Annotated in this window: 48 protein-coding genes and 2 pseudogenes (2 of these 50 only partly in view); 18 read left to right on the top strand and 32 right to left on the bottom strand. The window is 64.5% G+C overall.

All coding sequences use genetic code 11. The features are described 5' to 3' along the window. Positions 1-623 carry the 3' portion of a Pr6Pr family membrane protein gene (locus CXY73_RS14215; protein WP_104135259.1) on the top strand. The gene continues 37 nt to the left of window position 1, outside the view, so the window shows 623 of its 660 coding nt (coding positions 38-660); its start codon lies beyond the left edge, outside the window; it ends in the stop codon at positions 621-623. Between the two features lie 6 nt (positions 624-629). Here the strand turns inward: CXY73_RS14215 and CXY73_RS14210 are convergent, their stop codons facing one another. Next, a complete protein-coding gene (locus CXY73_RS14210; RefSeq protein WP_104178075.1) occupies positions 630-2,042 on the bottom strand; it encodes a flavin monoamine oxidase family protein in 1,413 nt (470 codons plus the stop codon). Between the two features lie 171 nt (positions 2,043-2,213). Between CXY73_RS14210 and CXY73_RS14205 the strand changes: the two genes are divergently transcribed. From CXY73_RS14205 to CXY73_RS14195, 3 genes and pseudogenes are all read left to right on the top strand, one after another. After that, positions 2,214-2,594 (top strand): GntR family transcriptional regulator, encoded by a 381-nt coding sequence (locus CXY73_RS14205; protein WP_104178074.1) that lies wholly within the window; start codon positions 2,214-2,216, stop codon positions 2,592-2,594. After that, a pseudogene (locus tag CXY73_RS14200) lies at positions 2,591-3,466 on the top strand (ABC transporter ATP-binding protein); the annotation flags it as partial. The gene CXY73_RS14205 and the pseudogene CXY73_RS14200, both read left to right, overlap by 4 nt. 248 nt (positions 3,467-3,714) lie before the next feature. Continuing rightward, on the top strand, positions 3,715-4,497 hold the full coding sequence (locus CXY73_RS14195) for a hypothetical protein (RefSeq protein WP_104178073.1): 783 nt from the start codon (positions 3,715-3,717) through the stop codon (positions 4,495-4,497). 395 nt (positions 4,498-4,892) lie between these two features. On the opposite strand, the gene CXY73_RS14190 is transcribed toward CXY73_RS14195, so the two are convergent. The 6 genes from CXY73_RS14190 to CXY73_RS14165 form a co-directional block, all read right to left on the bottom strand. After that, on the bottom strand, positions 4,893-6,584 hold the full coding sequence (locus tag CXY73_RS14190) for a methyltransferase (protein WP_233198349.1): 1,692 nt from the start codon (positions 6,582-6,584) through the stop codon (positions 4,893-4,895). Between the two features lie 125 nt (positions 6,585-6,709). Further along, on the bottom strand, positions 6,710-7,834 hold the full coding sequence (locus tag CXY73_RS14185; RefSeq protein WP_104178071.1) for an NAD(P)/FAD-dependent oxidoreductase: 1,125 nt from the start codon (positions 7,832-7,834) through the stop codon (positions 6,710-6,712). A 50-nt stretch (positions 7,835-7,884) separates the two neighbouring features. Then, on the bottom strand, positions 7,885-8,760 hold the full coding sequence (locus CXY73_RS14180) for a class I SAM-dependent methyltransferase (protein WP_104178070.1): 876 nt from the start codon (positions 8,758-8,760) through the stop codon (positions 7,885-7,887). Then, the gene (locus CXY73_RS14175; protein WP_104178069.1) at positions 8,761-9,978 is read right to left on the bottom strand and encodes a type III polyketide synthase; all 1,218 of its coding nucleotides are present in this window, start codon (positions 9,976-9,978) and stop codon (positions 8,761-8,763) included. A 118-nt stretch (positions 9,979-10,096) separates the two neighbouring features. Next, positions 10,097-11,017, bottom strand: a complete 921-nt coding sequence (locus CXY73_RS14170; RefSeq protein WP_104135268.1) for a phosphatase PAP2 family protein — start codon at positions 11,015-11,017, stop codon at positions 10,097-10,099. Positions 11,018-11,150: 133 nt separating this feature from the next. Then, positions 11,151-12,068 carry an NADP-dependent oxidoreductase gene (locus CXY73_RS14165; protein ID WP_104135269.1) on the bottom strand — a complete coding sequence of 306 codons (918 nt, stop codon included), beginning with the start codon at positions 12,066-12,068 and terminating at the stop codon, positions 11,151-11,153. Between the two features lie 182 nt (positions 12,069-12,250). Between CXY73_RS14165 and CXY73_RS14160 the strand changes: the two genes are divergently transcribed. Then, on the top strand, positions 12,251-13,189 hold the full coding sequence (locus CXY73_RS14160; protein ID WP_104135270.1) for a phosphodiesterase: 939 nt from the start codon (positions 12,251-12,253) through the stop codon (positions 13,187-13,189). Here the strand turns inward: CXY73_RS14160 and CXY73_RS14155 are convergent. The 5 genes and pseudogenes from CXY73_RS14155 to CXY73_RS14135 form a co-directional block, all read right to left on the bottom strand. Further along, positions 13,119-14,927: a stealth family protein gene (locus CXY73_RS14155; RefSeq protein WP_104178068.1), complete on the bottom strand. Its 1,809-nt coding sequence runs from the start codon at positions 14,925-14,927 to the stop codon at positions 13,119-13,121. The two genes, CXY73_RS14160 and CXY73_RS14155, sit on opposite strands and share 71 nt — an antisense overlap. Before the next feature lie 290 nt (positions 14,928-15,217). Next, positions 15,218-15,651, bottom strand: a pseudogene (locus CXY73_RS14150) (DUF1761 domain-containing protein). A gap of 48 nt (positions 15,652-15,699) precedes the next feature. Then, positions 15,700-17,736 carry a thioredoxin domain-containing protein gene (locus CXY73_RS14145; protein ID WP_104178067.1) on the bottom strand — a complete coding sequence of 679 codons (2,037 nt, stop codon included), beginning with the start codon at positions 17,734-17,736 and terminating at the stop codon, positions 15,700-15,702. A 66-nt stretch (positions 17,737-17,802) separates the two neighbouring features. Further along, on the bottom strand, positions 17,803-18,468 hold the full coding sequence (pnuC, locus tag CXY73_RS14140; RefSeq protein ID WP_104135273.1) for a nicotinamide riboside transporter PnuC: 666 nt from the start codon (positions 18,466-18,468) through the stop codon (positions 17,803-17,805). A gap of 173 nt (positions 18,469-18,641) precedes the next feature. Continuing rightward, positions 18,642-19,475 carry an aldo/keto reductase gene (locus tag CXY73_RS14135; RefSeq protein ID WP_104135274.1) on the bottom strand — a complete coding sequence of 278 codons (834 nt, stop codon included), beginning with the start codon at positions 19,473-19,475 and terminating at the stop codon, positions 18,642-18,644. 133 nt (positions 19,476-19,608) lie between these two features. Here CXY73_RS14135 and hrpA point away from each other — a divergent pair, with 133 nt between their 5' ends. Further along, positions 19,609-23,703 (top strand): ATP-dependent RNA helicase HrpA, encoded by a 4,095-nt coding sequence (gene hrpA / locus CXY73_RS14130; protein ID WP_104178066.1) that lies wholly within the window; start codon positions 19,609-19,611, stop codon positions 23,701-23,703. 238 nt (positions 23,704-23,941) lie between these two features. Here hrpA and CXY73_RS14125 read toward each other — a convergent pair whose 3' ends face one another. The 3 genes from CXY73_RS14125 to CXY73_RS14115 are packed head-to-tail and all read right to left on the bottom strand — an operon-like array spanning position 23,942 to position 26,612. Beyond that, entirely contained in the window at positions 23,942-24,694 is a 753-nt protein-coding gene (locus tag CXY73_RS14125; protein ID WP_158253034.1) for an amino acid ABC transporter ATP-binding protein, read from the bottom strand. 23 nt (positions 24,695-24,717) lie between these two features. Further along, positions 24,718-25,701 carry an amino acid ABC transporter permease gene (locus tag CXY73_RS14120; RefSeq protein ID WP_104178065.1) on the bottom strand — a complete coding sequence of 328 codons (984 nt, stop codon included), beginning with the start codon at positions 25,699-25,701 and terminating at the stop codon, positions 24,718-24,720. Positions 25,702-25,718: 17 nt separating this feature from the next. Then, a complete protein-coding gene (locus CXY73_RS14115) occupies positions 25,719-26,612 on the bottom strand; it encodes an ABC transporter substrate-binding protein (RefSeq protein ID WP_104135278.1) in 894 nt (297 codons plus the stop codon). Positions 26,613-26,772: 160 nt separating this feature from the next. Between CXY73_RS14115 and CXY73_RS14110 the strand changes: the two genes are divergently transcribed. Continuing rightward, positions 26,773-27,285 (top strand): GNAT family N-acetyltransferase, encoded by a 513-nt coding sequence (locus CXY73_RS14110; RefSeq protein WP_199185386.1) that lies wholly within the window; start codon positions 26,773-26,775, stop codon positions 27,283-27,285. 229 nt (positions 27,286-27,514) lie between these two features. On the opposite strand, the gene CXY73_RS14105 is transcribed toward CXY73_RS14110, so the two are convergent. The 5 genes from CXY73_RS14105 to CXY73_RS14085 all read right to left on the bottom strand — a co-directional run bounded on the left by CXY73_RS14105 (position 27,515) and on the right by CXY73_RS14085 (position 32,671). After that, positions 27,515-28,522 (bottom strand): iron-siderophore ABC transporter substrate-binding protein, encoded by a 1,008-nt coding sequence (locus CXY73_RS14105; protein WP_199185384.1) that lies wholly within the window; start codon positions 28,520-28,522, stop codon positions 27,515-27,517. 63 nt (positions 28,523-28,585) lie between these two features. Then, a complete protein-coding gene (locus CXY73_RS14100; RefSeq protein ID WP_104135280.1) occupies positions 28,586-29,452 on the bottom strand; it encodes an ABC transporter ATP-binding protein in 867 nt (288 codons plus the stop codon). Beyond that, positions 29,452-30,555 (bottom strand): iron chelate uptake ABC transporter family permease subunit, encoded by a 1,104-nt coding sequence (locus tag CXY73_RS14095; protein WP_104178090.1) that lies wholly within the window; start codon positions 30,553-30,555, stop codon positions 29,452-29,454. The genes CXY73_RS14100 and CXY73_RS14095 overlap by 1 nt, the downstream gene beginning before the upstream one ends. A gap of 38 nt (positions 30,556-30,593) precedes the next feature. Continuing rightward, entirely contained in the window at positions 30,594-31,706 is a 1,113-nt protein-coding gene (locus CXY73_RS14090) for an iron ABC transporter permease (RefSeq protein ID WP_104135281.1), read from the bottom strand. Continuing rightward, the gene (locus tag CXY73_RS14085) at positions 31,703-32,671 is read right to left on the bottom strand and encodes a siderophore-interacting protein (RefSeq protein WP_104135282.1); all 969 of its coding nucleotides are present in this window, start codon (positions 32,669-32,671) and stop codon (positions 31,703-31,705) included. The genes CXY73_RS14090 and CXY73_RS14085 overlap by 4 nt, the downstream gene beginning before the upstream one ends. Positions 32,672-32,797: 126 nt before the next feature. Between CXY73_RS14085 and CXY73_RS14080 the strand changes: the two genes are divergently transcribed. Both CXY73_RS14080 and CXY73_RS14075 read left to right on the top strand, forming a co-directional pair. Further along, complete coding sequence (locus tag CXY73_RS14080) at positions 32,798-34,006, top strand: MFS transporter (protein WP_104135283.1); 1,209 nt, start codon at positions 32,798-32,800, stop codon at positions 34,004-34,006. Between the two features lie 21 nt (positions 34,007-34,027). After that, positions 34,028-34,843: an aldo/keto reductase gene (locus CXY73_RS14075; RefSeq protein ID WP_104135284.1), complete on the top strand. Its 816-nt coding sequence runs from the start codon at positions 34,028-34,030 to the stop codon at positions 34,841-34,843. 70 nt (positions 34,844-34,913) lie between these two features. On the opposite strand, the gene CXY73_RS14070 is transcribed toward CXY73_RS14075, so the two are convergent. The 9 genes from CXY73_RS14070 to CXY73_RS14030 form a co-directional block, all read right to left on the bottom strand. Next, positions 34,914-35,900 (bottom strand): aldo/keto reductase, encoded by a 987-nt coding sequence (locus tag CXY73_RS14070; protein WP_104178063.1) that lies wholly within the window; start codon positions 35,898-35,900, stop codon positions 34,914-34,916. Between the two features lie 46 nt (positions 35,901-35,946). After that, positions 35,947-37,251 carry a thymidine phosphorylase gene (locus tag CXY73_RS14065; protein ID WP_104135286.1) on the bottom strand — a complete coding sequence of 435 codons (1,305 nt, stop codon included), beginning with the start codon at positions 37,249-37,251 and terminating at the stop codon, positions 35,947-35,949. 75 nt (positions 37,252-37,326) lie between these two features. Then, a complete protein-coding gene (locus CXY73_RS14060) occupies positions 37,327-37,749 on the bottom strand; it encodes a cytidine deaminase (RefSeq protein ID WP_104135287.1) in 423 nt (140 codons plus the stop codon). Further along, a complete protein-coding gene (locus CXY73_RS14055) occupies positions 37,746-39,044 on the bottom strand; it encodes an ABC transporter permease (protein ID WP_104178062.1) in 1,299 nt (432 codons plus the stop codon). Before CXY73_RS14055 ends, CXY73_RS14060 begins: the two co-directional genes overlap by 4 nt. Next, positions 39,041-40,303: an ABC transporter permease gene (locus CXY73_RS14050; RefSeq protein ID WP_233198348.1), complete on the bottom strand. Its 1,263-nt coding sequence runs from the start codon at positions 40,301-40,303 to the stop codon at positions 39,041-39,043. The genes CXY73_RS14055 and CXY73_RS14050 overlap by 4 nt, the downstream gene beginning before the upstream one ends. Next, complete coding sequence (locus CXY73_RS14045; RefSeq protein WP_104135289.1) at positions 40,300-41,820, bottom strand: ABC transporter ATP-binding protein; 1,521 nt, start codon at positions 41,818-41,820, stop codon at positions 40,300-40,302. Before CXY73_RS14045 ends, CXY73_RS14050 begins: the two co-directional genes overlap by 4 nt. Positions 41,821-41,927: 107 nt before the next feature. Continuing rightward, a complete protein-coding gene (locus CXY73_RS14040; protein WP_104178061.1) occupies positions 41,928-43,034 on the bottom strand; it encodes a BMP family protein in 1,107 nt (368 codons plus the stop codon). A gap of 142 nt (positions 43,035-43,176) precedes the next feature. After that, positions 43,177-44,238 (bottom strand): BMP family protein, encoded by a 1,062-nt coding sequence (locus CXY73_RS14035; protein WP_104178060.1) that lies wholly within the window; start codon positions 44,236-44,238, stop codon positions 43,177-43,179. Between the two features lie 41 nt (positions 44,239-44,279). Then, positions 44,280-45,401 (bottom strand): mannose-1-phosphate guanylyltransferase, encoded by a 1,122-nt coding sequence (locus CXY73_RS14030; RefSeq protein ID WP_104135292.1) that lies wholly within the window; start codon positions 45,399-45,401, stop codon positions 44,280-44,282. Between the two features lie 83 nt (positions 45,402-45,484). Here CXY73_RS14030 and CXY73_RS14025 point away from each other — a divergent pair, with 83 nt between their 5' ends. From CXY73_RS14025 to CXY73_RS13985, 9 genes are all read left to right on the top strand, one after another. Beyond that, positions 45,485-46,657 (top strand): glycosyltransferase family 1 protein, encoded by a 1,173-nt coding sequence (locus tag CXY73_RS14025; protein WP_104135293.1) that lies wholly within the window; start codon positions 45,485-45,487, stop codon positions 46,655-46,657. Between the two features lie 110 nt (positions 46,658-46,767). Next, complete coding sequence (gene sdhC, locus CXY73_RS14020; RefSeq protein ID WP_104178059.1) at positions 46,768-47,181, top strand: succinate dehydrogenase, cytochrome b556 subunit; 414 nt, start codon at positions 46,768-46,770, stop codon at positions 47,179-47,181. 12 nt (positions 47,182-47,193) lie between these two features. Further along, positions 47,194-47,646 (top strand): succinate dehydrogenase hydrophobic membrane anchor subunit, encoded by a 453-nt coding sequence (locus tag CXY73_RS14015; protein ID WP_104178058.1) that lies wholly within the window; start codon positions 47,194-47,196, stop codon positions 47,644-47,646. A 17-nt stretch (positions 47,647-47,663) separates the two neighbouring features. Next, positions 47,664-49,484, top strand: a complete 1,821-nt coding sequence (sdhA, locus tag CXY73_RS14010) for a succinate dehydrogenase flavoprotein subunit (RefSeq protein ID WP_104135296.1) — start codon at positions 47,664-47,666, stop codon at positions 49,482-49,484. Then, entirely contained in the window at positions 49,484-50,245 is a 762-nt protein-coding gene (locus tag CXY73_RS14005; protein WP_104135297.1) for a succinate dehydrogenase iron-sulfur subunit, read from the top strand. Before sdhA ends, CXY73_RS14005 begins: the two co-directional genes overlap by 1 nt. A gap of 68 nt (positions 50,246-50,313) precedes the next feature. Then, entirely contained in the window at positions 50,314-51,378 is a 1,065-nt protein-coding gene (locus CXY73_RS14000) for a YihY/virulence factor BrkB family protein (RefSeq protein ID WP_104135298.1), read from the top strand. 9 nt (positions 51,379-51,387) lie between these two features. Beyond that, complete coding sequence (locus tag CXY73_RS13995; protein WP_104135299.1) at positions 51,388-52,242, top strand: exodeoxyribonuclease III; 855 nt, start codon at positions 51,388-51,390, stop codon at positions 52,240-52,242. Next, positions 52,239-53,243: a tryptophan--tRNA ligase gene (gene trpS / locus CXY73_RS13990; protein WP_104135300.1), complete on the top strand. Its 1,005-nt coding sequence runs from the start codon at positions 52,239-52,241 to the stop codon at positions 53,241-53,243. Before CXY73_RS13995 ends, trpS begins: the two co-directional genes overlap by 4 nt. Continuing rightward, on the top strand, positions 53,243-54,046 hold the full coding sequence (locus CXY73_RS13985; protein ID WP_233198347.1) for an HAD family hydrolase: 804 nt from the start codon (positions 53,243-53,245) through the stop codon (positions 54,044-54,046). The genes trpS and CXY73_RS13985 overlap by 1 nt, the downstream gene beginning before the upstream one ends. Positions 54,047-54,452: 406 nt before the next feature. On the opposite strand, the gene CXY73_RS13980 is transcribed toward CXY73_RS13985, so the two are convergent. From CXY73_RS13980 to CXY73_RS13970, 3 genes are all read right to left on the bottom strand, one after another. Next, a complete protein-coding gene (locus tag CXY73_RS13980) occupies positions 54,453-55,343 on the bottom strand; it encodes an endonuclease domain-containing protein (RefSeq protein ID WP_104178057.1) in 891 nt (296 codons plus the stop codon). A 723-nt stretch (positions 55,344-56,066) separates the two neighbouring features. Beyond that, on the bottom strand, positions 56,067-57,581 hold the full coding sequence (gene glpK / locus CXY73_RS13975; RefSeq protein ID WP_104137945.1) for a glycerol kinase GlpK: 1,515 nt from the start codon (positions 57,579-57,581) through the stop codon (positions 56,067-56,069). A gap of 71 nt (positions 57,582-57,652) precedes the next feature. After that, positions 57,653-57,671: the end of an MIP/aquaporin family protein gene (locus CXY73_RS13970; RefSeq protein ID WP_104138335.1), read on the bottom strand. It continues 716 nt past the right edge of the window; the window shows 19 of its 735 coding nt (coding positions 717-735); its start codon lies beyond the right edge, outside the window; the stop codon is at positions 57,653-57,655.

The raw sequence follows: 57,671 nt of genomic DNA, 5'->3' as shown, positions 1-57,671 counted from the left end.
GTCTGGCCGGAGCCGGACTTTTCGCCCTGAGCGGCTATTTCTACTACACGCTCGGGGTCGCGACCTTTGCCATCGCGAATTTCTTCAGCTACTTCACTGTGCAAAGCTCCATCGCAGCGGTCGCCGTGATCGTCACGGCGGCCATCGTGGCACTGCGACGGCCGATCGACCCGGCCTGGCTCGACATGTTGCGCGCCATGGTGACGACCTACATTCTGGTCTCCGGGGTGGTCTACGGCATCATCGTGTGGCAGTCCTCTGGCGCTAACTATTCCATCGAAGTGCCGTGGTCGAGCCGGCTGCTGCACTTCATCATTCCGGCCCTCGCCCTGATCGACTGGATGGTCGACCCGTTCAAAGCCCGCCTACCGTGGAAATATCTGGGCTGGGCCATCGTGTTTCCTATTGTTTGGCTCGTGTTCACGCTCATCCGCGGGCCGATCGTCGGCTGGTATCCGTACTTCTTTCTCGATGCCCGGCAGGTCAGCGGCCCCGGTGAGACCGTGTTCTATTGCCTGATCATCGTGGCAATCATCACGGGAATTGCTGCGCTGCTCACCTGGATCACCCGATTGAAGCGGATGCCGCGGCACCTGCTGCCGCCGTGGCGTTCGTCGCTCTGAGCCGCGCTACCCTGCGTCGGGAACGGCCAGGAAGGGCTCGAGTGCGGTGAGTGCGGCCGACAAGAACTGCTCGTCATCGAGCTCGGACAGCCGAGTGGCGTTCTCGGCGGCGACGACCCCCATGAGAATGGGCTCCCCGGTGAGCGGCATCATGTTCACCCAGACCGGAAAATCGGCGTCTTCGCCGACGATGGTCCAGACCCAGGCCTCGGTGTCCCAGAACGCCTCGTCGAAGCGCAGCCAGACCTTGTCGAGAACCCCCATGCCCAGGGCAGCAATGGCACCGCGATGCGCGAAGGGCAGCGCCGGCGAAAATTCGATCGCGGCAGTCTGCAACACGCCAAGCGGCACAGTGAGAATGACCCGGTCGGCCGAGAGCGACTCACCGGTGCCGAGACGCAGACTCACGCCACCGTCGTCGTGGGCAACCCGGTTGACCACGCTCGAGAGCAGCAGCTCCAGACCGTCGGCGTCACTTTTCAGCAGCGTGGAGTAGCCGCCCACCACCATCTGGTCGTCCTCGGGGGTACCGATGTCGGTCGTGTACCAGGCGGACTGCTGACTCGGCGTTGCCCCGGTTTCGACCTTGAGCTTCGTGGCAATCTCGTACTCAAGCCAGTCGGCATCCGACAGGCCGTTGGAGTCGGGCGTACTCGAAAGTTTCGCTTCACCCGAATCGATGAGGGCACGTTCAACCGAAACGTCCTGCTGCTGATTCGCCGCCCAGTCGAGGGCGTCCGTGACAGTCTGAGCGCCCAGCGTTGATACCTCGACGATCGCCCCCGCGCGGGTACGCACCTCCGGAGTGCGCACGAACGGCAGCAGGCTAACCCCGAGCGCGGTCAGCTCGTCGCCCGGAAAGTTGTCAGAAGTACGGTGCACGAACGACGGCCCCCGTTCGATCGGAAAGGGCCAATCATCGCTGACGGTGTCGATGCGCCCGCCAATGCGGTCTCGCGCCTCGATCACGACGACGTTGTAGCCGGCATCGACGAGTTGGCGGGCCGCGGTAATGCCGGCAATCCCGGCGCCGACGATGGTGATGCGTTCGCCGGGAGCCGCGACATCCTGCACCCGCCCGGCCGCGAGCAGGCCGGACGCGCGGGCGCCCTGCACCGTGCCGGGCGCGTCCACTGCTGTGGCTTCACCGGCGAAAAACACCCGAGCATCGACGGCCTGACCGAGCGCAACGCGGTGTTCCGGGGTAGCTCCAACGGCGGCGTAGCTGAAGGATCCGCGGGAGAAGGGATCGCTGGACCAATTGGTGCGGGAAACGGAGAGCGGCTGCGGAACCAGTGAGGGCATGAGCGTGCTGGGCGCAACGGATGGCGTCGGCACTGGCTCCGGCGCAACGCACGCAGCAAGCGCCAGGACTGAAAAACCCGACGCCGTGCCGAGCAGAAAAGTGCGCCGCTTCACGATCGGTCCAGCCCAGAATGGTCAGTCAGTCCGGCGCCAGTCATGAGTCCAAACTACCGCAGACCGTCTGCTCTTGACATTCTCTCCCTTGGGTAGTTAGTTAGTTACATAACCAACTAACCAATGAACCGGTAGCAGGCGGCAGCATCCACTTTTGAAAGCAGGCAGTCCTTGATCGAAGCGGGTAAACCGATCTTCGTGCAGATCGCGGAGCAGATCGAGAACGACATCATCGATGGCGTCATCGAGGAGGAGACTCCCGTGCCCTCGACCAATGAATTCGCGGCTTATCACCGCATCAACCCGGCCACCGCGGGAAAGGGCGTCAATCGCCTGGTGGAAGAAGGCATTCTCTACAAGAGGCGGGGAATTGGAATGTTTGTAGCATCCGGAGCGCGGGAACGACTTATCGGCGCTCGCAGGGAACAGTTTCGGGCCAACTTCGTGGGCCCACTGTTGAGCGAGGCCGCCAAGCTCGGCATCACCGCGGAGCAGGTCGCCGGCATGATCAACGAAGAATCCGTGACCGAAAGAAAGGCGAGCAACTCATGAACCTCACCGACCCAGCCGTGCGCGTCACCGGCGTCACGAAGAAATTCGGGGCCTTCACCGCGATCGACGACGTGAGTTTCACGGTCGAAGGCAACAAGATCTACGGCTTGCTGGGCCGCAACGGCGCCGGCAAGACCACCCTGATGCAGCTGCTCACCGGGCAGCAGTTCGCGACGAGCGGCACCCTCGAGGTGTTCGGAGCCTCGCCGGTGGAGAACGCGCGAGTGTTGCAGTCGCTCTGTTTCATCAAGGAGAGCCAGAAGTATCCCGACAGTTTTCGGGCCGATCACGTGCTGGCGAGCGCGCCGTGGTTTTTCGCCAACTGGGACGCGGACTTCGCAGCCCAACTGGTCGATGACTTTCGGCTGCCGCTGAAGCGACCGATTAAGAAGCTGTCCCGCGGGCAGCTCTCGGCGGTCGGCGTGATCGTGGGACTCGCCTCGCGCGCGCCGCTCACCTTCTTCGATGAGCCCTATCTCGGGCTCGATGCGGTCGCGCGGCAGATCTTCTACGATCGTCTGCTCGAGGACTACGCCGAGCATCCGCGCACCGTCATCTTGTCGACGCACCTCATCGACGAGGTCAGCAACCTGCTCGAGCACGTTATCGTCACCGACGAAGGCCGCATTCTCATGAACCAAGACGCCGACCAACTGCGAGGTACCGCGAGTACCGTCGTCGGCAAGAAAACGGATGTCGATGCCTTCGTCGCCGGCCGCGACATCATTTCCCGAGATGGCATCGGCGGGCTCGCCTCGGTCACCGTCGGCGGCCTCGGCGAAGCCGAACGGGATGCGGCGCGGGCGGCCGGGCTGGAACTTTCGCCCGTGTCGCTCCAACAGCTGATCGTGCAGCGCACGACGAGCACGACGAGCACGACCGGGACCACCGGCCATGCGGGCGGCAGCGCGCCGTCCGGCCGGGCCGACCGATCTGGCCGTGCTGGGGGTTCTGACCGTGCTGGGGGTTCTGGCCGTGCTGGGGGTTCTGACCGTGCTGGGGGTTCTGGCCGTGCTGGGGGTTCTGACCGTGCTGGCCGTGGCATGGGCCACCGGAGCGGTCGCACCGACACACCCGCCGATCAGACCGAGAGCAAGACCGATGCTTGGAGTGAACGCTCATGACTTCCACCGATTTGCTGACCGGCGCGCCGGCATCCGTTCACCCACGCAGCGCTTTGGCGCGCATCTGGAACGTGGTGCGGCTGCACCTCGTCGACCGTCGCACCTATATCGGAATCCCGTGGCTGATCGTGGGAATGGCCTTCGTGATCACCGTGTTCATTGCTCAGATCATCGGTTTCACGACCGGCGGCCTCGGCACCCCCGGCGCTATCGAGGGCCAACGATACAGCTGGGCGGTGCTGTCGCCGCAGTGGTATCTGATCGTGGTCGGCGTACAGGCGATCTCGTTCGGGTTTCCGCTCGCGCTCGGATTCGGCGTCACCCGGCGGGACTTCTACCTTGGCACTGCGCTGCTGTTCGTGCTGATCTCGGCCGGTAACGCCGTAGCCTTCGCGGTGCTGACCCAGCTCGAGAAGCTGACCGAGGGCTGGTGGATCGACACCTACATGTTCAACGCGCTCTGGCTCGGCATCGACGGCTTCTGGGTTGACCTGTTCTCGTTCTTCGTGATGCAGCTGCTGGTGTTCTTTATCGGCGCTTCGGTGGCGACCATCTATATGCGCTGGCGCATGCCCGGCATGCTCGTATTCTGGAGCTCATTCGCCTTGGGTCTCGTCGGCACCGTCACGATCATCACGTTCACAAGCAGCTGGCCGACGGTCGCCGTATGGTTTGCGGCGCAGGGAGTGGGCGGCATCTTTGCCTGGCTGCTGATTCCGGCGGCACTAGCCGGCTTCGGCGGGTTCCTGGCCCTGCGGCGGGCCACCCCGAAGAATTAGAAGAACTAGGGCAGCTGGCCCCGCCTCACGTTCCGCTGCGGGGGCTAATTCAGGAAATCCGGCCGGGCAGGGTCCTGGCAACCCGTGTTTTCGGGGTTGTGCGTGTTCGTCCGGCCGGGATTTCCTGATCTAGCCACCACGAACGGCCACGCTGGAGCCCGTGCACACAACTCCTGCAAATTCTGGCCGGCGCAAAGTGGATGCCCGCAATTTCGGCCAATTTTTCTGCCGCGGCCCCAAATCGCAGGAGTTATGCGCAGTCCCGGGGGCTAATTCAGGAAATCCGGCCGGGCAGGCTCCTGGTAGCCCGTGTTTTCGGGGTCGTGCGTGTTCGTCCGGCTGGGATTTCCTGATCTAGCCACCACGAACCGGTGTGACGGGGGCGGGGCGAGCAGCTAGACGGGTTCCGGTCCGGTCAGGAAGCTGTCGACCACGAGGGCGCGCACCTTCGGCAGCAGTTCGGTGGTGAGCGCCTGCTCATCGGCGTCGAGCAGCTGGGCGAGCGCTCCGATGATGGCACCAACCGCGAGGTCGCCGTCGCAGGCACCGACCAGTCCGGCCAGGGCCGTGTCGAGCGGCACGGAGCGCCCGAATCCGCTGCCCTGGTGCAGGGTCATCAGCGTCGGGTCTTGCTGCCCGGGCCAGTAGTGCCGTTCCTCGGTGACGTCGGAAGCCACGGTGAGGTTCGTGCGCAAGAGGTGCGCGTCATCCGTTCGAGCCTGCCAGTCGTGCGCGGCGAGGCACTCGGCGAGGTGCGTGCCGAGGCCAGCCGGGTTGTGGCCAAGAGCTTCGGGCAGCCGTTCGAGGCGGCGCAGGGTTGGGCCACCGCCGGTCAGCGGCCGAGTCACCTGGCTCGACGCGACGGCGTTAGATGCGGTGGCTTCATCGCCGGCCGGCCGGCGCAGCAGCAGGTATCCGAACCCGACCCGGCGCACACCGCGTGCCTCGAAGTCGTTCAGCCAGGCCTTGTACAACCGGTCGAAGTCGGGGCCGGGTCGGGTGCCGCCGTCGCGGATCCAGGTCTCGGCGTACTCGCCCGGCGATTGTACTTCGCGCTCAATGATCCACGCGTCGAGTGCCGACGAAGCGGATGCCGCCGGTGACGCTAGCGGGGATATGGCCACCGACGTTGACTCAGCCGACGTTGCCCCGGCCGACGCGGACTCGCCGGCGACCGGTGTGAGCCAGCGCTCAAGCCGTTCGAAGGCATCCGTCTCATCGTGATATTCCCAGTTGCCGAGCAGCTGCACGACGCCGCCGGGGGTGAGATGGTCGGCGGCACCGCGCACGACGGCCTCGACCAGGGCGTCGCCGACCATGCCGCCGTCGCGATACTCGTAGCTCGGCACGCCCTCGGCGCGCGGCGTGATTACGAACGGCGGGTTCGAGATGATGTGATCGAAGAACTCCCCCACCACAGGCTCGAACAGGCTGCCGAACCGAAACTCAATATTGTCGATCTCGTTGAGCTCGGCGTTCAGCGCCGCTAGCTCGAGCGCGCGCATCGAAATATCGGTCGCGACGACGTGCTCGGCGTGCCGCGAGGCGTGCATGGCCTGGATCCCGCAGCCGGTTCCGATGTCGAGCGCCCGCTCAATTGGGGTCGATATCAGGAGTCCGCTGAGGGTGCGGGAGGCGCCGCCGATGCCGAGAACGTGGGTTTCGCCAAGCGGATGCCCGAGCGCCAACTCCCCCAGATCGCTCACTATCCACCAGCTGCCGGCGCCGTGCGCGTCGATGAAGCTGTACGGGCGCAGATCGACGAGCGGGCGCACGCCAGCCGAACCGTGCGCCGCCACGAGCCCAAGCTCCTCGGCGCCCGCTGCCCCAAGCGTCGGAAGCGCGGCCTCGAGGTCAGCGCGCGGCACTGCGCCGCCGAGTAGGAACAGCCGGGCGAGGGTCGCGGCGGGCTCGTTCCGGCCGAGTTTGGCGGCGAGCGCGGCGAGCGCCCGCTGCGCCGGAACCCGCTGGTTGCGGCGCAGCGCAGCATCCGCTTCGATACCCCACAATCCGGTCAGACCTGGTACCGAAAAGTGGGCGGCGGCGAGGTCGGTGCGCAGGCGGGGTATGAAAGTTACAGAAGTCACCCGTCTATTCAACTCGATCTGCGCCCCGTGCCCGAACGTCTTGCCGGTAGATCGACGACCGCCGAGCCGAGCGACCATTGCACCCGGTGTGTCGTGAATTCGACCGGCATTACGTACCCCGCCGGTCACAGCCAGCGCATCGTGAACGCGCGGGCCACGAGCTCGTTAGCCGGCGGCAGCGTGAGCGAACGCACGAGGGCATTGCGAACGCCGAGCCGCAGGCCGTGGGCTGGCCGGCCCATATTCATGTTGAATCCGGCCTGCACAACCGCGCGGTGAGCGGCACTCCGGCGGGAACGGTCATAGCTTCCCAAAACGGATGCCGCCGCGCCCGGCTCGAGCAGCGCTCGCTGCAGCGCCGGGGCGAGTGCAACGGCGTCGAGCCAGCCGAGGTTCATGCCCTGCCCGCCGATCGGACTGATCTGATGCGCGGCATCGCCAACCAGTATGTTGCGGCCCGCGTGCATGCGCCTCGCGAGCCGCTGCTGCACGGCGAAGGCGCTCGCTGCCCCGAGCGGTTCGGCCACCCTGACGCCGGTTCGATGACGGATGAGCGCGGCCAGGTCGGCGCTGTCGGCTTCCGTGGCAAGAAAATCGGTCATCGCCACCCAGCGGCGCCGACCGCCGGGCAGGGGAAAGGATTCCACCACGCCGCCGCGCTCGAAATAGAGCACCGCACCGGTGTCGCCCGGATCGGGGTCGGCGAAGTCGCCCATGAGATAGGTTTCGCTGCAGCCGAGCTGCCGCCAGGCGATGCCGGCCGCCGCCCGCACCGTACTCCGGGCGCCGTCCGCGCCAATCACATAACGGGCCTCGATTGGGCCGGCGTCGGTCGAAAGCGCGACGACATCGCCGCGATCGTGCACTCCGGTCACCGTCACACCGCTGCGATACCGACCCGGCCGGAGTTGGTCGAACCGGGCGCGCAACAAGGCCTCCGTCTCGTATTGCGGCAGCGCTACCACAAACGGATACCCAGGCGCTGCTCGCTCGAACGACAGCTGCCCGAGCTGGCGGCCGTCGCAGCGCACCTCCCCTTCGCGAATGCGCACCGCCCGGTCGAGCAGGGCCTCGGCGACGCCGATTCCAGCGAGAGCACGGAGGGACGGCGGGTGGATGCCGATCGCCCGCGAGCGCAGCGACGGCCGCTCGCGCTGCTCGACTACCTCAACATCGAGCCCGCCGACGGCGAGCACACAGGCGAGCATCGTACCGACCGGCCCGCCCCCGACGATGACAACGTCACGCATCCGCCACTTCCCGACTTGGCACGGGCCACGACGGCCAGACGATCACAACGTCACGCATCGGGCCGGTCAGGCGTGAATTCAGGCACGTGGTCAGGCTCAGACCCCGGCCGCTTGACCGTCTCTTCGGGCGCATCGGCGGCAGGTGCAGGTGCGCGCCCGGGATCGCCGCCTGCCAAAGTCGCAGCATTAGTCGCGAACTCGGGCGAAGCATCCGCTGGCACAGCCTGCGTCGGCGCGTTCCAGCTCAGCTCCAATCGCGATGGCCTGCCGCGCGACACGGTCCATCCGACCGGAACCGCGGCCCGCAGCTCGTTCGCGGTGTAGCTGCGTTGAATCGAGGTAAGCCCGTCCGGCCGAATGTAGGAGTGCCGAAAGAACGGCCAGGTGCCCGCAGCGAACCCGAGATAGGCGCAGTTCGAGCGCTCGAGATCGGCGTGCAGCACCCGGCGACGCGCGAGCGCCTCGGAGTCCACGAGCAGCCCCTTGAGCTCGTCGACGCTCAGGTGGTGCAGCACATGGTTGGAGACCACGAAGTCAAAGTGCTCGCCCTCCGCGACGAGATCGGAGCTCAGCGCCCGCCGAAACGACAGACCGGCAATCTTCGGCTGCGACGTCACGAACACGTGCGCGCGGGCATCCGGATCGACGCCGGTCACCCTCAGCCGCAGGCCGTCACGCACCGCCCAGCCGGCCAGTGCCCGCGACACATCGCCGCCGCCCGATCCGACATCGAGGAGTGTCAGTTCGGTCGTGGTTGACAGGGCAGGGCGGATGCTGCGGCGATAGATCCCCCACCAGCCAGAGACGACCGCATTGACCACGCGAAAATCCTGATAGGTGCGGGTGAGCATGGTCGGGTCGCAGAGCGGGGAATCCATGATCTCAACCGCGTCGTGGGCGCGCACGCGCAGGGAGGGAAGGGCCATTCAGCCCTCGATCACGGTCATCAGGCCGGACTCCACGGTGAGTCCGGGGCCGAACGCCATGGTGCAGACCCGCTCGCCGTCGGCCGTAGCTGGGCCGTCGAGAATGGCCTTCATCACGAACAGGATGGTCGCGCTGCTCATATTGCCGTTGGTGCGCAGCGTCTCGCGCGAGGGCAGTAGCTGGTCGGGTCGCAGCTCAAGCTTCGCCTCTGTCTTGTCGAGAATGCTGCGGCCACCGGGGTGGATCGCCCAATGCTCGATCACCGAACTGAGCGAGGCGGGGGGCGCGAGGGTGAGTACGGGGGACGCGACGGGGGTACCGATAGCTGAGGCAGCATCCGCGTGGACAGGAGCATTGAGCTGCGCGGTGATCGACACATCGCGGGCGAACAGCGGGGCGAGCGCGCTCTCGATGTGTTCGTCGATGATGTGCGGAACGTAGGTGCTCAAAGTCATTTCGAAGCCTTCGTCGCCGATTTTCCAGGCCATGTCGCCCTCGCCGACCGGGGTGATCACCGTTTCGAATAGGTCGAGGCCGAGAGCCTTCTCGCCCGGCAGCGGAGCGCGGGAGCTGACAATACCGGCGGCCGCGCCGTCGGAGAACAGTGAGGAAGCGATGATGGTGTCCGGGTCGCTCGAGGTACGCAGGTGCAGCGAGCAGAGTTCAGCGCTGACCACGAGCACCACTGCGTTCGGGTCGGCTTGGACAAACTGCTTCGCGGTGCGCAGGGCCGGCATCGAGGCGTAACAGCCCATGAATCCGAGGTGGTAGCGCTGGGTGCTGGCCTTCAGGCCGAGCTCACGCACGAGCATGTAGTCAGGGCCTGGCGCGTAGAAACCGGTGCAGGAGACGGTGACAACGTGCGTTATGTCTTCGGGACGAATGTCGGGGCAGGAGGCGAGCGCCCGGCGGCCGGCCTCGACGAACAGCTTGGTGCCCTCCGTGATGTAGAGCTCGTTGCGCACCCTGGTGCTCGGCATGAGCAGCAGCTGTTGCCGTGCGTCAAAGAACTGCGGCTCGGCTGAATCATTGTCGAGGGTGAGCTCGTCGATCACGGTATGTCGGGTTTCGATTCCGGATACGTTGAAGCTGGTGTTGACCAGGCGCCCCGCGAGCCGACTGAGACCGGGCTGGGCGGCGAAGATGTCGCGCACCTGCTCTTGGATCAGAATCGTCGGGGGAACTACGGTCTGGAGCGCTCTCAGAATGACGGCCATGAGCCATGGTTGCACGCGACTTCTCTTCCGTACAGCCCTCCAGCACCGAAAAATCGGGCCCGACACAGCTTTTTGGAGGCCTCAGGCCACCGAAACCCGAACGGGTAACGAGCAAAATCTACGGAAGGCGGGCGAACAGCCGAGTTCCGCTGAGCGCGAGCAGCAGGCCTGCGGTAACGATGGCCGCGACGCCACCGAGATAGGCGACGACGGTACCCACTGTTCCGACGCTGTCGAACAGGCTGCTGTTCACCACGAGGGTCGCGACAAAGGCCAGCACGGAGACAGCACCGAAGCCGACCGACAGCCAGCGAATAACGCGAATGGTGGATCTGCGAAGGCCGATGAAGGCGGGCCACCGCGAGCTGGAGCCGTCGCCGGCAGCGCGCGGAAACACTCCGACCCGCGGCCAGGCCAGCATGGCACCGGCCAGGCAGCCCCAGAGGGCAACCCAGAGCAGCCCGGCAATCACGTCACTGGGCCGATGCCACTGATTGGCGAGCGTTGCGACCCCGGCCAACACGGCGAAGGCGGTGCCCCAGCCAGCCACCATCGGCCGGGTACGCGGGCTTGCCACCAGAAACACAACGAGAGCGGATGCCGCCGCCACCGTCGTATGCCCCGACGGGAATGAGTTTCCCGCATAACCCTCGACGGTCAGGTCGGGCCGGGCCAAAATGCCGTACTTGAGCAGTTGCGCCGTCGCAGTCGCGGCCCCGGCCGCGATCAGGGCGATTAGAAGGGTCCGCCAGTTGCGGCGCACGAGCGCGATGATCGCGGTCAGCACGACGCCGAACACCACGGCCACATCGGGCACAGAGTCGAGCACCCGGCCGGTGAACGGAGTGATGCTGCGACGGCCGAATTCGGCGCCGTTATACGCAAGCTGGTCGGCTTCCTGGCCAGCGTGGCTCCGCACAAAGAACAGGTAGAGACCGACGAACACGAGTGCTATCAGCGCGGCTCCGGCGAGGTAGCCAAACGACCCCTGTAGCGGAGGGTTCGGTTTGAATCTGATGCGCACGATCAAGGATGCCACAGCAAGGCTGAGAGCCTGAGCGGGTCAGCCCGGAACCCAGGGCTCAGGATCGAAGCGCGGTCCAGCCCACAGGCCGCCTTTCCAGGCTTGGAACGGCTGGCTCGCAGCCCCGAGCAGTGCCACCGGGGCTTGCCTACCGCGTCGCGAGCACGACCTTGCCGCGCAGGTGCCCGGCCATCAGGTGGCGGTAGGCACCCTGAACCTGCTCGAGTGGGAATACCCGATCGATGGGCAGCACGATCTCGCCGCTCGCGATCAGCGCGGAGAGGGCGCGCAGGTCATCAATGTCCGCGGCTTGTCCGCCCACCTCGGTGATGCCGGCGTCGGCACGATAACCGCGCGCGGCGATCGTGTTGATCCGACTTCCGGGAACACCCAGCTCGAGGGCTGCATCAATCGTCGCCGCGCCGTTGTAATCGAGGACCGCGGTCACGGTCGATGCGGTCGCGCGCACCCGATCAATGAGGCCATCGCCGTAGGCGACCGGGATGACCCCGAGGCCGCGGAGAAAATCATGGTTGCCCGGGCTCGCCGTGCCGATGACGGTCGCGCCGGTGCGCAGGGCGAGCTGGCCCGCGAGAACACCGACTCCGCCGGCCGCGGCGCCGATCAGTACGGTATCGGCGGCGGACAGATCAAGGGAGGCGACACTCGCCCAGGCAGCGCGCCCGGCAATATCGAGGGCACCGGCCTGCTCGAAGGAAAGCCCGGCCGGTTTTGGGAGCACCCGGGTCGCGTCAACAACGACGAAGTCGGCCTGGGCGTGCATCCGCTTGCCGCCGAAAACGGCGTCACCGATCTGAAAACCGACGACGCCATCACCCAGCTCGTCGATGACGCCCGCGAAATCGTTGCCGTTGCCGCATGGGGGAACCGCTTCGTAGCGCAGGGCTGCGGGGCCGCCACGGAAGATCTTGTAGTCGACCGGGTTGAGGCCGGCGGCGTGCACGCGAACGCGCACCTCCCCCCGACCGGCCTGCGGCTGCTCGTCGTTCACAATGCTCAGAACGTCTGGGCCACCAAATTCCTCAATGCGTACGTATCGAGCCATGCGGCCAGCCTAGGGCACGGGTCATGAGCACGATTCAATAGCGACACTTGCCCATTTACCCCGCCCGGTGCAGCATTAAGGTGTGGCGTACACCGGTTGTTCAAGTACATCTGATCGAATAGTGTCAAGCATCGTGAAAGCGCGCCGGCAAAGCGCGTCCGCGACAAACGAATGGATGCTCCGTGAGCTTTCGAACGGCTGAATACCCCCGGCCGGACCATTTCCTGTTACACCTGAGCGACACCCACTTGCTGGCGGGAGGCTCGAAACTCTATGGCAGCGTTGACGTCGAAGCCCGCCTGGCCGAGCTGTTCGCCGAGGTTGAGGCCTCAGGGGCACAGCCAGAGGCCATCGTCGTCACCGGTGATCTCGCCGACAAGGGTGAGCCCGGCGCCTACCAGCTGCTGCGTCAGATCGTCGAACCGGTCGCCGCTCGCCTCGGCGCGCGGATCGTCTGGGTCATGGGCAACCACGACAATCGCACGGCTTTTCGCACCGAGCTGTTCGGTGAGCTGGCCAGCGACGCCCCGATCGACCGGTCCTACGACCTCAACGGCCTACGACTGATCACTCTCGATACCTCGGTACCCGGCCACCATTACGGCGCCGTGAGCGAGCAGCAACTGCTCTGGCTCGCCGAGGAGCTACGTGTACCGGCCCCGGACGGCACGATTTTGGCAATGCACCACCCGCCGATTCCGAGCGTGCTCGACCTGGCCACAGCCGTGGAGCTGCGCGATCAGCAAGCCCTGGCTGACGTGCTGCGCGGCACCGATGTGCGCAGCATCATTGCCGGCCACCTGCACTATTCATCAATGGCCATGTTCGCCGACATCCCCGTGTCGGTGGCGTCGGCAACCTGCTACACGCAAGACCTCAACGTGCCCGTCGGCGGAACCCTCGGGCGCGATGGTGCCAGAGCGTTCAACCTGGTGCACGTCTACCCCGGCACAATTTTGCACTCAGTTGTTCCGCTCGGCCACTATCCGACGCTCGATTATGTGGATGCCGCCGAAAGCGCGCGTCGTCTGCGCGCTTCCGGCGTCGAAATTACGCCGTCGGAAACTCTGCCTGCACTGCGTCAGCCGCCAATGACACGGCCAATTCCGGTTCTGCGCTAGCGGCTAGACTGGTCCGCTCCCACGGTGCCACGATCGGAAAGTACAGGTTTAGAAACTCAGTTACAGCGGCCCGGCGCACATCGGGCGTGATTTCCGGGTGGCTCCCATCATTGAGACAGAACATGTCCTGATCGCGGTGCTTGCGCAAATGGTTCATCTGCCGCAGGGCGATGCGCAGGGTCGTCTCGATGTAGAGCGAGCGCACCTGGGTCTGCGCAACCGCACGGCCGGTCATCAATGCATAGTAGTGATACAACGAATTGGTGACCGAGATGTCGGTCGCCGAGCGGAACCGGCTGGCTGCCGTGCGGCTGAAGTCCTCGGGAAACTCCCGCTCCAACTCAAGCAGCACGCTTTTGCGCATGGGCGCCGGCGTGTGCTCAAGGTGGCGGGTAGTGACCTTGCCGAAGCGGCCACGAAGCAGAGCACGGTTTACCCGTGCGGCGTTCTCAAACCCGCTGCGCGTCGGGTCGTTCTCGCCCAGACCGATTCGAGTGGCTGCTTCCACAAACTTGGTCACGCCGCCCGGCGAGAAGAACAGCTCGGGCCCGACCGGACGGCCAAAGAACATGTCATCGTTCGAATACAGAAAGTGCTCAGCAAGCCCCGGAATGTGCTGCAGCTGGCTTTCCACGGCGTGCGAATTGTGGATGGGCAGCACGCTCGTGTCGACGAAGAAATCTTCGCTGCGCATGATCGTCACGCGCGGATGCTCAGCGAGCCACTCCGGTGCCGGAGAATCGGTCGCGATGAAAATGCGACGAATCCACGGGGCGAACATGTAAACACTGCGCAGGGCGTACTTGAGCTCGTCGATCTGGCGAAAACGGGCATCCGAATCGTCGCCCTCGCCAACGACATAGGCCTGCATGCGCTTGGCACGTTCCCGCTGAAACTCGTCGCTCGAGCCGTCGACCCAGCTGAATACGAGATCGATGTCAAATGTGACGTCACTCGCCAGGTCGTCGAACATGTTCTGCAGGGTCAGCCAGGTGCGCCCGTACAGGTCGATCGTCGTTTCGCGGGCCTCGGAGCGCGGCAGCCGGGTGCGCATGAGTGCGTTCTCGACCGGCGCGATGATTTCGTCTTCACCGAAACGCCACAATTCGAGCTGAAACGCGGTCTGAGCCCCGTAGCGCAGGCGTCCAATCGGTTCGATCCGCGGGCGGTAGACCCGAAAAACCGACGACTTGCGCAACACCGTAAGAGCGCCGTCGGCGAGGAGAAATTGCTGGTTCACGTTGCCGCCCTGCGGCTTGGCGTAGAAGGGTTCATTGGCGAACGCCTCGCTAAGCACCTGGGTGATTTCCTTGCGACGCTTGCGGTCAACAGCGATGACCGGACGGTTGTGGTCGCCGCGCACGAGCAGAAAGTCGATTCCACCGCGGGTGAGGGCGTCGTAGACGGCGACGAGGTCTTTAACCATGGACTCGTGTGGCGTGTAGTGGCCATTGATCAACGCGATCTCGCCCTTGCGCACGACTACGTCATCCCTGTTGAAGCGGCGGGTGCGGGCATCCGGTGTGATCAACACCAATTCGGGCTCGTTGCTCAGGGAGAGAGTCGGGATCAAGCCGGTGTTCGTGGGCGGTTCGGGTTCGTTCGAGTCGTAACCGACGGAGTCGGGGCGAAAAGCGTCGGTGTCAAAAATGTCACCGCCGGAGGAATCGGGGTAACCGACTTTTGGGGATTCCGTGCGCGCATCCGGTTGTGCGTCTGGAATATCGAGTGTCGCCATGGTCCTCCTTGAAAAAGTGGAGCACTCAAACACGGGGCAATTCGAGCCTGTCCCGGGGAGTGCGGCCGAAAAAGCCGGCGTGAACGCTGCTCTGCCTGTGTCTCGAACAGCTGATTCGCAGGAAACATGGTGCCGCCGAGATTCTCGATGAGCGACCAGCGGCCGGTGACACGCAGGGGCGTTCCCCCAGTGTACGTCCCCGATGCCGGTAGTTTGCTGCGCCCACGCGTCAACGGGAGCGTACCTGCGAAACGGATGCTGAGGCATCCGTTTCGCACAGTCGGTGCGCGTTAGAGAGCGGAGATGCCGAACAGGCCGATGAGCAAAGCCATGAGCAGAATGGTCACGAGTTCGTGGGCCAGGTTGAGCCCGGTGAGGCTGGTCGGGCGGCGGTCGAAGGCGTCGTGGGTGACCATGCGAGCTGCGGTGAATCCGGCCCCGAGGATGAACCCGGTGAGCAGGGTATTGAACAGAAAGTCGCCGCCGTAGAAGTTCTGGGCGATCGCTTCGGCGCCGGCCAGCACGAGGCGGTGACGGAGCTGACGATGACCGTGATGGTGATCGTGATGGCGCCGGTGCCGCTGCCCCTAATGTTTTCTTCGGTGTGTCCGATGGCTTTCATCCAGTACCGGCCAAAGACTGCGCGGGTGTACCAGATTGAGCCGACGAGCATGCTCGACACAGTGGCCAGGAGCACGGCCCAGATGTTGATTTCGGGAACCATGAGGGATCCTTTCGGCTGGTCCTCAGGAACGGGACGGATATCGCGACGTTAGTGCGTGGTTGCCGTGCCGAGGTGCTGCCGTTCGGCCACGATTCGGACCATGCGGTCTGCCGTCGCGGCCCGGGGCGGGAGCTCGGCCGGTTCGGTGACCGGAAGCTGGCAGACGAAATCGCGACACAGGTAGGCGGTGGGCTGGCCACTCGGCGCGGTTCGGGCTTCGAAAAGGTCGAAGCCGGCGTCGGCGAAGGCGCGGGCCTGCACCTCGAAAATGGATGCGACGACGCCCGCCGAGTGGCGGCGCGCGAGGTCCAGCAGAGTGACGGGGTGCGGGGTGGCGGTAGCCGCGTTTTCATCGCTCGGGTCGCGCGAAACGATGACGAGCTGCTCAATCGGGGTGCTGAGGTCGTCGAACAAGCGCAGCGCTGCGCCAAAGGCGAGTGGACGCTGCGGGGCGAGAGCGGCGACCACAGCGAGACCGGCCTGCGCTGCCCGCCGATAGCGATCGTCGCCGGTGAGGCGGTGCAACAGCAGGGCGGCCTCGGCCGTCGCGGACAATCCGGAGGGGTAGGCACCCTCCGAAGAATCGACGGCGCTGACTAGGCCCTGCGCGCTAAGCACCGGATCCGGGCCGTGCGGCAGACGGAAAACGACCGTGTCGGTGGTGTCCAATAGGGTGCTGTCGAGCAGGTGACGAGCCTGGGTGGCGTACGTTACGTCACCGGTGACGAGTGCGAGTTCGAGGAGTCCACGTGAGTACATGCCGTAGTCCTCCAGCGTGGCCCTGGCGCTAGAGCTGCGGGCAGTGGATGTCTGGTCGGCGGCGGCCTGGTCAGCGGCGGCCTGGTTGGCAACGGAAGCGCGTACCAGGGAGCCATCGGCGCGCTCGTGATGCTGGTGCAGGTACTCGGCTGCGCGGCGGGCGGCGGCGATGAGGTCGGGCCGGTCGAAGGCGAAGCCGGCGCGGGCCAGGGACTGGATGGCGAGGCCATTCCAACCGGTCAGCACCTTCTCGTCGAGCGCCGGTGGGGTTTGCCGGAGGCGTTCACTCGCGTCGAGTGCATAGTAGCCACCCTCGACCCGTTCGCCTTCGACTGTGCTCTCCGAGTCCTGCGCGCTCGCGAACCCGCCGCTCGGCAGCTGCAGCACGGTGCAGAGAAAGCCAGCGATTCCTTCGGCCACCTGACGGGCCCACGCTTGGCCGGTCATCATCCAGGCACGGGTGTACAGGCCGAGCAGTTGGGCGTTGTCGTAAAGCATGCGTTCGTAGTGCGGATCGCTCCAGTCCCGGTTGACCGCGTAGCGAAAAAAGCCACCCTCAATCGAGTCCCGCAGCGGTGACTCACCCATGAACTTGAGCGTGCGCAGCGCGAGGTTGGGGCCATCGGCGACGAGCGCCCCGTGCCCGAGCAGAAAGGAGAGTGCCGGCGCCACCGGAAATTTCGGTGCGCCGCCGAAGCCGCCGAACAATGCGTCTTCGTAACCCACGAGCTCGGTGACGGCTCGGTCGAGTGCTTCGGCGCTGGGCTGTGCGAACGCCACGGCCGCTCCGCCCGACGTTGAACCGGTCGCCGCCGTGAGCTGCCGGCCCGACTCGACGAGCATCTCGGCCACCCGCGCTGCGCCCGCCGTCACGTCGTCGCGGCGGGTGAGCCAGGCATCCGTTACCGCGGTGAGAACATCGCGGAACGACGGGCGCCCCGGCTGCCCGACCGGTGGAAAATAGGTTCCCGCGTGAAAGGCCTGGCCGTGGGGGGTGACGAACACATTCAACGGCCAGCCGAGTCCGTCCGTGAACGCGCTCGCGGCGGCGAGGTAGCTCGCATCGACGTCAGGATGTTCCTCACGGTCAACTTTGATGCTGACGAAATGGGCGTTCAAGTATTCGGCGATCACAGGGTCGCTGAAGGATTCCCTGGCCATGACATGGCACCAATGGCAGGTGGAATAACCAATCGACACCAACACCGGAACGTCGCGCTCACGGGCTTCGGCGAACGCCTCAGCGCACCAGCCGAACCAATTAACCGGGTTGCCGGCGTGGCTACGCAGATACGGGCTGATGGCGTCGGCGAGGTGATTGGGCATGCTCCATTCTGCTCCCGGGGTACGACTTTCGGCGAGCCCCGGCCAATCCAAGAGACGACGCGCGAGCTACCCGACGCCCCGCAGCACCGGAAGACGACGTTGCACGCGCACCCAGACCACGAAGCCGATGATGGTGAATGCTCCGTAGAACAGATACAACACGGCGGAGGCGTAGTAGCCGGCGCTGATCAGCAGCGGCACCCCGACCACGTCCACGGCCACCCAGATCAGCCAGAACTCGGTCCACCCCTTGGCCATGCCGTAGGTCGCGAGCAGGGAACCGGTGAAGATCCAGGCATCCGCCCAGACCGGTTCGAACGAGCCGAGCGCGCGAAAGATCGGGGTGAGCACGAGGGTGCCGGCGACAAGTCCAAGGCCGAGCAGAATGCGAGTGCGATTGCCGGCCCAGTGCGGCGCAACGGCAACGTGCACGGAGGAATTGCGGCTGCGTTGCCATTGCACCCAGCCGAAGATCGACACGACGATGAACATGATCTGGCGACCGGCCTGCCCGAGCAGGTTGACCGGGTTCGGCGTACCGAAGACGGCGCCGAGGAACACGGTGAATAACAGCGCGTTGCCGACGATCCCGACCGGCCAGGCCCAGATCTTGCGACGCATGCCCCCGACCGCGCTCGCAATTCCAAAGACGTTACCGACGACCTCACGCCAGAGAATGGTCTGAGTGCCGATCTGCAACTGGGCGTCGAACAGCCATTCAATTGGATTCATGGAGAACTTTCTGCCAACCGGCACGCACTCGCACACCCGCGTTCAAAAAAACGCAGCGCCTTCAAATCTACGCCGGTGCAAAACCGGATCTGGCCGCGTGCCCGCGGACGACACAGCACTGGCCGCGCCGACCAAGGGTCTGCGCGGACACTCAGTCAAACGGATACTGCGCGCTAGTTGACCTCGTTGGGGTGCGCTGAAACGCGACCGGCGCGCTCGAGCGCCGAGATCATGGTCACCTCGGTGCGTGTCAGTTCAAAGTCAAACACGTCGAAGTTCTCGGTCATGCGCGCGAGGCGGTTCGACTTGGGGAAGAGGATGTTGCCCGTCTGCAGGTGCCAACGAATGACGATTTGCGCGGGAGACTTGCCGTGCGATTCGGCGGCATCCACTATCACCTGCTCGTCGAACAGGGGGTACTTGCCTTGGCCGAGGGGGCCCCAGGCCTCAATATTGATACCGTTTTCGCGGGCGAATGCTGTCACCTCGAGCTGCTGGTGCGCCGGGTGAAGCTCAATCTGGTTCACGGCCGGCACGATACTCGTCTCGTGTAGCAGACGGTCGAGGTGCGGCACCAGAAAGTTCGAGACGCCGATGGAACGGGCACGGCCGGACTCCTGAATCTTCTCAAGGGCTTTCCAGCTCTCGACGAACTTGTCGTTGGCCGGTGCTGGCCAGTGGATCAGGTAGAGGTCGACGTAGTCGAGACCGAGCTTCTCGAGGCTCTCCTCGAAGGCGTCAAAGGCTGATTGGGTGCCCTGACGGTCGTTCCAAAGTTTTGTGGTGATGAACAGTTCGGAGCGGTCGATACCGGAGGAAGCGAGGGCCTTGCCCACGCCCTCCTCATTGCCGTAGACGGCGGCGGTATCGATGTGGCGGTAACCGACCGAGAGCGCGTCGGCCACGATGCGGGTGGTTTCGGCGGGTTCGACCTTGAACACGCCAAAACCGAGCTGCGGAATCGTGTGGCCGTCGTTGAGGGTGATGGTGGGAACAGATTTCGTCATCGCCCCAGCCTATAAGCCGGTGTCCTCGACACTCCCTCCCAACCCCCAATGTTCACTGACCGCGAAAGCACCCGGCGGGCGCGCACGGGCGGCTTTCACGTCGCGAGTGAGGGCGAAGTAATATTGAGACTTCATGGAAATACTAAATATCACCTTCCCGCCCGAACTGCCGGTCAGCCAGCGTCGGGAAGACATCGCCCGCGCAATTCGCGACAACCAAGTCGTGATCGTCGCCGGATCGACCGGGTCGGGCAAGACCACCCAGCTGCCCAAGATCTGTCTCGAGCTCGGCCGCAAGAACATCGGCCACACCCAGCCGCGCCGGCTCGCCGCGCGCACCATTGCCGAACGCATCGCCGAGGAACTCGGGCAGGAAGTCGGGCAACTCGTCGGTTATCAGGTGCGGTTCACCGACAAGGTCGGTGCTGACACCCGCATCAAGTTGATGACCGACGGCATCCTCTTGAATGAGATTCACCGCGACCGCATGTTACGCAAGTACGACACGATCATCATTGACGAGGCGCACGAGCGCAGCCTCAATATTGACTTTCTGCTCGGCTACCTGCGGCAGCTGCTGCCCAAGCGCCCCGACCTCAAGCTCATCATCACGTCGGCCACCATCGACCCGGCCAGTTTCGCGAAGCACTTCGCCGCCGCGGACGGCACCCCAGCACCGGTCGTCGAAGTGTCTGGCCGCACCTTTCCGGTAGAGATTCGCTACCGTCCGCTCGTCGCTGAGCCGGGAATCGCCAATTCCGATGAAGACAGTGATGACGATACGGCGGATGCCGCTCCCCCGGTCGACCGCGACTACATCGAGGGCATCACCGCAGCTCTCGATGAGCTTGAGCGAGAGTCGAACGGCGATGTGCTGGTCTTTCTCTCCGGCGAGACCGAGATTCGCGACGCCGCTGACGCTCTGCAGGGCAAGTACGCCTCCTCAGCCAGTCGCAACCCCACCGAGGTGCTGCCGCTCTACGGCCGGCTATCGTCAGCCGACCAGCACCGCGTGTTCCAGCCGTCGACCGTGGCCGGGGTGAAACGTCGCATCGTACTCGCGACCAACGTAGCCGAAACCAGCCTGACCGTGCCGGGCATCCGCTATGTCATCGACGCGGGAACCGCGCGCATCAGCCGCTACAGCGTGCGCTCGAAGGTACAACGACTGCCGATCGAAGCGATCTCACAGGCCTCCGGCAACCAGCGCAGCGGCCGCAGCGGGCGCACCAGCGACGGCATCGCGATTCGGCTGTACTCCGAAGAAGACTATCTGCGCCGTGCGGAATATACCGAGCCGGAGATTCTGCGCACCAACCTCGCCGCCGTCATTCTGCAGATGATCTCGCTCGGCCTCGGCGACATGGCCTCGTTCCCCTTTTTGACCCCGCCGGACAGTCGCAACATCAAGGACGGCCTCGACCTGCTCGCCGAACTCGGCGCCATCGAGGCAGAGGGAGCCGGGCGCACCAAGAGCGGTCGCGGCACCGCCCGTGCCACCAGCAGCGGAGCGGACGCCGCCGCCCCGGCTACCCCGCGCCTCACGCGCATCGGCCAACAACTCGCCCAACTGCCGATCGACCCGCGCTTTGGGCGCATGGTGATCGAGTCGAAGACGCAGGGCACCAGCCGGGAGGTCATGGCGATCGTGGCCGGACTCACCATCCAGGACCCGCGGGAGCGCCCGCTCGAGCGTCGCGCCCAGGCTGACCAATTCCATGCCCGGTTCGCCGACCCCACGAGCGACTTCCTCAGCCTGCTCAACCTCTGGAACTATCTTGAGAAGCAGCAGTCCGAACTGGGTTCGAGCGCCTTTCGACGCCTGTGCAAGAACGAGTACCTCAACTACTTACGGGTGCGCGAGTGGCAGGACGTGCTGCGGCAGTTGCGGCAGCTGGCCAAGCCGCTCGGCCTGCATCTCGGTGAGCCGAGCGCGAACCCCGACGGCGTACACCGATCGTTGCTCGCCGGGCTGCTCTCCCACATCGGCCTGAAAGACGTTGCGAAGAAGGACTATGCCGGCGCTCGAGCGCAGCGTTTCGTACTGTTTCCCGGATCAACCCTGGCTAAAAAGCAGCCGAACGCGGTCATGAGCGCCGAACTGGTCGAAACCAGCCGGCTGTTTGCCCGCATGAACGCGGTCGTCGACCCGGCCTGGGCGGAACCCCTCGCCGGCAACCTGTGCAAGCGCAGCTATTCTGAACCGCACTGGGAAATGAAGCAGGGCGCCGCCGTCGTCTACGAACGGGTGACGCTCTACGGCGTTCCGATCGTGGCCCGCCGCCGGGTGCAGTTCTCCCGGATCGACCCGGCCTATGCCCGCGAGCTGTTCATTCGGCACGCCCTCGTGGAGGGCGAGTGGGACCGCGCATCTGGGCCGCAATCGTCGGCGGCAGAGAAGGAAGCCGATCGCGGCGGCCTGGGACCGTCCCGCATCGAACGCGTCAGTATCGCGGTCGACGGCGGCGACGCCAGCGGTGGGCGCGGGTCTGGCCGCGCACCCGCCATTGGCTCGAGCGCCAGCCGTGGCGGACGTCCCGGTCAGACGGGCGACCTCGGCATGTGGGCGTTCGAGCGGGCCAATACCAGGCTGCGGGAGGAACTGGCCGAGCTGGAGGAACGCACCCGACGCCGGGACATCCTCTTCGACGATGAAGCCGTCTTCGATTTCTACCAACGCCGTATTCCAGCCGAGGTGTCGTCAACCAAGAGCTTCGAGGGCTGGTGGCGTACGGCCAGGTTCGACACCCCCGACCTGCTCACCATGACCGCCGACGCGCTCGTCGCCGAGGACTCCCCCGAAATCGACGAGGGACTCTTTCCGCCGAGCTGGCAGCAGGGCGACCAGCGCCTGAACCTTGGCTACCGGTTCGAACCCGGCGAAGAAGACGACGGCGTGACCGTGCGCATCCCGCTCGCCCTGCTGGCCCGTCTCTCGCCGAACGGTTTCGACTGGCAGGTGCCCGGCCTCCGTGCCGACCTGGTGACCGCCATGATCAAGTCGCTGCCAAAGAGCATCCGACGCAATGTCGTTCCCGCCGCCGACTGGGCCGCTCGGCTACTGGGCGAACTACCCGGCGAGCCCGGCATCGTCATGGCGTTGCCGACGCCCATTCCCGATACATCGTTCGCCGAAACGCTCGCGGCGTTGATCCAGAAGCTCACCTACGTGCCGGTGAGCGCCCGCGACTTCGAGCTTGGCCGCATTTCCGCGCACCTGCGCATGACCTTCGTCGTCACCGACGAGCGCGGTCGCACCATCGCAGCCGACAAGGACCTCTTCGATCTGCAGCGGCGGCTCGGCACCCGGGTGCGGGAGAGCGTCGCGAAGGCGACGAGCGCCGCTGCTCCCAGCAACGCGATCGAGCGGGGCGGTATCACCACCTGGGATCTCGGCGAGCTCCCGCGCTTCCTGGACACGAAGCAGGGTGACAACACGATTCGCGGGTATCCGACGCTCGTCGATGATGGGGCATCCGTTTCTATTCGCATGATGAGCACCGAGCTGGAGCAGGCCCGGGCGCTGCCCCGCGGAGTACGCCGGCTGCTGCTGCTCGCAACGCCGTCGCCGGCCGCGTATGTGCAGCAGCATCTGACCGCGGCCGAGAAGCTTTCGCTCGCGACCAGCCCGTACAAGTCGACTCAGGCGATGTTCGAGGATTGCCTCGCCGCCGCGGTCGACGACGTGCTGTTTCGGGTGCGGCCCGACGGGCAGGTGTTTATGAAAGCCGAGTTCGACACCATTCGCGACCGGGTGTCAGGGGTGGTGATGGACTCTATGTTCGAAACGGTCGGCCTGGTCGCCCGCATTCTGACCGCCCATCGCCTGGCCGATAAGGCGCTCAAGGCCGCGACCAGCATGGCTCTGCTGCCCGGAATCAGCGACGCGCGCCAGCAGCTGACGGCGCTGGTCTACCCCGGATTCGTCAGCGAAACCGGCCTGGCCCAGCTGCGTCACCTACCGCGCTACCTCGGCGGCATCAGCGCGCGCGTGCCGAAACTCGTCGACAACCCCAGCCGCGACCGGGTCTGGATGAACGAGACCCAGGCCGCGACCACCCGGTTCGAGAATGCCGGCGGCACAATGCCCCTGAAAGCGGATGCTGCGTCGCCGCTTCTGCGCGCCCGTTGGATGATCGAAGAGCTGCGCATCAGCCTGTTCGCGCAGGAGCTCAAGGCCGCCGAGTCTGTGTCGCTGCAGCGCATCCAAAAGGTGCTCACCGGGTAGAGGACCTCTGTCGGTCGTCTTGCCGCCCGGGCCCACCTTACGGACCTCGCTCAAATTCGCCTTGAGTCCCTCTATTGCCCGCCACCTCGTGGCTAATTCAGGAAATCCAGCCGGCCTGCCCCGCTGTGCCGCACGATTACGCGCCCACAGGTACCCGGCCACCGCGGATTTCCTGATTTAGCCACAGGACACGGGCGGAACTGCTGAGGGGTCTGAAAACCCACAGCTCAGATCGCTCCTAGAGGACCTTGGAGAGGAAGGCCTGGGTGCGGTGGTGCTGGGGGTTGGCGAGCACCTCGGTAGGCACACCACTCTCGACGACGACGCCGCCGTCCATGAAGACGAGCGAGTCGGCGACCTCGCGGGCGAATCCCATCTCGTGGGTGACCACGATCATGGTCATCCCGTCGCGGGCCAGGCCCTGCATGACGTCGAGCACCTCACCGACGAGCTCCGGGTCGAGCGCGCTGGTGGGTTCGTCGAACAGCATGAGCTTGGGCTCCATCGCCAGCGCACGGGCGATCGCGACCCGCTGCTGCTGGCCGCCGGAGAGGTGCGCGGGGTAATAGTCGGCGCGCTCGGCCAGGCCGACCCGGGCTAGAAGGGTACGTGCGTTGGCCTCGACGCCGGCCTTGGACAGGCCTTTGACTCGAATCGGTGCCTCCATCACGTTCTGCAACGCAGTCATGTGCGGAAACAGGTTGAATCGTTGGAACACCATGCCGATGTCCCGGCGTTGCCGGGCGGCTTCCTTCGGGTGCATCTCGTAGAGCTTGTTGTTAGCCTCGCGGTAGCCGATGAGCTCACCGTCGACGCTGAGGCGCCCGGCCGAGACAACCTCGAGGTGGTTGATGCAGCGCAGGAAGGTGGATTTGCCGGATCCGCTGGGCCCGACCAGGCACATGACCTCGCCGCGCTTGACCTCGAGCGAAATGCTCTTGAGCACCTCGTTGGAGCCAAAGCTCTTGGAGACGCGGTCGGCGACGACCATGGGGGGCTCAATAGCAGCGACCATCATCGTTCTCCCTGGTTCGGGTCGGTGGGCGGTAGCACGACAGTGGGTTGACCACTGCGAATGACCGGGGTGACGCCCGTCATTGCGGCAGTGGCGTCATTCGCTTTCTTATCGGGGCGTCGATCGCCGATGCCGCGGGCGAATCGCTTCTCGAGAAAGTACTGGCCGACCATGAGAATGGAGGTGAAGAACAGGTACCAGATCGACGCGACGATGAGCATCGGCACGGTGTCGAAAGTCACGGCGGCGATGTCGCGGGAGCGCGTGTACAGCTCAAGGGTGAACGGGATCGCCGTCACGAGCGACGTCGTCTTGAGCATCGAGATGACCTCGTTGCCGGCCGGGGGGATGATCACCCGCATCGACTGCGGAACGATCACGCGCACCATGGTCTGGAACCAGCTCATGCCGAGCGCGGTCGCCGCTTCTTCCTGCCCGCTGTCTACGGAGAGCAGCCCGGCGCGCACAATTTCGGCCATGTAGGCGGCCTCGTTGAGCGCCAGTCCGACGATGGCGAGAATGAACGCACTCAGCGCGACCCTGGTCGGGAAGGACACCCACGGTTCGGTGAACGGCAGCCCGATGTCAATGGACTGGTAGATCGTGCCGATCAGTCCCCAGAACACCAGCTGAACATAGACAGGGGTGCCGCGGAACACCCACAGGTACACCCAGGCGATACTGTTGACCACCGGGTTCGGCGAGAGCCGCATGATCGCCAAGGTCACGCCGAGGATGATCGCGATGATCATCGAGTAGACCGTGAGCTGCAGAGTAATGAATGCCGCCTGCGAAATGCGCTGGTCGAACAGGAACTTGCCGACGGCCGGCCAGTCGTAGGCCGGCCGCATGGCCGCATCGGCGACGAACAACGCAACGATGAGCAGTAACACGACCGCGAAGGTGTTGCGCCATGGGTGGTGCAGGCGGATTGCCTTGATTCCGGGTTCAGTCTTGCCGCCGGTCGCGGCCGTGTCAGTCATGATGTGAGTCGTGCTCTCTAGCCGTTGGACGCGGCGTTGATGGTGATGGTGTCGATGCCGCCGTCGGTGACGCCCCAGGCGTCGAGGATCTTGCCGTAGGAGCCGTCATCAACCATCGACTGCAGGGCAGCTTGCACGGCCTTGGTCAGTTCCGAACCCTTGTCGACGGTGATGCCGTACGGCGCCACGTCGAAGCTCTCGCCAGCCGCCTCGAGCTTGCCCTCGGCCTTGCTGATGGCGTAGAGGGTGACGGGCGAGTCGGCGCTGAGGGCGTCGGCCTTGCCGAGCACGACCGCGTTGGTCGCTTCGTCTTGTGAACCGTAGGGTAGAACCTCGATCTTCTCCAGTCCGGCGGCGGCGCAGGCCGCATTCTTGGCGGGGAGTTCGTCGGTGTCTTCGACCGTGTTGGACTGCACAGCGACGGTCAGGCCGCAGGCGTTGTCGGGGTCGACGGTGCTGCCGACCGGTGCGGCCCAGAGAATCCCGGCGTTGAAGTAGTTGACGAAGTCGACCTGCTTCTCACGCTCAAGGTTGTCGGTGAAGGAGGATTCACCGATGTCGACGGTGCCGCCGGTGATGCTTGGAATGATGTTGTCGAACGACGCGATCTGGTACTTGGTGTCGAGGCCGAGCTTGGCGGCGATACCGTTGGCGAGTTCGATGCCCCACCCGATCGGGGCTCCCGACTCGTCCTTATACTCGTTCGGCGGATAGGCCGCGTCGGTTCCGATCACGAGCACGCCGGCGTTCTTGATGTCCTCGGGGAGCAGCGCGACGGCGGCGGCGTCCGTTTCGATGGTGCTCGCGTCGCCCGAGGGCGTCGTGACGGTCGTGGTCGAGTTGTCGACACAGCCGGTGAGTAGCAGAGCGGCTGCGGCGGCGAAAGCCGGAACGATATAGCGTGCGCGCATGGCACTTCCTTCTTGATTTGCTCGAAAATGCGCGGATTCGACGGTGAACCCACAAGCGAGTAGACCTAACGAGCCTAGTGCAACCACAGCCGACTGTTTTCGAGCCCCTGTCGATTCCAGCGGTTTTGACCAGCGGATGCTGCGGATCTATCGTCGAGACGTGCCCCACTTCAGACCGAACATTTTGTATACATCCCCGACAGACCCGCTCGCGGCGCCCCTGGTGGCCGAGCTGTCGCAGGAGTATGACGAGCGGTATGGCCTGAACGACGGGATTCCCTCGTCGGTCGAACTCAGCCGGTATCCGACCCAGCGCTTTCAGCCGATCGATGGCGGCACTTTTCTGCTGCTGGTCGAGAACGGACAAGCGGTCGCCGGTGGGGCGTTCATGCGAGGCGAGGATGATTCCGTCGAGGTAAAAAGAGTCTGGACTCATTCAGCGCATCGCCGCCGTGGGCTCGCCCGCCAGGTGATGGCCGAGCTGGAGGCCGAAGCGGGGCGGCGGGGCATTCGGTCTATAGTGCTGACCACTGGAGCGCGACAGCCCGAGGCGGTGGCGTTGTACCTCTCGCTCGGCTATGAGCCGCAGTTCGACCTCGACGACGATTGGGAATCGATTGGGTATTTGGAGTTTCGCAAGCAGCTCGCCGTGGTCGACGACCAGTTCAGCTAGTACATGCTGAATGCGGAATATATATATATACTAGGCAGCCGATTCGGCGGCTTCGAGCAGCGGTGTGCCCGCCGACGGCATCGTTGCTGCGAGGTGTCCGGTACTGCTCAGCTCTCCATGGTTAATCTCACGGCGCACACTGACCCCATGCGGTCCACTATTACCGGCACGCCGAAAGCGGATGCAGCGAGGCCGGCTGGCGCTGCGGCATCCGCTGCAGAGGATGAGACTATTTGACGGCGGCCGCGAGCAGGGCGACGTAGTCGTCGAGGCCCCAGGACAGCGAGAGTCCGGTGGGCGGGGAGACCGAGCTGATGAAGGCCACACCGACCGGGGACGCAACCGTGCCAGCCTGCACCTGCGGCATGGCCTGGGCGTAACTCGCGTTCAGGAACGCGTCGGACTCTTCCTGGGTGGAGCCGAAGTTGATTAACAGGTCGCTGTCGAGCTTGTCGAGCTGCTCGTAGCTGAGCGTGTAGTAGAAGCTCGCCTCGTCGGTCGCGAGGTCGTCGACGGCCGGAGCGCTAACGAAGCCGAGGTCGAGGGTGAAGTCAACGCGCGGGTCCTCCTTCTTATAGATGTAGAAGGTTCCGGCGCTGTCGCTCGTGAGGGCGATGGTCTTGCCCGCGAATTCGGGGTGCGCGGCGGCCTGATCGGAGATTTCGGTGTCGATCGACGCGAGCAAGGCGCTCGCCTCGTCATTCTTACCGAGCGCGGTTCCGGTGATCTCGATCAGGTCGCGCCACGGGGTAGCCCAGGCGTCACCGAGGTAGGCGACGACCGGGGCGATCTCGCTGAGCAGGTCATATTCCTGCTCGGTGATACCGGAGTACGCGGCGAGGATCACGTCGGGGGCTGCCACGGCGATGTCTTCGTAGGGCGGCTCCTGGGTGTCGGGCAGTATGACCGGCATCTCTTCGCCTTCGAGCGCCTCGTTGATCCACGGCAGCACGCCGTTCTCATCGCCGGCGTAGTTTTGGAACGGCATCGCTACCGGAGTCACGCCCAACGCGATCGCGTTGTCGGTGCTGCCCCAGCCCCAGGTCACGACGCGGGTCGGCTGCTCGTCGATCGTGGTTTCGCCGAACGCGTGCTCGATGGTGACGGGAAAGCTGCCGGATACCGCGCCGTCCGCGGCATGGTCGGTCGCGTCATCCGCGGTAGCCGTGCAACCGCTCAGGGTCAGAGCGAGGATGCTGACGGCGGCAGCCAGTATGACGATGAGGCGTCGGGACACGAAAATCTCCAGTTCGTCGGGCGTGGGCGACGCAGTCGCCTAGCTTGATAAGGGTAGCCTACCCTAAATTATGACCGGGTTGTGTCGGATAACGGGTGACTGTGGGGTCGGTGCCCGACCGTGGAACCGACCGATCGGTACGACCAGGGGCGAGCCGCAGACCGGGTCGGGTGTGATGAGCGCCTCGAGGTCGAAGGCCTCACGCACGATCTCGGCGGTGAGCGTCTCGGCGGGCGCGCCATTGGCCACGATGCGTCCGGCCCGCATTACGACCAGGTGATCGGCATAACGGGCGGCCAGGTTGAGGTCATGCAGTACCATGACGACCGTCGTTCCGCACTCGCGATTGCGCTCGAGCAACAGGTCGAGCACCTCGATTTGGTGAGTGACGTCGAGAAAGGTGGTCGGTTCATCGAGCAACAGAATCTCCGGATCCTGCGCGAGCGCCATGGCAATCCAGACGCGCTGGCGCTGGCCGCCGGAGAGGTCTTCGAGGCGGCGGGTCACGAGCTGGTCGGTGTTGGTGGCGGCCATCGCAGTGGCGACGATCTCATCGTCAGTGCTCGACCACTGCCGAAACCAGCCCTGGTGCGGGTAGCGTCCACGTCCGACAAGGTCAGCCACGGTGATCCCGTCGGGGGCGACCGGCTGCTGAGGTAGCAGCCCCACGACCGTCGCGACCTTTTTACCGGAGAGCGCGGCAATGTTGCGCCCGCCCAGCGTGACCTGGCCGGCATCTGGTTTCAGCAGTCGCGCGAGGCCCTTAAGCAGCGTGGATTTTCCGGAGGCGTTGGCCCCGACGATGACTGTGATCGCGCCGGGAATCACCTCGAGGTCGAGGTTCTCGATGATGCGCGACTGGTCGTAACCGAGGCTGACGCCCTCGGCGCGCAGTTCGGGTGCGTTTTCGGGTGTGGCGGACGGGGTCATCAGGCGCCCTTTCCGGTTTTATTGCTGGTGGCGAGCAGCCAGAGCAGGTAGGGGGCGCCGATCGCGCCCGTGATGATTCCGGCCGGCAGTTCGAGCTGCCCTGGCAGCACGTGTTGGGCCGCGAAATCGGCGACCGTCGTGATCAACGCTCCGATCAGTGCGGTCGGGATCAGGTCGAGCCCGCCGGAGCCGACCGCTCGACGGGCGATCGGCGCCGCGACGAAGGCCACGAAGGCCAGCGGGCCGACCGCCGCTGTCGCCGTGGCGGCGAGGGCGACCGCGATCACGAGCAGCACCAGTCGGGTGCGTTCGGCGTCGACGCCGAGGCTGCGAGCAAGATCGTCACCGAGCTGCAGGGCGCGAAGACGGCCGCTCAGCAGCCGAATGATGGGTAGCAGCACGAGAAGCACCACGGCGACGACCGAGATATCCTGCCAGCGCGCGCCGCTCACACTGCCGACCAGCCAGAGTAGGGCGCCCTGCGCGTCGTTTCGCGCGGCGCGGGAGAGCAGATAGCCAAGCAACCCCTGCACCATGAACGCAACCCCGACGCCGATCAGGACGAAGCGGTACCCGACCACACCGCCGCGCCAGGCCAGCAGATAGATGACACAGGCGACGATGACGGCCCCCGCGAATGCGGCCAGGGAAGTCGCGACGGCACCGAAGCCGAGGACGAGCATGCCGAACACAGCGGCGGCGCTCGCTCCCCCGGTCACTCCGATGATGTCGGGGCTCGCGAGCGGATTGCGCAGCACAGTCTGGAACACCGCGCCCGAGATTGCGAACGCCACACCGACGAGCACGGCGAGGGTCAGCCGCGGCAGACGCAGTGACAGCACGATGAAGTTCTCGCTCTGCGTTCCCTGCCCGGCGAGCGTGCGCAGCAGGTCGGGCACGCTGAGCGAATACGCTCCGACCGCGAGGCTGAACGCGCCGACGATGACGAGGGCGCCGAGCAGTCCGAGCACGATTCGGCGCTCGCGCCTGCTGCGCTGGGCGCGCGCATGGGCCAGGAGTGCGGCATCCGCTTTCAGAACGGATGCCGCCACTCGGGCAGGCCCGTCGGCTACTGTGGCCGGGCCCCGCGTCGAACCACTCATCGTGCCCGGGTGCGCTCCTGGCTGCACCGTGCCGCGCATCACAGGCCGGCCAGTTTCACGCGGCGAACGAGCGCGATGAGCACCGGAGCCCCGAGGAAGGCGACGACGAGGCCGGCCTCGATCTCGCCCGGCCGGGCGATGACGCGGCCGAGCACATCCGCTGCAACGAGCAGGGTCGGACCGAACAGTGCGGAGAAGGCAATGATGAGGCGGTAGTCGGGACCGGTGATCCAGCGGGCCACGTGCGGCACGGCGAGTCCAACGAACACGATCGGGCCGGCCATCGCGGTGGCCGATCCGCAGAGCAGCACGATCGCCACGGCGCAGACGATGCGGGCGGTGATTAGGTTTTGGCCGAGACCACGGGCGAGATCGTTCCCGAGGGCGAGAGCGTTGAGCATGCGGGCGGCCACGATGGCCAGAATCGCCCCGACCAGAATGAACGGGGCCAGCGGCAGAGCGGCGTCGAGACCACGCGCGACGAGGGAGCCAGCCGCCCAGAACCGGTAGCGATCGAAGGTCTCAGAGTCGGCCAGCAGCACGATGGTGATGAGCGAGGTGAACGCTGCCGTCAGCGCGGTTCCGGCGAGGGCCAGCTTGACCGGGGTAGCGCCCTCGCGTCCGAGCGATCCGATCAGATAGACGATCGTCGCGGCCACCGCTGCGCCAATAAAGGCGAACCAGACGTAGCCGAGCGAGGAGGTGACGCCGAACCAGGCGATACCGGCGACGACGAACAGGGAGGCGCCGGCGTTGACTCCGAGCAGGCCGGGATCGGCGAGCGGGTTGCGGGTGACGCCCTGCATGAGGCCGCCGGCCAGGCCGAGGGCGAGGCCGGCGAGCAGGCCGACGACGGTGCGCGGCACGCGAAGGTCCAGGATGACGGTGTGGTCGGTCTTAGCGCGATCGGGATTGGCCAGGGCATCGAGCACGGTGCCGAGGGCGATCTCCCGAGTGCCGACGACGAGCGACGCGACGATGGCCAGAACGAGCAGTGCGAGGGCGAGCGCGAAGCCGATAATGACGCGGCGCGGACGGGTTCGGGGCGACGGTGCTGAGTTGTGGACGGGGTTTGCGGCGGGATTCCCGACCGGGTTCAGACCGGGCGCGGCCACGTCGCGCGCGACCGACTCGGTTGAGGTGCGCGTCATTGGGCTTCGGAACGGCCGAGCCGCCAGTAACCCATGAAGGCTACGCGCTTTCGGTCGATGCCGGTCTCGCTCACCAGAAAACGTCGCAGCAGCTTGATCATGCAGGATTCGCCCGCGAGCCAGGCGTAGAACCCGGTGCCGGCTTCGTCGCCCGGCGATTCCCAGAGCAGTTCGCGGTCCACGTCGACTTCGGCGAGCAACTGCGGGGTGGCGACGACCGCCTCGTCCACGAGCAGACGATTGCTCGCCACCCAGCCGCGCACCGCGGCGTCGAGGCACTCACCGTGCGGGGCGGCATCGCGGGCCAGCCAGGTAATGGCACAACCGGCGGGAAGGTCGAGGGGTAGGGCATCCGCTTTGCTGGGCACTTCGATGAAGGCACGCGCGCGGCGGCCAACCGGGAGGCTCTCGAGGATGCTGCAGATGGCGGGGGCGGCGGTTTCGTCGCCGGCCAGCAGTAATTCGGTCGCCTGTGCCGGGTGCCAGTCGAGGCCGATAGCACGGCCGGGGCTGCGCTCGTCCGGGCCGACGATGAGAACGTCCCGGCCGATCGTCGCGGTGTGCAGCCAGTGCGCGGCCGGGCCGAGCGGGCTGTGGCCGGCGTGGGTGACGAAATCCACGTCGATTTCGCGCAGCTCGGGCCGCACTGTGCGAATCGTGTAGGTACGAAACGGGTTGCGATCAGCGTCGGGCAGCGCGCGCCAGCGGGCGTACCAGCTTCCATCGGCGATGGTGGTCTCGTCGGTTGCACCGATGTCGGACAGGCCACGGCCGGGCAGTGGCAACACGATCTTGACCCTCTGGTCGAGCCCGGCGGTACTGAAGGTATCAAACTGCTCACCGAAAAACGTCACGCGGGTGAAATGCTCACTCAGAGAACGGATGCCCACTACCGTGGCCCGGTAGGGTCGATAGGCGGGACGATCCAGACCGGCAGTCACACGCTCGTTCGGTAAGGTAAGCATTGCCTTAGTATGGCATGCCTTAGCTGGGGCCTGTCCGGCTGTTTCAATTTTCCTGGTCGGCTCGCTCCCGCCTGCCACAGCCACCACCCACCCGGATTTCGATCGGCCCCACCATAGACTGAAATCGTGAAAAGCTACTGGACCCTTCTGCGCACGCCCGGCGTATCCCGCCTCATAGCTGCGCAGTTGACGGCCCGGTTTCCGTTCGGCATGCTCTCGCTCGCTTTTCTCATTCACATCGAGCAGATCTTTGATTCCTATGGCGCGGCGGGGTTGGTTCTCGGTGCAATGAGCTTCGGCCAGGCCATCGCGGGACCGCTCACCAGCCGGCTGATGGGCCGACTCGGCATGCGCCCGGTGATTATCGCGACGATGTTCATCTGCGCGGTCTCGATCATCGTGATGGCGCTGATTCCGCTGCCGGTACTCAGCCTCATGCTCATCGGATTCGTCGCCGGACTGTCCACGCCGCCGATTCAACCGGCCGTGCGCACGATCTACCCCAAAATAGTCAATTCCCGACAGCTCACCCCGCTCTTCTCACTCGACGCCTCGGCGCAGGAGATCATCTGGGTGCTCGGCCCGGTGATCGCGACCTTCGTGGCGCTGCAGGTATCGACGACCGCGGGCATTCTGCTCGCCGCATTCTTTCTGATCGCCGGCGGAATCTGGTTCGTCGCCCTGCCGGAGGTGGGCCGGGTGCGCATTCCGCGCAGTCGCCGCAAGCTCGGCGTGGTGCTGAAGAAGCCTGAGGTGCTGCTCAGCACCATCGTCGGATTCACCCTCGTTGCCGCCTGCGCGGCCGTCGAAGCCGGTGTGGTCGCGGTGTTCGGCCATGGCAGCGCCGACGCCGGCTGGGTGCTCGGCATCTTCGCGATCGGCTCGCTCGTCGGCGGCCTCGCACTCGGACATGCCCCGATCGGTCCGTGGGCCCTCGCCACCCGCATGCTCATCGTCACCATTGGGCTGATTCTGGCCAGCCTGTGGCTCACCTTTTGGTGGCTTTCCCTAGCGCTGCTCCTGGCCGGGGTCGGCATCGCGCCCGCCTTCGCTGTTCTGTTCGGCATTGTCTCGGCGAGCGTGAAGTTCAGCGACACCGCCGAGGCTTACGGCTGGGTCGGTACCGGCCAGCTGATCGGCGCCGCCATGGGGTCTGCCATTGCCGGGTTCTCAATCGACCACTCCGGGCCTGTCTCGGCGATCTACGTCGCCGCCGGATTCGCGGCGCTCGGCTGCATCATCCCAGCGCTCGGCCGGCGCTGGCACCCGGACCTGCGCGGCCGCGACGTCAGCCCCATCCCCGACACCGAGCCCATCCAGGTTCAGGTCTCCTAGCAAAACGGCTTAGATGGAAGCATGAAATCACTCACCCTCAACGACGGCTACGTGATCCCCCAGCTCGGTCTCGGGGTATATAAAATAGCGGATGCCCTGGCCGCCGACACCGTGCAGCTCGCGCTCGAGGCCGGGTATCGTCACGTCGACACCGCAGCCCTCTATGAGAACGAGGTCGGCGTCGGGCAGGGGTTCGCGCGCTCCAGTGTGCCCCGGGGGGATGTGTTCGTCACGACCAAGGTGTGGAATGACCGCCACGGCTACGACGCGACAATGACGGCCTTCGACGAGAGCCTGGCCAAACTGGGCCTGGACTACGTCGACCTGTACCTGATTCACTGGCCGGCGCCGCAGCAGAACCGTTACGTCGAGACCTATCGCGCCCTTGAAGCCCTGCGCGCTGACGGCCGGGCCCGCTCGATCGGGGTCTCCAACTTTCACCCGCGCCACCTCGACCGACTCCTGGCCGAGACCGAGGTCGTGCCAGTGCTCAACCAGGTGGAGTTGCACCCGTGGTTGCCACAAATGGAAGTGCGCGCGTATGACACGGCCCACGGCATCCGTACTGAGGCCTGGTCTCCGCTGGCCCGCGGGCGTGCAATTGGCCACCCGATCCTCAAAGCGATCGGCGCCAGGCACGGCAAATCTGCCGCGCAGATCGTGATCGCCTGGCACCTCGCGCTCGGTAACATCGTCATTCCCAAGTCGGTGACGCCGGCCCGCATTCGTGCCAACATCGACGTGTTCGATATAGCCCTCAATGCAGCAGATCTCGCCGCGATCGCAGCGCTCGAGAGCGGCGAGCGCACCGGCAAAGACCCCGACGACCTCGACTGAACTAGAGGCAGCCACCCGAAAAGCGCGCCGATCGGTCTGGCGCCGAGGCAGCCCGACGTGCGCTCTGGCGTTACCAGCGCGGGTGAATCTGCCCCCGCAGGAGCCGGTCGTAGATGTCCTGAACGCCCTCGTTGAAGGCGAGGCCAAGCGGTTCGGCTACGCCGGCCGCGGCGTTTCCCTGCGCCTGCGCGACCGAGCGGGCTCCCGGAATGACAGCGCTCACCCCGTCGATCTGGGCAACCCAGGCCAGGGCGGCCTGGGCTGGCGTGAGGCCGACCGGGGCCAGGGCCGCGAACTCCGTGGCGGCCTGCAAGCCCACCTCGAAGTCGACGCCAGAGAAAGTCTCACCGACGTCGAAGTGACTGCCGTCTCGATTGAAGTTGCGGTGGTCACTCTCGGCGAAGACCGTGTCGGCGGTATATTTGCCGGTCAGCAGCCCGCTGGCCAGCGGAACCCGGGCAATTATGCCCACCCCGGCAGCTCGTGCGGCCGGCAGCACCTCGTCGAGCGGCTTGAGCCGGAAGGCGTTCAGGATGATCTGCACCGTCGCAATGCCCGGGTGACTGATCGCGGCGAGCGCCTGGGCGCAGGTCTCGACGCTCACCCCGTAATTGGCAATGACGCCCTCATCGACGAGGGTATCGAGTGCGTCGTAGACCTCGCCGGACTCGAACACTGCGCTCGGCGGGCAGTGCAGCTGCACGAGGTCAAGGGTGTCCATGCCGAGGTTGGTTCGCGACCGGTCGGTCCACTCGCGAAAGTTGGCGAGCACGAAGTTTTCGGGCACCTGCTGCGCGCGACGACCCATCTTCGTGGCAACCGTGATCTCGGCGCCCGGGGCATCGTGTGCGAGAAAATTCCCGATCAGCCGCTCGCTGCGGCCGTCACCATAGACATCCGCTGTGTCAAAAAAAGTGACGCCGGCATCAGCGGATGCCGCGAGTACGCCGGTCGCGTCGGCGTCAGACACGGCGCCCCAGTCCCCGCCGAGCTGCCAGGTGCCTAGGCCGATCACGGAAACGGTACGGCCGGTTCGTCCAAGGGTGCGTTTTTGCATATCTCCAGCTTAGGCAACGGATGGGCCTTGCCGTCGGACCTCTTTGCTAGCGACCCACGATGCGCTCCGCGATCAACGGACCGCCATCCTGCACGAGCTCGCCAACGTCGCCGATACGCCAAGCGCCCGCTACCGCCTCGAGCGCCCGAGAGAACCGGGCCGGCTCGTCGGCGTTGAGCGTGAATAGGGGCTGGCCCTTGACCACTGTGTCGCCGGGCTTGGCGTGCAGGTCGATTCCGGCGGCATGCTGCACCGGATCCTGCTTGCGCGCGCGCCCGGCACCGAGTCGCCAGGCGCCGATGCCGAACGGCAGCGCCTGCTGTTCTACCAGCACGCCGCTTCGTTCTGCAAGAACAACGTGAGTCTCGCGTGCAACCGGCAATGCGGCATCCGGATCGCCGCCTTGCGCTCGAATCACGGCCCGCCACTTGTCCATGGCCCGGCCGTCCGTGAGTGCAGCCCTCACATCGACACCGGTGATTCCGGCGAGCGAGAGCATCTCCTCGGCCAGAGCCACCGTGAGCTCGACCACATCGGCTGGCCCGCCGCCGGCGAGCACCTCGATCGACTCACGCACCTCGTTGGCATTGCCGATGGCGAAACCGAGCGGCACGTTCATATTGGTGAGCATTGCGGATGTCGCTACCCCGGCATCCTCACCCAGCTCGACCATCGTGCGGGCCAGCTCCCGTGACCGCTCAATCTCTTTCAAAAATGCGCCTGACCCGAACTTCACGTCGAGCACGAGGGCCTGAGTGCCCTCGGCAATCTTCTTTGACATGATCGACGAGGCGATCAGCGGAATCGCCTCGACTGTTCCGGTGATATCACGCAGGGCGTAAAGCTTGCCGTCGGCCGGGGCCAGGCCGCTTCCGGCCGCGCAGACGACGCCACCGAGCTCCTGTAGCTGCTTAAGCATCTCGGTGTTGGTCAGATTGGCGCGCCAGCCGGGAATCGACTCGAGCTTGTCGAGCGTTCCGCCGGTGTGGCCGAGGCCACGACCCGAGAGCTGCGGCACGGCCGCGCCGAACACGGCGACGAGCGGCATCAACGGCAGGGTGATCTTGTCGCCGACGCCGCCGGTGGAGTGCTTGTCGGTGGTCGGCTTGCCGAGGCCGTCGAAGCTCATCCGCTCGCCGCTCGCGAGCATCGCCATAGTCAGAGCCCGAATCTCGCTGCGGCTCATGCCGTTCAGAAAGATCGCCATGATCATCGCGGCCATTTGCTCGTCGCCCACGTAACCACGGGTGTAGGCGTCGATCAGCCAGTTGATCTGCGCCTCGCTGAGTTCACCGCGGTCGCGCTTGGTGTGAATAAGGTCGATGGCATCAAACGCTTCGATGGTGCTCATGGTGCACTCCTTAAGAGCCGATTACACAATGGAAAATACTCGACGCCCGCCGACCGGGCGGAACGAGTGCAACTGCTACGACGAAGCTGTGCTGCCGCGGTAGTCGGCGAGTTGGCGCGGCCCGAAGGCATCCGGCAGCACCTCGTCGATGGTTTTGACACCCGAGACTGTCTCAAGCAGCATGCCCGGCGCCGAGTGTTCGTAAAGCAACTGGCGGCAGCGACCACACGGCATGAGGATGCCGCCATTGCCGTCGACGCAGGTGAACGCGACGAGCTGACCGCCACCGCTGCGATGCAGCGCGGAGACCAGGCCGCACTCCGCGCAGAGGGTGAGGCCGTAGGAAGCATTCTCCACGTTGCATCCGCTGATCACTCGCCCGTCAGAAACGAGAGCGGCGGCGCCGACCGGAAACTTCGAGTAGGGCACGTAGGCGGTCGCCATTGCGGCGAGAGCCTGTACACGCAGCGCCGCCCAATCGACGATCACGGTGCTCATTTGATGTACGGCCTTCCGTCAGCGGCGGGTGCGCGCGAGCGACCGACGAACCCGGCAACGGCGAAGATCGTCACGACGTAGGGCAGCATCAGCATGAACTCACTCGGCACTGGCGAGCCGATGATGCCCAGCACGTTCTGCAGGTTGGTTGCGAAACCGAACAGCAGCGCCGCGAGGGTGGCCTTGATCGGATGCCACTGCCCAAAGATCACCGCGGCGAGGGCGATATAGCCCATACCGTTGGTCATCTCCTTGTTGAACGCACCGACCGCGCCGAGCGTGAAGTATGCTCCGCCAAATCCGGAGACAACACCGCCGAGCGTGACGGCAACGAAGCGGGTGCGGTTGACGTTGATGCCGACCGTGTCGGCGGCCTGCGGATGCTCACCGACGGCTCGCACACGCAGGCCCCACTTGGTGCGAAACAGGCTGAAGAACACGATCGCGATCGCGAAATACATGACGTAGACGATAATCGTCTGACGAAACAGCACCGGCCCGATGATGGGAATTTCGCTGAGCAGCGGAATGTCGAGGCGCGGAAAGACGTCTGGTGAGTTGAGGTTCGCACTGGGAGCGAGCACCTGCGAGTACAGAAAGCTGGTCAGCCCGACCACGAGCACGTTGAGCACAACACCGACGATGACCTGGTCGACCAGGTACTTCAGCGCAAATGCCGCCAGCACCATCGACACCAGCGCCCCAGCGACCATGGCCGCAATCAGTCCCAAATAGGGGTTACCGGTAACTGAGGCGACGACCGCTGAGCTGAACGCACCGGCCAACAGCTGGCTTTCGATGGCCACGTTGACCACGCCCGCTCGCTCGGAGAGCACACCTCCCAGGGCGCCGAAGATGAGCGGTGCACTCAGGGTGACCGTTCCGATCAGCAGCCCGGGAACCGGAATGGTGGAACCGGACGCGGCCCAGGCCAGAAACCCGATCAGGAACAACAGCGCAAACACAATGGAGAAAATGATCGAAATCTTGGTCCGACGATAAACCAGCCAGGCTGAGAGGACAGCCAACAGCACGAGCACTATCGCGACAAAAATTCCCGTGGCAAAGGTCGGCAGCGCCACGTTGGGCAGCTGAATTGCATCACGCGCCTGCGACAGCCGGAATGTGCTCAGTTCACCCTGCTGCCCACGCCCGAGTGCTACGAACAGAAACAGCGCTCCAAGCGCAAACCCACCGAACGTGATCGGGATCTTCCAGCTGCGAATCTGCGGCATCGGCTTCACGATCGGGGCTGAAGCCTCCAGCGGAGCTGGGCTCTGTGCAATCGTGCTCATTTCGCTACCGCCTCGATGTTGGGCGTTGCAGTAACGCGGGTTCGTGGTTTTTTGGTGGTACCAGGGGTCGGCAGTCGGAAGATCGCCCGCACCAGGGGCGGCGCCGCGATGAACAGTACAATGAGCGCCTGCACAACCAAGACGATGTCGATCGGCACGCCCTCCGCGGCCTGCATGGCGAAGCCGCCGGCCTTGAACGCTCCGAACAAAATTCCGGCGGCAAAAATGCCCCACGGCCTCGACCGACCGAGCAGCGCCACGGTGATGGCGTCGAAGCCGATGCCGGCATCGATGCCCGAACTAAAACCGGTGGTCAGCGTGCCGAGCACCTGATTGACGCCGGCTAGGCCGACGAGCGCGCCCGAGATGGCCATGGCGTACATATAAATGTTCTTCACGTTGATGCCGGCGACCCGGGCAGCGCTCGGGTTCTGCCCGACGGCGCGAAACTGAAAACCGAGGTTGGAGCGGCTAAGCAGCCACCAGACGAAAATCGTCGCGGCGATGACGGTGAGAAAACCGGCATGCAGGTTATAGCGCGGGCCGAACAGGTCTGGAAAGATAGCCGTTGCGGCCATGGCCGGCGTCTTGGGATTGTTGCTGCCCGGAGCCTGCAGCGCGCCGGGGGTGCGCAGCAGAAACTGGATGAGGTACAGCGCCACAAAGTTGAGCATGATCGTGACGATCACCTCGTGCGCTCCGGTACGAGCCTTGAGTAAGCCGACAATCCCGCCCCAGATGGCCCCACCGAGCAGACCGGCCAGAATAGCGACAATCAAGTGGATGCCAGCCGGCAGATCTACCGCAAACGCGACCCAGCCGGCCGCGGCTGCAGCGATGAGCATCTGCCCACGGCCACCAATATTGAACATGCCAACGCGGAAGGCGAGCCCGACGCCGAGCCCGGCCGCGATCAGCGGGGTCGCAAAGGTGAGGGTCTCGGTCAGGGGCCTGATCGCGGTGAGAAAGCCCGTAGCCCGAAAGTTGTAGACAGAACCCTGGAATAGGGCCGAGTACGCGCCGGCCACGGCGCCCCAAATCGCTCCGAGCAGGTCGCCGGGTCGGGAGAAGAAGTATCCGGCGGTCTCCTGCACGCGGTCGTTGGTGAAGGCGATCAAAATGCCGCCGACCACGAGCGCGAGCACCACGGCGAACAGCGAGATCATGGCGCTGCCGCCGGTGATGTCGCGCAGGGCCTGGGTCCAGCGCTCGGAGCCGTCCTTTTTTTCCGCGTGAGTCGGCGCAGTTTTCTCGCTCACAGTGCCGCCTCCGTTTGGGGTGAGTGTTCGCCGGCCATCATGAGGCCAAGCGTGGCGCGGGGGGTATTACCGGGCACGATTCCAACGATTTCTCCTCGATACATCACCGCGATGCGGTCTGCGAGCGCGACGACTTCGTCGAGTTCAGTCGAAACCACGATCACTGGGATTCCGGAGTCCCTGGTCTCAATAATGCGGGTGTGCACGAATTCGATTGAGCCGACGTCGAGCCCGCGGGTCGGCTGCGCCGCCACAAACAGGCGCAGGTCACGGCTGAGTTCTCGGGCGAGCACCACTTTCTGCTGGTTTCCCCCGGAGAGCCGACCGGCCTCCATCTCGCTGCCCTGCGAGCGGATGTCGAACTCGGTGATCTTCTCGGCCGCAAATTTGGCCCGAAAAGCCAGCTGCAGGTTGCCGCCCTTCACGAACGGCGCCCCAGAGCTGCGGTCGAGCATCAGGTTCTCGGCGATGCTGAAGTCGGCGATCAGGCCGTCTTCGGTGCGGTCTTCGGGAACGAAGCCAACCCCGGAGTCGAGAATATGGCGCACACTGTAGCCGCGAAGCGGTTTGCCGTCGAGTTCGATCGACCCGGTCACGTGCTGCTGCAGCCCCATTAGGGCCTCGGTCAGTTCGGTTTGCCCATTACCTTGCACACCCGCAATGGCGAGCACCTCGCCGGCCTGCACGTCGAAGCTCACATTGTTGACGACGACCTGGTTGCGGGCATCGATCACCGAAAGGTTCCGCACAGACAGTGCGGTGCCACGCAGCTCCGGCGCGTTCTTGTGCACGGTCAGTTCAACGGCGCGGCCGACCATGAGGGAGGCGAGCTCGGCGTTGGTCGCAGTGGGCGAGGCCTCACCGACGACGGTTCCCAAACGGATGACGGTGATCCGGTCGGCGACTTCGCGCACCTCCCGCAGTTTGTGCGTGATGAACACGATCGATGTGCCGGACTCGGCGAGCTGACGCATGATGATCATGAGCTCGTCGGTTTCTTGCGGGGTGAGCACGGCGGTGGGCTCGTCAAAAACCAGCACTCTCGCATCCTGCGACAGCGCCTTGATGATCTCCACGCGTTGCTGCACACCAACGGGCAGGTCTTCGATCAGGGCGTCTGGATCGATGTCGAAGCCGAATCGGTCAGAGATCTCGCGCACCTTGGCGCGGGCGGCGCCCAGGTCGAGCCGGCCACCGAAGGTGGTCTGTTCGTGACCGAGCACAACGTTTTCGGCGACGGTGAACACTGGCACGAGCATGAAGTGCTGGTGCACCATGCCGATTCCCGCGTTCATGGCGTCGCCGGGCCCCGCGAACTTCTGCGCAACGTCATCGAGCAGAATCTCGCCCTCTTCGGCAATGTACAGGCCGTAGAGCACGTTCATCAGGGTGGACTTGCCAGCGCCGTTCTCGCCCAGGAGGGCGTGAATTTCACCCGACTCGACAGTGAGAGAGATGTTGTTGTTGGCGACCAGTGCACCAAAGCGTTTGGTGATGCCTCGAAGTTCGAGCTTCATTGATCCTGAATTCTTAGGTCGAGCGCCTGGGAGTGTGACAGGGAGGCTGAGATGGGGACGTACAACGGGGAGGCCGACAATCCGGCCTCCCCGTTGTTTTTAGCCTATTATTTCTTGGGCGAAGAAGGCGATTCGACCGCGATTGAACCGCCGATGATGCCCGCCTTGATGGCGTCGAGCTCGTCAGCCAGGGTCGCGGGGACCGTGGATTCGAAGTCGTGGAATGACGCGATGCCCACGCCATTATTGTCGAGAGTGCCAACGTATGGGGTGGCGTCGAAGCTGTCTCCACCGGCACCGGACACAACGTCGGACACGCTGATCTTGATGCCCTTCAAGATGCTGGTGAGGAACATGCTCCCGTTGGTCGGGTCGGTGTCGTAGAGGTCAGCGTCAACGCCCACCATGACGATGTCCTTGCTCGAGCTCTTGATCGCTTCAATGGCGCTCAAGAAGATCGGTCCACCGACGGGCAGCAGCACGTCGGCGTTCTGGTCGATCAGGCCCTGAGCGTTGTTGAGCGAGTCGACGCCGGCGGCGAAGCCGCCGGTGAACAACCCGGTCTGCGCGGCGACGTCCCAGCCCAGCGCTTTGACGGACGTGCCATTCTGCTCGTTGTAGTACGCGACGCCGTCAACGAAGCCATCCATGAAAATGGTGACCGTCGGAAACTGCATGCCCCCGTAGGTACCCACGACGCCGGTCTTGCTGTAACCGGCGGCCGCGTAGCCAGCCATGAAGGCGGCCGGGGCGGTGTCGAAGACGATCGGCTTGATGTTCGGTGCGTCTACCTCACCGTTGAAATCGAGGTCGGCGGTGTCGTCGATGATCGCATAGTTGACCTCGGGATTGGCCAGCGCCGACTCTACTGTGGCGGCGGCGAGGTTGAAGCCAACGGTGACAATGAGGGAGCAGCCCTGGTCGACGAGGTTCTGCACGTTGGACTGATAGTCGGTCTCTGTGGCCGATTCCACCGTGATTGGCGTAACGCCGAGGGTATCCGCTGCCTCGTTGAGGCCCTCGAAACCGAGCTGATTGAAGGACTTGTCGTCGAATCCACCGGCGTCAGAGACCATGCAGGGCACAAAGTCGCTGGCCGCGGCCGAGCTGGTATCTTCGGTCACGGCGGGCGCCTGGGCACAGGCGGCGAGCATCGCCACGGTGCCGAACATGGCAAGACCGCCAAGTCCGGTCTTACGGATCGAAATTGTCAAGAGGACCTCCAGGGTGCTGCCCAGCGAGATCGCTCGGGCATGGTGGAATTCACGTTACCGAATATGACGCTGCGCAGATGAGCATTATTGGAGCGCGAGTGAGTCGTTACCAAGCTGCTACATTTTGTACAGCAATTTCCCCTTACTGGGGTGTGCTCGGACCGGTGACCGCGATGATTCCCGCTACGATCGCCGCTCGAATCTGGTCGAGCTCATCGCTCAGTTCGACAGGCACCAGGCCCGCCTGGTCGTGGAAGCCGGCGATTTCGACGCCGCCGTTCTTCAATGTGCCCACGAAAGCCTCATTGTCAAAGCTTCCATCGAGGTCTGCGCCAATGGTCTCGATGACTGCTGCCGATGTGTTCTTCAACACGCTCGTGAGCACGACCGACTGCAGTTGGGCTGGCAAGGTGACGAATCCGTCATTGTCGACCCAGATAATGGTCACGCCCGGAGTCTCGATCGCTGCGGCCGCGGCTCCCTGGCCGACCTGACCAGCCACCGGCATGATAATATCTGCGCCCTGGTCAATGAACGACTGGGCGAGAGCCTTGCCCTTATTGACGTCTTCGAAATCGCCAGTGAAGCTGCCGTCCTGGGCGGTCTTGTCCCAGCCGAGCACCCGCACTGCGGCTTGGTGCTTGTCGTTGTACATGGCAACGCCGTCGACGAAGCCGTCCAAGAACAGGGTGACCGGCGGCTGATTGCCGCCGCCAAAGGTCGCAACGATGCCGGTCTTGCTCACACCAGCAGCGAGATAACCGGCCAAAAACGAGGCCTGGGCCGTGTCGAAGACGATCGGTTTCACGTTCGGCGCATCGACAAATTCATCGACGATTGCGAAGTGTACGTCCGGGTTCGCGGTCGCTTCGGCGAGGGTGGCGTCGGCGAGTTCATATCCGACGGTCAAAATGAACTGGCAGCCGGTGGCGACGGCCTGGCTCACATTGGGCGCAAGGTCGGTCTCCGACGTCGACACGAGTGCGTCGGCGTCGATGCTGTACTTCGTTGCGGCTTCCTGTAAGCCTTCCCAGCTGGACTGGTTGAAGGAGCGGTCTTCAAGGCCGCCGGAGTTGGTGACCATGCGGGCGCAGTAGTCCGGCACCGTCGCATCCGTTGTCACTGCGGGTGTCGGCGCCGGCGCGCAGCCGACCAACACCAAAGCGGCGGCCGCGAGGGCGGAAACAATAATCAAGCGGCGCATGGACACTCCTTCAGCATGAATTGAAATTGTACCCAGAACGGCTACAGCACGTCGGTGGAACCGGACAGCTTGAGCGCGTCGACGACCGCCTTGACCTTCTGAGCATTCGCACTCGTGGTGACTAGCAGTGCGTCGGGGGTATCGATCACGACAATGTCTTCGACGCCGATGAGCGCGATCATGCGACCGGTGTGGCTGACCACGATGCCGCTCGCCGAGTCAGCGAGCACCCGGGCGCCCTCGCCCAGAATAGCGAGGTTGGATTTGCGGCCACCGGAGTGCAGCTTCGCGATCGACGCGAAGTCGCCGACGTCATCCCAGTCGAACTGGCCGGGAATGACCACGAGCTTGCCGGCCGCTGCGGCCGGTTCAGCCACCGAGTAGTCGATGGCGATCTTCTTCAGGCGCGGCCAGACCTGGTCGACGACGGCGCCGCGGGCCGGGGTATCCCAGGCAGCGGCCAGCTTCATCAACCCGGCATGCAACTCGGGTTCGGTCGCCTCGATCTCGGCCAGCAGCCGGTCCGCGCGGGCGATGAAGATGCCGGCATTCCACAGGTAGTTGCCGTTGGCGATGTATCGTTCGGCCACTTCGGGGCTGGGCTTTTCCACGAACGAGTCGACCGCGAGGGCCGTCGGCGCGCCCTCGATCGGTAGCGAGGCCGCGCTCTTGATGTAGCCGAAACCGATCGCGGGCTCGGTCGGCTGGATGCCGATGGTGACGATGTAGCCGGCATCCGCTGCGGCAACAGCCTCCGTCACCGCTGAGCGAAACAGGGCATCGCCCTTGATGACCTGGTCGGCTGGAAAAGATCCGATGATCACGTCGGGTTCGCGCAGCTGCAAAATCGCGGCGGCGAGGCCGATCGCCGCGGTCGAGTCGCGCGGTTCGCTCTCCAGCACAACGTTGGGGTCGACCAGTTCGGGCAGCTGCTGTTCGACGGCGGCGCGGTGGGCGCGCCCGGTGACGACCATGATGCGCTGCTCGGTGGAGAGCGGAACGAGGCGATCCCAGGTATCGCGCAGCAGGGTGTGACCGGAGCCGGTGAGGTCGTGCAGAAATTTGGGGGCATCCGCTCGCGATAGCGGCCAGAGCCGGGAACCGATGCCGCCGGCGGGAATCACGCTATACAAGCGGTTGAGGGGCTCACTGGACGTAATCATCGCCCCAGACTATCGGGCAAGGTCGATACGACTGTTCACCCGCCGGCTACCCGACGGCAACACCCGCGGCCTACTTTCGAACCATGCGGATCGCAGTCATCAGCGAAAGTTTTCTCCCCACCATCAGCGGGGTGACCACGAGCGTGTGCAAAGTGCTGGAGCACCTCGCGGCCACCGGTCACGAGGCCATGGTGATCGCCCCTTACGGCGCCCCGGCAGAATACGCGGGCTTTCCCGTGCACACCGTTTCCGCGCTCAATTACCGCCAGTTTCCGGTCGGTATTCCAAGTCCCCAGGTGCAGAAACTGCTCGCCGATTTTCGGCCGGACGTGCTGCACGCGGCCTCCCCGTTTCTGCTGGGAGCACAGGGCATCAGCGCCGCGAATCGGCTCGACATTCCCTCGGTCGCGATTTTTCAAACGGATGTCGCCGGTTACGCCCACCGCAATCACCTCGGCCCGGCCACCGCACTCGCCTGGCGCTTCGTGAAGTGGGTGCACGAGGGGGCCACTCGAACCCTGGTGCCGTCGTCGTCGTCGATGGCCGCTCTGCTGCGGCTCGGCGTGCCACGCTTGGCGATGTGGACGCGTGGCGTTGACCTCAACGGGTTCCACCCGAACGTCAAGAACGACCCGGCTGTCGCGGCGCTGCGCGAACGCATTTCGCCATCGCTCCCCAACGGCGCGCCGCGCGATGTGATCGTCGGCTACGTCGGTCGGATGGCTCCGGAGAAACAGGTCGAGCGGTTGCGCGCCCTGCGCGGGCTGCCGGGCATCCGTTTAGCGCTTGTCGGTGACGGGCCGAGCGTATCGTCTATCGGTCGAGCGCTGGCCGGCATGTCCGTGACCTGGCTGGGCCGGCTCTCGGGCGCAGAGCTAGCCGTTGCTTACGCGAGCTTCGACCTGTTCGTGCACGCCGGCACCGAAGAGACCTTCGGGCAAACCATCCAGGAGGCCCACGCCGCCGGGCTGCCGGTAGTCGCGCCCCACGCCGGTGGGCCGATCGACCTGGTCACCCACGGAGAGAACGGCTACCTGTTTCGGCCTGACGACGAGCGGGATCTGCGGCACTGGGTATCTCAGCTGGTCGGCAACCCGGCTCTGCGGGCGCGCATGGGGGAAGCCGGGCGCCGCGCCGTGCTCGGACGCTCGTGGCCACTGGTTTGCGCGGACCTGGTCGACTACTACGAACAGGCCATTGACGAGCGTCGTGCGGTGCGGGCCGACACGCACGTACCCCGATCCATGCAGCGTTAGGTTAACCTAACCGGCACGATGAGGCGGCGCACTTGTAGACTAACGACATGTGCTCACAGCACATTCTCGGTCTCACTAAAGAGCCACAATTCAGCCAGGGAGGGTTGTTCATGCCACAGGAGGCAGGAACCCTAGATTCTCAGCAGAAGACGACATCACGTCGCCCCGCCGGCACCCTATATCGGGGTAACACGGGCATGTGGTCTTGGGTCTTGCACCGCATCACCGGTGTCGCGATCTTCTTCTTTCTGCTCGTCCATATTCTCGACACGGCACTCGTGCGGGTCAGCCCCGAAGCGTATAACGCGGTCATCGGGCAGTACCAGACGCCGATCATGGGCCTCGGTGAAGTCGCACTCGTCGGCGCCATCGTGTTCCACGCCTTCAACGGAGTGCGCATCATTCTGATCGACTTCTGGAACGCCAAGTACCAGCGCGTACTGTTCTACGTCGTCATCGGCCTGTGGGTCGTCACCATGCTGGGCTTCGTGCCGCGCCACCTCATCAACGTGTTCAGCCACTAGGGGGCGACAGACATGACTTCAACAATCCAAGCTCCCCGCAGCCCACATACCCGCTCCACGAAAAAGAGCGGCGTCAACTGGGAAAAATGGGGCTGGATCTACATGCGCGTCTCCGGTGTCGTGCTGGTCGTGCTCATCTTCGGCCACCTGTTCGTCAATCTCATGATTGGCGAGGGCGTCAGCGCCCTGAACTTCGCGTTCGTCGCCGGCAAGCTGACCAACCCTTTCTGGATGACCTGGGACATCATCATGCTCTGGCTCGCCCTGATTCACGGCGGCAACGGCATGCGCACCCTGGTCAATGACTACGCGACCTCGCGGATGAGCCGCGGCATCCTGAAAATCGCGATCCTGGTCAGTGTTGTCGCGCTGATCGTGCTGGGCACCCTCGTGGTGTTCACCTTCGATCCCTGCCCCGCCGGTGCGCCCGCCGACCTCGTGGCCTCATTCTGTAAGTCCCTATAGGAGCTGCACACAAAAAAATGACATCCTCCACAGCACCTACCGGCGCAAACCCGGAGTCCACCGTCGTAGACGGTGTGCACTACCACCAGCACGACATCGTCATTGTGGGAGCAGGCGGAGCAGGCATGCGTGCAGCCCTCGAAGCTGGCCCCCACGCCAGCACGGCGGTCATTTCCAAGCTCTACCCGACGCGTTCGCACACCGGTGCGGCTCAGGGCGGCATGGCCGCGGCCCTGGCCAACGTCGAGGAAGACAACTGGGAATGGCACACCTTCGACACGATCAAGGGTGGCGACTACTTGGTTGACCAGGACGCCGCCGAGATCCTGGCCAAGGAAGCCATCGACGCGGTCATGGACCTCGAGAACATGGGCCTGCCGTTCAACCGCACCCCAGAGGGTAAGATCGACCAGCGTCGATTCGGTGGTCACACCCGCGACCACGGCAAGAGCCCCGTTCGCCGCGCCTGCTACGCCGCCGACCGCACCGGCCACATGATTCTGCAGACGCTGTTCCAGAACTGCGTCAAGGTCGGTATCAACTTCTTCAACGAGTACTACGTGCTCGACCTGGTCATGACTGAGATCGACGGTGTCAATCAGCCGACCGCGGTGGTGGCACTCGACCTGTCGAGCGGCGAACTGCACGTGTTCCAAGGCAAGGCATTCATCTTCGCCACCGGCGGTTTCGGAAAGATCTACAAGACCACCTCGAACGCCCACACCCTCACCGGTGATGGCGTCGGTATCGTCTGGCGCAAGGGCCTGCCGCTCGAGGACATGGAATTCTTCCAATTCCACCCGACCGGACTGGCCGGGTTGGGCATCCTCTTGACCGAGGGAGCGCGCGGTGAGGGTGCAATCCTCCGCAACGCGAGCGGTGAACGCTTCATGGAGCGTTACGCACCGACCATCAAGGACCTGGCTCCGCGCGACATCGTCTCGCGCTGCATGCTTCAGGAGGTTGCTGAGGGTCGCGGCGCCGGCCCGAACAAGGACTACCTGTACCTGGACTGCACCCACCTCGGCAAAGAACTGCTCGAGACCAAGTTGCCGGATATCACGGAGTTCGCCCGCACCTACCTCGGCGTCGACCCGGTCACCGAACCCGTTCCGGTCATGCCGACCGCGCACTATGCGATGGGCGGAATCCCGACCAACGTGAACGCCGAAGTACTGCGCGACAACACCACTGTGGTTCCCGGCCTGTATGCGGCCGGCGAGTGCGCCTGCGTATCCGTGCACGGCTCCAACCGTCTGGGCACCAACTCGCTGCTCGACATCAACGTGTTCGGCAAACGTGCCGGCAACAACGCGGTCGAATACGTCAAGACGGCTGCCTTCCGCGCTGTGCCGGCGGACCCGGCACGGGGCGTGCGGGAACTGCTGGAGGGCATCCGCTCGTCAACCGGAACCGAACGCATTGCAGTACTGCGCAAGATTCTGCAGGAGGAGATGGACAAGAAGGCTCAGGTGTTCCGCACCGACGAGTCGCTGTCGGAGCTCACCCAGACGATTCACCAGCTGCGTGAGCGCTACAAGAACATCGGAGTGCAGGACAAGGGCCGCCGGTTCAACACCGACCTGCTCGAAGCCGTCGAACTCGGCTTTCTGCTCGACCTCGCCGAGGTCGTCGTGTATTCCGCCCGTAACCGCAAGGAAAGCCGCGGCGGCCACCAGCGCGACGACTTCCCCACCCGGGACGACGCCAACTACCTGAAGCACACGATGGCCTACCTGACGGGCGACCCGCACTCGGCCGAGGCTGGCGACCACATCAAACTTGACTGGAAACCGGTTGTCATTACCCGCTACCAGCCGATGGAGAGGAAGTATTAGTGAGTACAGCCACAATCGACAACAAGCCCATAGTCCCCGAAGAAATTCAGTCGTTCACGGCGACGATCATCGTGCGCCGGTTCAACCCGGAGGTCGACGACGAGCCGCACTGGCAGGACTTCGACGTGCAGCTCTACCCGTCCGACCGGGTGCTTGACGCGCTGCACAAGATCAAGTGGGAGCAGGACGGTTCGCTGACTTTCCGTCGCTCCTGTGCGCACGGCGTTTGCGGTTCGGATGCCATGCGCATCAACGGTCGCAACCGTCTCGCCTGCAAGACGCTCATGAAAGACCTCGACGTCACCAAGCCGATCTACGTGGAGGCCATCAAGGGCCTGCCGCTGGAGAAGGACCTCATCGTGGACATGGAGCCGTTTTTTGCCTCCTTCCGGGAGGTACAGCCGTTCCTCATGAACAGCGTCGCCCCGCCCAAGGGCAAGGAACGCATTCAGACCGTCGCCCAGCGCGCCCGCTTCGACGACACGACGAAATGTATTCTCTGTGCGGCATGCACGTCGAGCTGCCCGGTGTTCTGGACCGACGGTCAGTACTTCGGTCCGGCCGCGATCGTCAACGCGCACCGCTTCATCTTCGACTCCCGCGATGAGAATGCGGCCGTGCGCCTCGACATCCTCAATGACAAGGAGGGCGTGTGGCGTTGCCGCACGACCTTCAACTGCACGGATGCCTGCCCTCGCGGTATCCAGGTGACCCAGGCCATCGCCGAGGTCAAGCAGGCCATCATGCGCGGCAAGGCCTAACCGCCCTGTTGGTATGAAAGACACCCCCCGTCGATTCGACGGGGGGTGTCTTTGGTTAAGCTAACAGTGTGAATGAGCTCATAGCCCGCATCCTCGCCTGGCGGCCCGTGCGGGTGGTGACCCACTTCAACAATGTGGGTGGCAGCATCCTCGCGGCTGGAATGTCGTATCAGGCGATCTTCGCCATCTTCGCGGCCGTCTGGGTGGGCTTTTCGGTTGCCGGGCTCTTTCTGACCGCGAATCAGGGCCTGTTGAATGCGCTCTACGCGATCATCAACCAGTCGATTCCAGGGCTGATCGGTACCAAAGGCATTATCGACCCCGAGCTGCTGGCGACCGCTGGCATACTCACCTGGACCGGCTTCATCGCCCTGATCGGGCTGCTGCTGACCGCTCTCGGCTGGCTCTCGGCGACGGCGCAGGCCGTGCGCACCGTCTTTGACATGCCTCAGCAGACGATGTTCTTTCTGCTGGTCAAGCTGCGCGAGCTCGGCCTCGGGCTGATTTTCGGCCTTGCCCTCGTGTTGTCGGCGATTGTCTCGCTGGCGAGCACCGCGCTGCTCGGCCTGCTCTTTGGCATTCTTCACATACCGCAGGACTCTTTCTTCTACGAAGCCTCGGCCCGCACCATTGGCCTGGTCGTCGTCCTCGTCATCGACACCCTCACCTTGGCCGGCTTGTTCCGAGTACTGTCGCGGGTACGCATTCCGGTGCGGCGGCTGTTCGCCGGTGCGCTGCTCGGCGGGTTGGCGCTCGGCCTGCTCAAAATTCTCGGTGGTGCGCTGCTCGGTGGCGCCAGCCGTAACCCGTTGCTGGCGACCTTTGTGGTGATCATCGGGCTGCTGATCTGGTTCAACCTCGTGAGCACGGTCACCTTGCTCGCGGCGTCGTGGATTGCAGTGGGGATGGACGATGCCGGTATTCCGCCACATACTCTCAGCGCCGATGAGGCGGCGGAAGACCAGGCGCAGCGCATGCACGATGCCCTACGGCTAACCGCGCAGGGCGAGCTCACCGCCGCCAGAGCCGATCTCGATGCCTCGCCCTGGTATGCCCGGCGGGGCGCCCGGCGACGGCTCCGAACGGCTGAAGCGGTCGTCACGCAGTACGACCGAGCGGATGCCGCTAACTAGACTTGGTCCATGTCTTCAGCCAAACCCCTTCGCATTGCCAGCATCAACACGAACGGGGTGCGAGCCGCGTACCGCAAGGGAATGGGCGACTGGCTCAATGCCCGAGACGTCGATATTCTCGCGATTCAAGAGGTGCGCGCTTCCACCGAAGACCTTGAGGGATTGCTCGGGCCAGAGTGGAATATTTTGCACGACGCCGCCAGCGCCAAAGGACGGGCCGGGGTTGCCCTGGCGAGTCGCACCGGGGCATCCATTCACCGCGTTGCCCTCGGTGCTGAGGAATTCGACAGCGCCGGCCGCTGGCTCGAAGCCGACTACGAGGTCGACGGCCAGATCATCACCGTCGTGAGCACCTATGTGCACTCCGGCGAGACCGACACCCCGAAGCAGATCGAGAAGTACAAGTTTCTCGACGCCATGCTCGCCCGGTTGCCCGAGCTGACCGAGCACAGCCCGCTCACGCTCGTGCTCGGCGACCTCAACGTGGGCCACCGCACGCTCGACATTAAGAACTGGCGCGGCAACAAGAAGCATGCCGGTTTTCTGCCGGAGGAGCGTGAGTATTTCGACCGGATCCTCGGCGCAGAAGACGACGCGCGCTACAACGCGGGTGCCGGACTGGGCTGGGTAGACGTAGGGCGCAAATGGGCCGGTGAGGTTGAGGGACCATACACCTGGTGGTCCCAACGCGGAAAAGCGTTTGACACCGACACCGGGTGGCGACTGGACTACCATCTGGCCAGCTCGGAGCTGGCGGCATCCGTTGTCAACTACGCGGTCGACCGGGCCGCCGCGTACGACCAGCGCTGGAGCGACCACTCCCCCGTCGTTGTCGACTATGACCTTTCTGGAGCCAAATCATGACCAAACCCCGCCTGTATTCGGGCATGCAGCCCTCGGCCGAGTCCCTGCAGATCGGCAACTACATCGGCGCTCTGCTCAACTGGAAGTCGCTGCAGCAGACGCACGACGCGTTCTTCTCCATTGTCGACCTGCACGCGATCACCGTCGCGCAGGAGCCTGCAAAGCTGCGGGAGAACACCCGCGGCACGGCGGCGCAGTACATTGCCGCCGGGATCGACCCCTCGGCGTCGACGCTGTACGTGCAGTCGCACGTGGCCGCGCACGCGCAGTTGGCCTGGGTGCTGAACACAATCACCGGGTTCGGTGAGGCTAGCCGGATGACGCAGTTCAAGGACAAGTCTGCGCGGCACGGTGCCGACGCGACGACGGTGGGCCTGTTCGCCTATCCGACGCTGATGGCCGCGGATATTTTGCTGTACCAGACCACGGTGGTGCCGGTCGGAGAGGACCAGCGCCAGCACGTGGAGCTCACCCGCGACCTCGCGCTGCGCTTCAACTCCCGGTTCGGCGACACCTTCACGATCCCAGAGGTGGCGATCGTGAAGGAGACCGCGAAGATCTACGACCTGCAGAACCCCACGTCGAAGATGTCGAAGTCGGCCGAGTCGCACGCCGGAGTGATCTGGCTGCTCGATGAGCCTGGGGTCACCAGGAAGAAGATCATGCGAGCGGTGACGGATGCCGATGGCGGCGTGGTCTTCGACCGCGAGAACAAGCCCGGCGTGGCCAATCTGCTCACCATCTACTCCGTACTCGCTGGGCAGTCGATCGCGTCGCTGGAAAACGAGTACGCCGGGCGAGGCTACGGCGACCTGAAGAAGGGTCTGGTCGAGGTCGTCCTGGGTACCTTCGACCCCATTCGCGAGCGCGTCACCGAATTGCTCGGTGATCCGGCCGAACTCGACCGGGTGCTCGCGTCGAACGCTGCGCGAGCCTCTGCCGTCGCGAACGAAACCCTGGCCACTGTCTACGACCGCGTCGGCTTCCTCCCTCAAAGCTGATGCGTGATTCTGACCCATTGTCGCTGCCTCGAGTGGTGCTGTTCGACCTCGACGACACCCTGTTCGAGCACCGGGGAGCGGTCGCGGCGGGCATTCTGCTCCACCTCGACCGGATCGGAGGCGCATTTGCGACCGGCGACCGCGCCGCCGCGACCGTGCTCTGGGACGCGCTCGAGGAGGAGCACTATCACTCCTACCTGATGGGCGCTCTGGATTTTGCCGGACAGCGACGCGCCCGGGCCCAGGATTTCGCGGCATCGTTCCACATTTCCCTGACTGACGCCGAGGCTGACGCCTGGTTCGACGACTACTTCCTCAGTTACCGGGCCAGTTGGCGGTTGCACGATGACGCGCTCCCCTGCTTAGACGCGCTGGCGGAGCTTGTGCCCGGGGTGCGCTTTGGCCTCATCACGAACGGTGAGCCAAGTTTTCAGGAAGAAAAGATTCGGCGGGTCGGGCTGACCGAACGGTTTGAGCATGTCGTCACCTCCGGTGCTCTCGGCTTCGCCAAGCCCGACGCACGCATCTTCCAGCATGCCTGCGCGCTGTTCGACGTGCCGGTGAAGGAAGCGGTATATGTCGGTGATCGGCTTCGCACGGACGCTGTGGGCGCCGCCGCCGCGGGGCTGACGGGGGTCTGGCTGGACCGCGTCGCCGCATCCGCTGCCCCCTCCTCGCCGCGCGAAGCCGCAGTTCCCGTGGCACCCGTAACTACAGACTCCGACTCCGTCGAGGCCGCCCGCCTCGGAGTACTGCGTATCGAGACCCTCATCGCGCTGCCTTCCACCCTTGCCCACGAATAGCCCCGGCACCACCACATTGGGCGCCCTCGTGGCCACGGCTCTAGGTAGTAATCGTCCTTTCGTGGCTAATTCAGGAAATCTGTCGGCTGGTTGCCCGAAGGCTCCGGGACGCGGGCAATTTGGATCACAGCGGCGACGGATTTCCTGAACGGGCCACCGCGCACCATGTCGAGTCACCCGGCGAAGTGACATCTAACAGCCAAACGCAGCGGAGCAAGCCGCCGCAAGCGAAACCTGCCACAGCATGCACGAGGTACCTCGATCGCAGGGTCGCCGCGTGGCTAATTCAGGAGATTTGCGCGAGCGGATGCAGCCACCACTGCCAACACGCGGATGGCCGTGCTTGGACTGCCAAATTATTTGAATTTGCCATGCAACCAGGGTCTGCTGTGCGGTTCGGCGCTCATTACAGGACGTAGGTGCGAAAGTGATTCCGCACGGCCAGGAGCCCGACTATCGCGGCCATGACGCGCTCTGGGTGGTACAGAATGTCTCGGTGGATGGCGCGGTAACTCATGTAGGACATACCTGCCAGGTCACAGTCGCGGGTGCGATCACGCAGGTGAGCCTCCCAACCATCATGAAACTGACGGCTGTCGGCTTCGATCACGAGACATCCTTCTATCACCATGTCAACGCGCCCCACGCCACTGATCGACACCTGTATTTCGAACCGAAACCCTGCAAGTCGCACGATGAAACGGAGCACGGTTTCTTGGCCCGATTCGCTCCGAGTATCGACCCAGGACCGGAGATACTGTATTTCTTCGGGCAGAGCGGCGAAAATCTCCGCAACGCTAGACAGCGGCAACCTCTGCAAGTGCAAGGCGTTGTCGAGCGAGGCCAATGCAAATCGCGGCTGCTGGCATCGAAAGATCTGAATCAGGGCATCCACTAGACCGATGCTGTACTCGGTGCCGTCCTCGGGGGCCGATAGCCGATCCCAATGCAACTCAATACCCTTGCGGTTGGCCACGGTGAGCCGCTGAAAACGATCCTTGGGTGCACGCAATCTCGAGGCATTTGGATCAAGATGGATATGCGCGATGCTCGGGTCAACCGCAAAGATGCCCACGTCGGCTGCTGCGGATATGCAGCTGAGCCGGCCACCGACGCGTACTGCTTCGAGAATACGTTGGTTGGTGGAGGGCAGTGCGTAGTGCCCACGACGACCGCGCACCAGGAATCCGTTGTCGACGGCCCCTTTGAGGGACCGCCAGGTCGCCCCGGCTGCTCTCAGCTCGCTGGTCTGGATAACTGTTCGGCTCGATTCCTGAAAGAGCAATTCCCAAGTCATGTGGCCAGCATGGTGATCAACCGGCTTGTTGAAACCGTGAACCGGCATTTCGGTGGACAGACGGGCGAATCAGCACCTGTGGATAACTCCAGAACCAGTTGTTGCGTTCGAACAGCGTGGCGAATTCAGGAAAACCTTGACTTTACGAGGAGTGCCCGGCAGCGGTCCGGGCCTGAGAGCGAGAATTTCCTGACTTAGCCCCGACCGTGATGGTCATGGTCAGGACCGGCGTCTGAAGTCCACCTCGCTCTTTAAACGCGATGTTAGCAAGTGCGACGGCGGCGACGCGACGGACATTGGGACGGGGTCTCTGTATGAGTCCCGCGCGCGATTCGTGGCTAAGTCAGGAGATTCCCGGACACGAAGCATGTTGTTCGCACACTGTCGGGCCCGGTCGGCCCTCACGCTAGAGGATTTCCTGAATTAGCCACATCATGCGGAGGGTCTGAACTCGTCCATTGCGGAAGCCGTCGCGGCGCGCGGCCCGAGTGGCGGGTCGAGCAGGCGGCCGGAGTGGCATTGGCACCGCTAAGTGGCTGATTCAGGAAAGGCACCCGACCACTCAGGCGTGCACCGGACTGGTCCGCGGGCGCAAAGCCCTCCCCCGGCGGATTTCCTGAATTAGCCACGGGGAGAGTGAAAAGAGGGGGCAGAGAGACGGACCATGCCGAAAGCCCGGCCCCGCAGAGGCAGGGCCGGGCTTCGGATGCTGCTGTGTGGGAGTTAACGTACGTCTTCGTCAACCCAGTCGAGGGTTTTCGTTACGGCCTTCTTCCAATTGCGCAGGAGGCGGTCAGCCTCGTTCTTGTCCATGGCGGGCTCCCAGCGGGAGTCTTCCTGCCAGTTGGAACGCAGGTCGGCGAGGCCGTTCCAGAATCCGACCGCGAGGCCGGCCGCATACGCTGCGCCGAGGGCCGTAGTCTCGGCAACCACCGGACGCACGACGGGCACACCGATGATATCGGCCTGAAACTGCATGAGCAGGTCGTTCGCCGTGGCCCCTCCGTCGACCTTGAGCTCGGTCAGAGGCACTCCGGAGTCGGCGTTGACCGCGTCGAGCACCTCGCGGGTCTGGTACGCGATGGCTTCGAGCGCTGCACGGGCGATGTGGCCCTTGTTCACGTAGCGGGTGAGGCCGACCAGGGCGCCGCGGGCATCCGACCGCCAGTACGGCGCAAACAGGCCGGAGAACGCCGGCACGAAGTAGGCCCCGCCATTGTCCTTGACCGTTTTTGCCAGGTCTTCAATCTCGGACGCGTTCTTGATGAGGCCGAGCTGGTCGCGCATCCACTGCACGAGCGAACCGGTCACGGCGATCGAGCCCTCAAGCGCGTAGTGCACCGGCTCGTCACCAAGCTTGTAGCCCACGGTCGTGAGCAGGCCGTTCTTCGAGTGGACGATTTCGGTTCCGGTGTTGAAGATCAGAAAGTTTCCGGTGCCGTAGGTGTTCTTCGCCTCGCCCTGGTCGAACGCGGCCTGGCCGAAGGTCGCCGCCTGCTGGTCGCCAAGGATTCCGGCGATCGGCACCTCGCGCAACAGGCTGTGCCCGCTCGCGATGCCGTAGACCTCGGACGACGACTTGATCTCGGGCAGCATCGACCTGGGCACGTCGAAAATGCTCAGAATCTCGTCGTCCCACTGCAGGGTTTCGAGGTCCATGAACATGGTGCGGCTCGCGTTGGTGACGTCGGTCGCGTGCACGCCGCCCTCGGTGCCGCCGGTCAGGTTCCACAGCACCCAGGAATCGGTGGTGCCGAACAGGAGGTCACCGGCATCCGCTTTCGCGCGTGCGCCCTCGACGTTTTCGAGGATCCAGACGATCTTGGTGCCGGAGAAGTAGGTGGCCAGCGGCAGGCCGACCTTGTCCTTGAAACGCTCGACACCGCCAACCGCTGCGAGACGGTCGACGATCGCCTGCGTGCGGGTGTCCTGCCAGACGATGGCGTTGTAAACCGGCACACCGGTGTTCTTGTCCCACACCACAGCGGTTTCACGCTGATTGGTAATGCCGACGGCCTCGATGTCGTGGCGGGTGATGTTCGCCTTCGACAGCGCCTGGCCGATGGCCTCACGCGTGTTGTCCCAGATTTCCTTCGGGTCGTGCTCGACCCAGCCGGCCTGCGGCAGAATCTGTTCGTGCTCAAGCTGACCGGTCGAAATGATCGATCCGGACTTGTCGAAGATGATCGCTCGGGAGCTCGTCGTTCCCTGGTCGATGGCGAGAACATACTTGACCATGTATAACTCCTTTGTTGTTCCAGGCGGGTATTACGTATACAAACGGATGCTGCAGGATACGTCGAAAAGGTTTAGCCCAGGATGGGCAGC

Origin of the sequence: Cryobacterium sp. Y50, assembly GCF_002929805.1 — a bacterium.
Classification (GTDB): domain Bacteria; phylum Actinomycetota; class Actinomycetes; order Actinomycetales; family Microbacteriaceae; genus Cryobacterium.
Note: the sequence above shows the minus strand (reverse complement) of the source record. Positions and strands in the feature narration are given on the sequence as shown.

What these genes read in the sequence shown, in the direction of transcription:
- CXY73_RS14145 (WP_104178067.1), bottom strand. Translation starts at nt 17,736, where the DNA reads ATGCCCAATCACCTCGCCGACGCCATCAGCCCGTATCTGCGTAGCCAC.
- sdhA (WP_104135296.1), top strand. Translation starts at nt 47,664, where the DNA reads ATGACATCCTCCACAGCACCTACCGGCGCAAACCCGGAGTCCACCGTC.
- CXY73_RS14165 (WP_104135269.1), bottom strand. Translation starts at nt 12,068, where the DNA reads ATGGCTCGATACGTACGCATTGAGGAATTTGGTGGCCCAGACGTTCTG.
- CXY73_RS14035 (WP_104178060.1), bottom strand. Translation starts at nt 44,238, where the DNA reads ATGCGCCGCTTGATTATTGTTTCCGCCCTCGCGGCCGCCGCTTTGGTG.
- CXY73_RS14030 (WP_104135292.1), bottom strand. Translation starts at nt 45,401, where the DNA reads ATGATTACGTCCAGTGAGCCCCTCAACCGCTTGTATAGCGTGATTCCC.
- CXY73_RS13980 (WP_104178057.1), bottom strand. Translation starts at nt 55,343, where the DNA reads ATGACTTGGGAATTGCTCTTTCAGGAATCGAGCCGAACAGTTATCCAG.
- CXY73_RS14060 (WP_104135287.1), bottom strand. Translation starts at nt 37,749, where the DNA reads ATGAGCACCGTGATCGTCGATTGGGCGGCGCTGCGTGTACAGGCTCTC.
- CXY73_RS13995 (WP_104135299.1), top strand. Translation starts at nt 51,388, where the DNA reads ATGTCTTCAGCCAAACCCCTTCGCATTGCCAGCATCAACACGAACGGG.
- CXY73_RS14175 (WP_104178069.1), bottom strand. Translation starts at nt 9,978, where the DNA reads ATGGCCGTCATTCTGAGAGCGCTCCAGACCGTAGTTCCCCCGACGATT.
- trpS (WP_104135300.1), top strand. Translation starts at nt 52,239, where the DNA reads ATGACCAAACCCCGCCTGTATTCGGGCATGCAGCCCTCGGCCGAGTCC.
- CXY73_RS14100 (WP_104135280.1), bottom strand. Translation starts at nt 29,452, where the DNA reads ATGACCCCGTCCGCCACACCCGAAAACGCACCCGAACTGCGCGCCGAG.
- CXY73_RS14135 (WP_104135274.1), bottom strand. Translation starts at nt 19,475, where the DNA reads ATGACGAAATCTGTTCCCACCATCACCCTCAACGACGGCCACACGATT.
- CXY73_RS14125 (WP_158253034.1), bottom strand. Translation starts at nt 24,694, where the DNA reads ATGGTCGTCGCCGACCGCGTCTCCAAGAGCTTTGGCTCCAACGAGGTG.
- sdhC (WP_104178059.1), top strand. Translation starts at nt 46,768, where the DNA reads ATGCCACAGGAGGCAGGAACCCTAGATTCTCAGCAGAAGACGACATCA.
- hrpA (WP_104178066.1), top strand. Translation starts at nt 19,609, where the DNA reads ATGGAAATACTAAATATCACCTTCCCGCCCGAACTGCCGGTCAGCCAG.
- CXY73_RS14055 (WP_104178062.1), bottom strand. Translation starts at nt 39,044, where the DNA reads ATGAGCACGATTGCACAGAGCCCAGCTCCGCTGGAGGCTTCAGCCCCG.
- CXY73_RS14070 (WP_104178063.1), bottom strand. Translation starts at nt 35,900, where the DNA reads ATGCAAAAACGCACCCTTGGACGAACCGGCCGTACCGTTTCCGTGATC.
- pnuC (WP_104135273.1), bottom strand. Translation starts at nt 18,468, where the DNA reads ATGAATCCAATTGAATGGCTGTTCGACGCCCAGTTGCAGATCGGCACT.
- CXY73_RS14015 (WP_104178058.1), top strand. Translation starts at nt 47,194, where the DNA reads ATGACTTCAACAATCCAAGCTCCCCGCAGCCCACATACCCGCTCCACG.
- CXY73_RS14085 (WP_104135282.1), bottom strand. Translation starts at nt 32,671, where the DNA reads ATGCTTACCTTACCGAACGAGCGTGTGACTGCCGGTCTGGATCGTCCC.
- CXY73_RS14120 (WP_104178065.1), bottom strand. Translation starts at nt 25,701, where the DNA reads ATGACTGACACGGCCGCGACCGGCGGCAAGACTGAACCCGGAATCAAG.
- CXY73_RS14025 (WP_104135293.1), top strand. Translation starts at nt 45,485, where the DNA reads ATGCGGATCGCAGTCATCAGCGAAAGTTTTCTCCCCACCATCAGCGGG.
- CXY73_RS14095 (WP_104178090.1), bottom strand. Translation starts at nt 30,555, where the DNA reads ATGAGTGGTTCGACGCGGGGCCCGGCCACAGTAGCCGACGGGCCTGCC.
- CXY73_RS14185 (WP_104178071.1), bottom strand. Translation starts at nt 7,834, where the DNA reads ATGCGTGACGTTGTCATCGTCGGGGGCGGGCCGGTCGGTACGATGCTC.
- CXY73_RS14090 (WP_104135281.1), bottom strand. Translation starts at nt 31,706, where the DNA reads ATGACGCGCACCTCAACCGAGTCGGTCGCGCGCGACGTGGCCGCGCCC.
- CXY73_RS14045 (WP_104135289.1), bottom strand. Translation starts at nt 41,820, where the DNA reads ATGAAGCTCGAACTTCGAGGCATCACCAAACGCTTTGGTGCACTGGTC.
- CXY73_RS14155 (WP_104178068.1), bottom strand. Translation starts at nt 14,927, where the DNA reads ATGGCGACACTCGATATTCCAGACGCACAACCGGATGCGCGCACGGAA.
- CXY73_RS14180 (WP_104178070.1), bottom strand. Translation starts at nt 8,760, where the DNA reads ATGGCCCTTCCCTCCCTGCGCGTGCGCGCCCACGACGCGGTTGAGATC.
- CXY73_RS14065 (WP_104135286.1), bottom strand. Translation starts at nt 37,251, where the DNA reads ATGAGCACCATCGAAGCGTTTGATGCCATCGACCTTATTCACACCAAG.
- CXY73_RS14115 (WP_104135278.1), bottom strand. Translation starts at nt 26,612, where the DNA reads ATGCGCGCACGCTATATCGTTCCGGCTTTCGCCGCCGCAGCCGCTCTG.
- glpK (WP_104137945.1), bottom strand. Translation starts at nt 57,581, where the DNA reads ATGGTCAAGTATGTTCTCGCCATCGACCAGGGAACGACGAGCTCCCGA.
- CXY73_RS14195 (WP_104178073.1), top strand. Translation starts at nt 3,715, where the DNA reads ATGACTTCCACCGATTTGCTGACCGGCGCGCCGGCATCCGTTCACCCA.
- CXY73_RS14075 (WP_104135284.1), top strand. Translation starts at nt 34,028, where the DNA reads ATGAAATCACTCACCCTCAACGACGGCTACGTGATCCCCCAGCTCGGT.
- CXY73_RS13985 (WP_233198347.1), top strand. Translation starts at nt 53,243, where the DNA reads ATGCGTGATTCTGACCCATTGTCGCTGCCTCGAGTGGTGCTGTTCGAC.